We start from the raw sequence: 57022 nt of genomic DNA on the forward strand, positions 1-57022 counted from the left end.
CCGCGGTGGTATGCACCTGGCCAAGAATGCCGGATTGGGCAACGGCCTGCTGCTCTTCGTCAGCGCTAAGCGGGCGGCTATGCAGATGCTGGCCCCCCAGCAGAACCGTATCCAGTTCCAGCACGTGGTCACGGGTTTTACCGTATTCGCAGCTACCCTGGCCGCTGGCATCGGTGGAGATCATACCGCCGATGGTGGCGCGGTTAGAGGTGGATAGCTCCGGGGCGAAAAACAGCCCATGGGGCTTCAGCGCCGCGTTGAGTTGATCTTTCACCACGCCCGCCTGAACACGTACCCGCCGCGCCTCAACATCGATCTCGAGGATCTGGTTCATATGGCGGGAAACATCCACCACGATACCGTCGGTCAACGACTGGCCATTGGTACCGGTGCCGCCGCCCCGAGGCGTTAGCACGATATCGCGGTGGGGCAGCTCAGCAGCTAGCTTAGCAAGGCGTTCCAGGTCTTCCGCATGCTTAGGAAACACCGCCGCCTGGGGCAGGCGCTGGTAAATCGAGTTATCCGTTGCCAGCACCGTGCGGTTGGCATAGTCAGGGGCAATCTCGCCTTCGAAGCCACGGGCGCGCAAGGCGTCGAGGAAACGCACGTAATGAGTGCTTAGGCGTTTAAACGGGGCCGTACGAGAATCCAAAGATGCAATCATAGTTGATCAAGCCGTCACTGCTGGGAGCGGATAGGGGATACGCTACTTTACCGCAGCTACCGCGGCTCTGCATCTTGATGGCGCGTCTTATGCGCTGCCAAGCGCCTCTTTCACCAGCGCTGCGCTAGTCGCGTTCATGGGCAGTGCCAGAGCAAGTGCATGTGCTTGGGGGGACATCTTGCCCCAGGTTTTTTGCACAATACGCACCATATGGTCGTGCTCGACCTTGCGGGAGAAATCCGCGAAGTAATTTTCCAAGAACACCAGGCAGGCGCAATCTTCCAGCGCTTGCACATCGGCATCGCGGCCAAGACCTTTCTTACGGATAATCGTTGCGGTTCGTTCGGCGTCTGCTGCGCTATAACCAGCATCGCGCATCAGTTGGGCAGTGGTATCGCCCGCGCGCTCACCCTGATCGCGACGCCAGGTTAAATAGCCTATGCGTCCTTCAGGGTAATCGCTGCGCGGCACAAGCCAGCGCTGGAGATGTTGGGCGCGCACCGCCAAACGCAGCAGTTCGGCAGGGGCAGATTGCAACTGCGCTAACCAATGACTCATACGCTGGGCGTAGGCAAGCTCCTGGGGCAGGGGTGTGCCATCGGCAAGGGTGGTTTGGCGCGGATCTTGGGCGTGAAGCGCATCAATGGCCGTTAGAGTTTGTTCAAACGCAGAGGGCATAAGAGCTCGCATGATTAGGGAAGATTAACGACATGCTAGCAGGTTAGCGCCAGGCCATAAAAAAAGCGCCCGCTGCACAAAGGCAGCAAGCGCTAAAGTAACATTCATAAAGAAGTCTATGCGCGGTTGTTGTTATAAACCTCTTCGTTTAGTTCGCCTTCGCTTTTACCCACCAGGGTCGTGACCATCAAATCACCCGCCACGTTTACGCTGGTGCGGGCCATATCCAGAATACGATCGATACCGGCAACCACCGCAATGGCTTCCAGCGGCAGGCCAATTTGTGCCATTACAATCGACAGCATTATGAGGCCCGCGCCGGGAACGCCTGCGGTGCCAATTGAGGCCAGCGTGCCGGTGGCCACAATCATGCCGTAATCCATCATGGTTAGATCGGTGCCGGTCATTTGGGCAATAAACAGCACGACTACACCTTGGTAAAGCGCCGTGCCATCCATGTTAATCGTCGCACCCACGGGGAGCACAAAGCCAGAAACGCCCTCTGAAACCCCTAGGTTTTTTTGCGCGCAGCGAATCGACACCGGTAGCGTGCCAGCAGACGAGGCGGAGGAGAACGCCACCACAATGGCATCCAAGCTGCCTTGGAGGTAGCGCACAGGGTTCAAGCGGCCAAGTAGTGAAATAAACCCAGAGTAGATTACCAACACATGCAGAATGCAGGCGAGATATACCACGCCAATCAGCTTGGCCAGCGGCAGCAGTATTTCTAAGCCGTACTGGCCCGAAACGTGAGCGATTAAGCCAAATACACCAAAGGGCGCAAAGGCCATGACAATGCCGGTGAGCTTGTACATAGCTTCAGCAAAGCTATCGAAAACCTTCATAACCGGCTCGCCTTTTTCGCCAATCAGCGTTAGCGAAATACCTAAGCCAATGGCAAATACAATGATCTGCATAATGTTGCCATTAGCCAGGGCATCGAGAGGGTTGCGCGGCACCAAGTTAACCAGAATAGAAATCAGAGAGGGGGCTTCGTTTGCAGCCACTTCTGTATCGAAGCTTAAATCGACGCCTACCCCTGGCTGTAATAGGGTGGAAAGCAGTAGACCAATGCTGATCGCAAAGGCCGTCGTCACCAAATACAAGGTAATAGTACGCGCACCAATGCGACCCATTTTTTGCGGGTCACGCATTGAGGTAATACCGACCACTAGCGTCGAGAACACTAGCGGTACAATCAGCATCATTATGGCATTAATGAAAATATCGCCGAGCGGCTTAAAGACACTGGCGGTTTCACCTAGTAACGCACCGGCTAATATCCCCAGTGCCAACCCCGCCAAAATTTTTTTCCACAGCGCGATTCTACTCCACCAAGAAAACTTTCCCTTTTTTGCTGTTTCCTGCACTACGTTTCTCCTGTTTAACATCCATTATTAGTGATTCGCGCTGCAAATCGGCGGGCACTCTATCACTTTGGGCTAGTGAGCCAAGGTTTTTATGCCGATTGGTAATAGCGTATGCAGGGGAGCGGGAGTTTTGTGCAGTAAACGTTCGGAAGGAATCTTTCTTGGAGGTGTGAACCCCTAATTTTCGTTTTCCAACCTGCTTTTCATAACTTGCTGTATTAGGTAATAACTCGCTGGCGCTCCCCCCCCCCATAGCTCCCCGCCGTGCTTTTGCCTACAATAGACCTCTTTCATCACGGGCGATGTACGCCGTGTTCCACTGATTTCAGGCCAAGGGATAACTCATGCTCGATCCGAAACTGCTGCGCGGTGATCTTGATGCGGCTGCGCAACAACTGGCCCGGCGGGGCTTCGAACTTGATAAAGCGGCACTGCAAGCGCTGGAATCGCGCCGTCGTGAGTTGCAAACCCAGACCGAGCAGCTACAAAACGAGCGCAATATGCGTTCAAAAGCGATTGGTAAGGCGAAGGCTAGCGGTGAAGATATTCAGCCGTTGCTGGATGAAGTGAGCGATTTAGGCGAGCGCCTGGATAAAGCCAAGAAAGAACTGGCCGAGGTGCAGGAAGAGTGGGATGACGCTATTAGTGGTATTCCCAACCTTCCTCATGAAAGCGTGCCGGAAGGCAAAAGCGAAGACGATAATGTTGAGCTTCACCGCTGGGGTACGCCGCGTGAGTTTGATTTTGAGGTGCTGGATCACGTGGATCTTGGTAAGAAATCGGGTTATCTCGATTTTGAACTGGCGGCTAAGCTGACTGGCGCTCGCTTTGCGGTAATGCGTGGGCCGATTGCGCGTCTGCATCGGGCACTGGCGCAATTTATGCTGGATACGCAAACTCAGCAGCATGGTTACGAAGAGTGCTATGTGCCGTATATGGTCAATCGCGATTCGCTAATGGGCACCGGCCAGCTGCCAAAATTTGGTGAAGATCTGTTTAAACTTAACGACGAACGGGAATACCACCTAATTCCGACGTCGGAAGTGCCACTAACTAACTTTGTGCGTGATGAGATTGTCGATCAGGCGGCGTTGCCAATGAAGTTAACTGCCCACACGCCTTGTTTCCGCAGCGAAGCGGGTTCTCATGGGCGCGATACCCGCGGCATGATCCGTCAGCATCAGTTCGATAAAGTCGAAATGGTGCAGATTGTCGAGCCAGATAAGAGTTATGAAGCACTGGAAGAGATGCGTGGCCATGCTGAAGCAATTCTGCAGGCGCTGGAGTTGCCTTACCGCGTAGTAACGCTGTGTACCGGCGATATGGGCTTTGGAGCGGCGAAGACCTACGATTTGGAAGTTTGGTTGCCTAGCCAAGAAACGTATCGGGAAATTTCTTCAGTCTCTAACTGCGAAGATTTCCAGGCGCGGCGCATGCAGGCCCGCTTCCGCCACCCAGACGCGAAAAAGCCACAGTTGCTGCATACGCTGAATGGTTCAGGTCTAGCGGTGGGGCGTTGCCTGCTGGCGGTGCTTGAAAACCACCAGCAGGCGGATGGCTCTATTGCTATTCCTGCGCCTCTGCAACCCTACCTGGGCGGCCTTGAGCGTCTTGCCCTCTAATTGCCCACTCGACGTTGACCTCGGCATCGATACGAATGGTGCCGGGGCGATAGTCGCTAGCGGAACCACTGCCCATGGCATCGCTCTCAGCGCGCATGGCCATCATGCGGGGCTGGAAGATGGGGGCTTGGGCTTCTTCAATGCGCTGTACTTGGCCAAGCCTTACGCCTAGTGTGCTGGCCATTAGGTCCGCTTTATGGCGGGCTTTTTCTAGCGCTTTAGTAAGTGCTTCATCGGTAGCAGCGTCGCGGTCTTGAAGATCAAACTGAACGCCGTCCAGCGTATTCACGCCAGCACTTATCATTGCGTCAAACACCTCGCCCAATTGGCCTATATCGGTAAGCTCAATACTGAAGGGGCGCTCTAGGCGGGTGCGCATTAACGTTTCTTGTTCACCATCATCGTTGCGCGGCCCTGCGACGTGCTCAGGATAGACATTGAGTGACCCTGCATTGATGGCGCGTTGCTCAATGCCGATCTCTTCCATGGCTTTAATTAGCTCACTGGCACGATTTTCAAGCCGTTCGCGTGCATCGCTCAGCTCGCCACTGTCAGTATCTTCCAGCGTGGAAACCGCTGGGGTATTTTCCCACAGCCGTGCAGATAGTGTGGCTTTGTCGGGCTCTACTTCCACCCATGATTGGGCTTGGACATGTAGGCTAGGCGGGGTGGGGCGCGCGGCGTGAGCCGTAGACGTTACCAGAAGGGCGAGAAGTGCGCTGCCAAGCACGCCGTAGCGCAAGCGTCTTAGATGTGGTGTTGCTGGATTCATAGGTCACTTCCTTACTGATCGAGCCAATGATTAATGTTAACTAATTTATACTGTGACGCTGCTTGGAAGGGCAAAGCGCAATAAAGTTCATTGGCTAAGAGTCGATGCAAAGCAATTGCTTAATGTTGTCATGGTTTGTGCAATATCGCGCGAGCAGCCATGATATGTGGATAACATGCTAAGGAAAGGGCAATGTCGAAATTATCGGATGAGGATTATCGTAGTATCCCTTTAAATGCGACCCTGGCGCTTGCCGCACTCGTTGTTATTGTTGCGGGTATGAAGGCAGGGGCGGATCTTCTGGTTCCTCTGTTACTGTCAGTATTTATTGCTGTTGTATGTACGTCGCCTGTGCAGTGGCTGCACCGCTGTGGGCTCAGCAGGGGAGCCTCTGCTTTTTTAACATTGATGGTGCTGCTGGGTTTTATTTCCTTAATTGGCTTGCTGGTGGTGAACAGCTTTAGCACCTTTGTTCAAGTGCTGCCGGATATCGAGTCGCGTTTGTATGAGCACTATTGGGATTTGCTGAATGCGCTCTCTAGCCGTGGGCTAGCCATTAATCCTGATCAGCTCAGCAATATGCTTGCTATGGAAGACGATGGGTCGTGGGTGACAGCGTTGCTAGGCGAACTCGGCAATCTCTTTATGCAAGGCAGTATTATCGGGCTGTTAGTTATTTTCATGCTGTTTGAAACGCTTAACTTCCGAGATAAAGTGTCCCGCGCACTTGAGAACCCAGCGCCAAGCCTAAAGCGGTTTAGCGAGTTTAGTTTAACGCTGAAGCGCTACCTGGCAGTGAAGACCGTTATTAGCTTGGCTACCGGGGTATTAGTCTGGCTCTCCTGCTTGATAGTGGGAGTGGAGTTTCCGTTGCTGTGGGGGGTGTTGGCTTTTGCCCTTAACTTTATTCCTAATATCGGCTCGGCCTTGGCGGCGATTCCTCCTGTGCTGCTATTGCTGGTATCCCAAGATGGCGGAGTACTGCAGGCATTTTTACTCGCATCTGCCTATTTGGTGATTAATTTCGTTTTGGGTAACTTGATTGAGCCACGAGTGATGGGGCAAGCCTTGGGGCTATCGACGTTTGTGGCGTTTCTGTCGTTGGTTGTGTGGGGGTGGATCTTTGGTGCTGCGGGGATGTTGTTGTCGGTAGTATTGACGATGACATTAAAAATCGCCTTGGATAGTCATCCTCAGACTCGCTGGATTGCTCATTTACTGGGGCCGGGAGGGCAGCGTCGAACGCGTCTTGGTGATGCACGCCGTCCACCTTGGAAGCGTCGAGAATAGAAGGAAGCGTTTGAGATGGGAAGTGCAGGAAGTTACCGCTGGCAGTGCCAGCGGTAACGTTAGCGCGAGTTAGGCATTTTGATCGATAAATTGGGTCAGCTGGGATTTAGACTGTGCACCTACCAGCGACGCTACTTTCGTGCCGGACTTAAATAGCATCACTGTTGGAACGCCGCGTACACCTTGTTCTGCAGCAATTTCAGGCGCATCGTCAACGTTCACGCTAACCACTTTCAGATTATCACCACGTTCGGCAGCAACGTCATCAACCACAGGTGCCATTACTTTACAGGGACCGCACCAGGGGGCCCAAAACTTCAGTAGGACTGGCTGTTCGGCGTTGAGGACTTCTTGCTCAAAATTGGCGTTGGTGACATCAACATTGTTAGCCATCTGTTTCTCCCGTTTGCGTTGCTCTTGCTGTTTCGTTGCCTCAAATGGAGCAACGGTCATTACGCGTTCTACTAGCGCACTTTCACCGCGCCAAGTTGGCAGATGTTAGCGGGCGGAGAAGGTGCTGGCAAATTTCCTATGACGTTTTGACAGCCATTATGAAAAATTAAGGGGTGTTCGTAACGGCTATTTTTTATACTATAAGTGAATTATAAGATATTTTTTTATTCAAAATTGTATGTATGAGGCGTGCCGCCCACCAAGTACTTCACCTCTAAGTGCTTCGCGGGAAGGCAAGACAGCAGCGGCGCGAGGATGCGCTTCAACGTGCTTCCTGCATAGATAATAAGGTGAGGATATGAAGCTACAGCAACTTCGCTATATCTGGGAAGTCAATCGACACAACCTGAATGTGTCAGCCACCGCGCAGAGTTTATTTACCTCGCAGCCGGGTATTTCCAAGCAGATACGCTTGCTTGAAGATGAGCTAGGTGTGGAGATTTTTGCACGCAGCGGAAAGCACCTTACTCGCGTAACACCTGCTGGGCTGTCAATCATTGAGCTGGCAGGTCAGGTGTTGAAGCTGACCGAAAACATCAAACAAGTTGCCCAAGAGCACAGCGACGAGCGTCGGGGTAGTTTGTCGATTGCTACCACTCACACTCAGGCGCGCTATGCACTGCCTCCTATCATCAGCGAGTTTACTCTTAAGTATCCTGATGTTGCCCTACATATGCAGCAGGGCACACCCAAGCAGATCGCTCAGATGGTTAGCGAAGGTCAGGCCGACTTTGCAATTGCCACCGAATCGTTAGAGCTATTCACCGACTTAGTGTTGTTACCTTGCTATCGCTGGAATCGCTGCGTTTTAGTGCCTAAAGACCACCCACTGGCATCGATAGACAAGCCGCTGTCCCTTCAAGCGTTGGCCGAACATCCATTAGTGACTTACGTGTTTGGGTTTACCGGCCGCTCGCAGTTAGATGATGCGTTTAAAGCGCAGGGACTTACACCTAATGTGGTGTTAACGGCCGCCGATGCTGATGTGATTAAAACCTATGTGCGACTGGGAATGGGCGTTGGTATCGTTGCCCATATGGCGGTTGATCCGGTATTAGATGAAGACTTGGTCGCGTTGGATGCAAGCCATTTATTTGCCAGTTCTACGACTAAGATTGGGATTCGTCGTGGTACCTTTATGCGCGGCTACATGTACGATTTCCTAGTACGCTTTGCACCTCATCTCACCCGAGACTTGGTAGATGAAGCCTTGTTGGCTGGCCCACGTTTTGAGCATGACTTGTTTGAGGGAGTAGAGCTTCCTGAGCATTAGGAGCATCGAGTAGTGGGTGAATAGCGCTTGACGTGGGTGTCTGGGCGCTATTCACCATTTCTATCCCAGTTCTGTATTAATCAGCGCTGGGCGTTCTATCTCAGTGCTGTAAATGCAGGCCACACTCACGCTTGTCTTCTACCTTGGTGGGGTCGAAGTAGTCGAAGTTGTTGGGCAAGTCGTGTGCCTCAAGATAGTAGTACATATCTTTTGCAGTCCACTGCAGCAGCGGGGCAATTTTCAATAAGCCATCGCTGTTACGGCTGGCAGGCTGCATTTTAGCCCGCTCTGGGGTGTCCTCTGCCCGCAGGGCGGTGAACCAGACATCCGGCTGCATTTCCCGCAGGGCACGCTCAAACGGCTCAATCTTTACTTCTTGAGTGAAGGCTGCGTGACGTGGGTCGTCAATGCTGGGCATTGCCCCCTCTAGCGCTTCACGGTGAGCACGGGTTCGCTGCGGAATAAAGCTGACCATGTTTAGGTTCAGCCGCTGGATTAAGGCATCGGCGAATTGGTAAGTGGCCTCAGTGTTATAGCCACTATCCATCCATACGATGGGTATGTCTGGACGTGCCTGAGTGACCATATGCAGAATCACCGCCTCAAACGGCCGAAAATTGGTCGTGCAAATAGGCCGCTCGCCTTGGCTAAGCGCCCACTTGATAAGATCTTGGGGATTATTGGCAAAATCACGGTTAATGCTGTCAAGCGCTGAAGACATGCTGCCTCCTGTCATAAGTTCGAGTATGACACTAGGCTATCAAAGAGGAGGGGCTTAGCCCCAATACCGTTTGGTTTGGCTTTTATATTCCTTTTTGATTTAAGAATTTTGTTATTTATTCCAAAGCGCCGATTAGATGACGGATTTTATCCAGCGTTTCTGTATGCTCCTCGTCTGCTCTAGAGTCGGCTACTAATCCGCCGCCGCCCCAAACATGTAGCTTGCCTGCATCTGCCACCATGGTGCGTATCGCAATTGATGTGTCCATGCTGCCCCGTTTATCGATGTACCCCAGGCTTCCGCAATAGACACTGCGTTGGCAAGGCTCCAGCTCGTCGATAATTTGCATGGCGCGTATTTTAGGCGCGCCAGTAATAGAGCCGCCAGGAAACGCTGCTGTCAGCAGAGATAGCGGTGAGCGATGTTTGGCGAGCTGACCTTGAACCACGCTTACTAGGTGATGCACGTTGGGGTAGCTCTCTAACTGACATAGCTGCGGTACACGAATAGACCCAGGAGTGCATACTCTTCCCAAGTCATTGCGCAGCAAATCAACAATCATGACATTTTCCGCGCGGTCTTTCGTGCTGCTTAATAACTGTTCGGCTAGGGCGATATCCTCCTCCGGCGACTTCCCGCGTGGTCGTGTGCCTTTAATTGGGCGCGTTTCCACTCGCCCGTCTTTACACTGGATAAAGCGTTCAGGGGAAAGTGAGAGTACCGCCTGGTTTTCCCAGGCCATAAAGCCTGAGAAGGGCGTCGGCGTTGCCTTACGAAGGCGTAGATAAGCTTGCCATTCATCGCCTTCATAGCTCGCTGTAAACCGCTGAGCAAGGTTAATTTGATAGCAGTCACCTGCACGAATGTAGTGTTGAACAGAGTTAAAACGTTCGGTGTAATCCGCTTGGCTTAGCTCGCCCTGAAAGGGGCTGGTTAAGTGAAAGTCTTTATCAACACTGGCAGGTGGCTGAGCTAGCCATTTCATGACCTGCTGTTGACGAGTTGCTGTTGCAATGAGCCAAGTTGCCTGCTTTTCGTGATCAAAGGTAATGCACCAGTCGTAAAGCCCCAAACGTGCCAATGGCAGATTGGTAACATTGGGGTGGCGGCTGGGAATCGCGAGGTTATTACGTCCTAGGTCATAACTCCAATAACCCATCAGGCCGCCTAAAAAAGGCAGCTCGCTGGGGAAATCTGTGCTGGGTAGCTGTTCAAGCATCCATTGCTGCTGGGCGGTCATATCCCCAGCGAGTGCCGAAGGAAGGTCCAGCTGCGTTGAAGTGAAGTGAGTTTGTCCATCAGGCATGACTTCTAGCGTAGCTAACGGATCACTGCTGATAATGTCGTAGCGCCCGTTTGCTGATGGGCGGCCGCTATCAAGTAATACCGCACCATGACGCTTTCGCAGGTGAGCAAAGATCTCCAGTGGAGTAGGAGAGTAGGGCAGGGCTTTAATGGTCAACGCCGATGTCATGAAGCAAACGCCAGGCCGATGGAAGGCAACGCATTCTAGAGGTCGTTAATTGATGACACCAGTGTTAACCACTGACGTCTTTCTCACGGTAGGTTAAACACAGTTAACGGAAAGAGCATGATTGTTGACATTAACCCAAGAATAAATGGCTGGGTTACACGAAAGGTGAATAAAATCGACCATTTTGACTAGTTGACGGCACAAATGTGGCGGGCTAAAGTTCTCCTACCCCATAATTGTCGACAATTAGCCATGACCTCACTTGCTACTCTTTCTCGTTCTACAGCTGATTCGCCCAGTGATCAGACCTCGCCAGAAGTCCGAACGCTGGCTGAGCGGGTCTTTCACCAGCTTCAAGACGCTATTGTACGTGGAGAGCTGGCGCCGGGCAGCAAAATTACCGAGCCGGGGCTTTCTAAAACGTACGGTATCTCTCGCGGTCCGTTGCGTGAAGCCATGCGGCGTTTAGAAGCGCACCGTCTAATTGAGCGTGTTCCTCACGTTGGCGCTCGCGTTGTCAAACTCTCAATGAAAGAGCTGCTTGAGTTGTTTGATGTGCGCGAAGCGCTTGAGAGCATGGCAGCCCGCTTGGCCGCTGAGCATATGTCTGCCGAGGAGATTAAAGGGCTGCGCGAGGTGTTGGCCCTTCACGAAGGCCAGGCAGATCTCAAGCGTGGCGAAGCTTACTATCAGCGCGAAGGCGATCTCGACTTCCACTATCGCATTGTTCAAGGCAGCCATAACAAAATGCTGATGAACCTGCTTTGCGATGATCTCTACTACTTAGTGCGTCTTTACCGTACCCAGTTCAGCGCCAGCGGTAAGCGGCCCCAGCTCGCCTTTGTCGAGCACCATCGTATTGTAGATGCCATTGAAGCCGGAGATGCCGAGTTGGCGGAGTTGCTGATGCGCCGCCACGTTAGCGCTTCCCGAGCCAACGTCGCCGACCGTTACGCTGCTGTTCTTGAACAACAATCAACGTCATCAGCGGATTAGTTCGTTACGCCTATCCGCCAAGCCTTTTAAAGGAGCAATGCCAATGTCCACTTTATCTACTCTCACGCCAGGTGCTCGCTTTCGTGCTGCGCTAGACGCGAACCGCCCTTTACCGATTCTAGGCACGATTAACGCGTATACCGCGATGATGGCCGAGCGAGTAGGCCACCAAGCGATTTATCTGTCGGGCGGCGGCGTGGCTAACGCGTCTTTTGGCTTGCCGGACTTGGGTATGACCAGCATGAACGACGTGGTGGAAGATGCACATCGTATCTGCGGCGCGACCGACCTTCCGCTGCTGGTAGATATCGATACGGGCTGGGGCGGTGCTTTTAATATTTCGCGTACCGTTAAAGAGATGCAGCGCGCAGGCGTTGCTGCCGTTCACCTGGAAGACCAAGTGGCTCAAAAGCGCTGCGGCCACCGCCCGAACAAAGCCATTGTGTCCCAGCAGGAAATGGTTGACCGCATCAAAGCCGCGGCAGATGCCAAACTGGATCCCGATTTCTATCTGATTGCGCGTACCGATGCATTCCAGAAAGAGGGCTTAGACGCCGCCATCGAGCGTGCTAATGCCTGTGTGGAGGCGGGTGCGGATGCAATCTTCGCCGAAGCCGTGCACACCCTGGATGATTATCGTGCGTTCTGTTCGCGCGTGAATGCGCCAATACTGGCCAACATCACTGAGTTTGGCGCAACGCCGCTGTTCTCTCAGCAGGAGCTGGGTGAGGTGGGGTGTCGCATGGTGCTATATCCGCTGTCTGCCTTCCGCGCTATGAATGCTGCCGCATTGAAGGTGTATCAGAGCATTTTAGATAACGGTCATCAAAAAGAGGTGGTCGATACCATGCAGACTCGCGATGAGCTGTACGACTTTTTAAATTATCACGATTTCGAGCAAAAGCTCGACGCGCTATTTGCTGAGCAAAAAGACGCTTAATAGCCGTTAATACTATCAATACTAAAACATATAAAAAGAGCTAACAGGAGACACGACATGGCTGACAAACCGCAAAACAGCGCAGGACTCCGTGGGCAAAGCGCCGGTACTACAGCGCTGTGTACGGTGGGTAAAACGGGTTCCGGATTAACCTACCGTGGTTTTGATATCAAAGAGCTGGCCGAAAAGGCGAAGTTTGAAGAAGTCGCGTATTTATTACTGAAAGGCAAGCTGCCCAATCAAGCCGAGCTTGATAGCTACATTACCAAGCTGAAGGGGCTGCGTGGCTTACCCGATGCTTTGAAAACCGTACTGGAGCAAATTCCCAAAGATGCGCACCCGATGGATGTTATGCGCACCGGTACCTCCATGCTGGGTAACCTGGAGACAGAAGAGAGTTTTGACCAGCAGCAGGATGTTTCTGATCGACTGCTAGCGGTACTGCCCTCGATTATTTGTTACTGGTACCGCTTTAGCCATGACGGCGTTCGTATTGATACTGAAACTGACGATGCCTCGGTAGGCGGTCACTTCTTGCATATGCTGCGTGGTGAGCCTGCTTCTGAGCTGCATGCGCGGGTTATGAACGTATCGCTGATTCTATACGCCGAGCATGAGTTCAATGCTTCAACGTTTACGGCGCGGGTGTGTGCCTCGACGCTTTCCGATATGCACTCCTGTGTTACCGGCGCGATTGGTTCGTTGCGTGGCCCGCTGCATGGCGGTGCTAACGAAGCGGCCATGGCGATGATCGAGAACTGGGCTTCGCCGGAAGAAGCCGAGCGTGAAATGCTCGGTATGCTTGAGCGCAAAGAGAAAATCATGGGCTTTGGTCATGCAATTTATCGCGAGTCTGACCCGCGTAATGAAATTATCAAAGAGTGGTCGAAGAAGCTTTCTGAAGACGTTGGCGATAGTGTGCTTTATCCCGTTTCTGTGCGCTGTGAAGAAGTTATGTGGCGCGAGAAGAAGCTTTTCTGCAATGCGGACTTCTTCCATGCCAGTGCTTACCACTTCATGGATATTCCGACCAAACTGTTCACGCCAATCTTCGTCATGTCCCGTTTAACGGGATGGGCAGCGCATGTGTTTGAGCAGCGCGCCAATAACCGCATTATTCGCCCCAGCGCCGACTACACTGGTCCTGAGAAGAGCGAGTGGGTGCCCATCGAAGCGCGTGACTAACCCTTAACGGGCCGTGATTAATGAGAGGCATTATGAACACGAATTATCGTAAGCCGCTGCCAGGCGTGACGGCAGAGGGTGCTCCGGTAGATTACTTCGACGCGCATCAAGCCGTTGAAGATATCAAGCCCGGCGCCTACGCGACGCTGCCCTACACGTCCAGAGTGTTGGCTGAGCAGTTGGTACGCCGCTGCGATCCAACGCTGTTAACCGACGCACTGAAGCAGCTCATCGAGCGCAAGCAAGATTTAGATTTTCCTTGGTACCCGGCACGCGTTGTGTGCCATGACATCCTGGGACAGACCGCGTTAGTCGACCTTGCTGGCCTAAGGGATGCCATCGCTGAGAAGGGCGGTGATCCGGCTAAAGTGAATCCTGTGGTACCTACACAGCTGATTGTTGATCACTCATTGGCCGTTGAGCACGCTGGGTTTGAGAAAGACGCGTTCGAAAAAAACCGCCAGGTAGAAGATCGCCGTAACGATGACCGCTTCCATTTCATTAACTGGACCAAAGTGGCATTTGAGAACGTTGATGTTATTCCTCCGGGCAACGGCATTATGCACCAGATCAATCTGGAGAAAATGTCGCCGGTGGTGCAGTGCCGCCCTGATGAGCAAGGCGTGCGTATTGCTTATCCAGACACCTGTGTGGGCACCGATAGTCACACGCCGATGGTTGATGCGCTGGGTGTTATTTCCGTTGGTGTGGGTGGTCTTGAAGCCGAAAGCGTGATGCTGGGCCGTGCCTCGATGATGCGCCTGCCGGATATCGTTGGCGTAGAGCTCTCTGGCAAACTGCAGCCAGGCATTACCAGCACCGATATGGTGTTGGCGATTACCGAGTTTCTACGTAAAGAGCGCGTCGTCGGTGCCTACCTGGAGTTTTACGGAGAAGGTGCCGACGCGTTAACCGTAGGCGACCGGGCGACCATTTCCAACATGACGCCAGAGTACGGCGCCACGGCGGCGATGTTCTACATCGACAACCAAACCATTGATTACCTCAAGCTCACGGGGCGTGAGGATGAGCAGGTTGCTCTGGTTGAAGCCTATGCCAAGCACACAGGGCTATGGGCCGATAGTCTAAAAACTGCTGAGTATGAGCGGATACTGCGCTTTGATCTTTCAAGCGTTAATCGCACCTTGGCAGGGCCTTCCAACCCTCATGCTCATTTGCCCACCTCGGAGCTGGCCCAGCGCGGTATCGCGATCGACCTGGATAAAGCAAGGGCTGATGAGAAAGCAGGTAGAATGCCAGATGGTGCGGTGATTATCGCCGCGATTACCAGCTGCACGAATACCTCTAACCCGCGCAATATGGTGGCAGCTGGCTTAATTGCTCGCAATGCTAACCGCTTAGGGTTAACCCGCAAACCGTGGGTTAAGTCGTCGCTGGCGCCGGGGTCGAAAACCGTCAAGATGTATCTGGAAGAAGCCAAGCTGATGGATGAGCTGGAAACACTTGGCTTTGGTGTCGTGGCGTACGCCTGTACGACCTGTAACGGCATGTCCGGTGCGTTAGATCCGGTCATCCAGAAAGAAATTATCGACCGTGATCTATACGCCACAGCGGTACTTTCCGGTAACCGTAACTTTGACGGGCGCATTCACCCCTATGCGAAGCAGGCATTTCTGGCATCGCCGCCCTTAGTGGTTGCCTACGCAATTGCTGGCACGATTCGCTTTGATATTGAGAAAGACGTATTGGGCACCGACCATGATGGAAACCCAGTCACGCTAAAAGATATCTGGCCCGACGATAGCGAAATCGATGCGATTGTGAAGGCTTCCGTGAAGCCGGAGCAGTTCCGTCAGACCTATATCCCGATGTTCGACCTCGACAAGAGCGCGCGCGTTCAGGTCAGCCCGCTTTACGAATGGCGGCCCCAGAGCACCTATATTCGTCGACCTCCCTACTGGGAGGGCAATATGGCTGCCGAACGTGGTTTGAAAGGTATGCGTCCGTTGGCGATTTTGCCGGACAATATCACCACCGACCATTTGTCGCCTTCTAACGCGATTATGCTGGACAGTGCAGCAGGTGAGTATCTGCACAAGATGGGCCTGCCTGAGGAGGACTTTAACTCCTACGCGACCCACCGCGGCGATCATTTAACTGCCCAACGGGCGACATTGGCGAACCCGAAGCTGTTTAATGAAATGGTGCACGACGAGCAGGGCAAAGTGCTGCAGGGGTCGTTGGCACGTGTTGAGCCAGAAGGCACCGTGACGCGGATGTGGGAAGCCATTGAAACGTATATGGCACGTAAACAGCCGCTGATTATTATTGCCGGTGCGGATTATGGTCAGGGTTCCTCGCGTGACTGGGCGGCGAAAGGTGTTGCGCTAGCAGGTGTTGAAGCCATTGTGGCTGAAGGCTTTGAGCGTATTCACCGTACCAATTTAATTGGTATGGGCGTGATGCCGCTGCAGTTTGAAGAGGGCACCACACGTAAAACCTTGGCGCTGGACGGTACGGAAGTCTTCGACGTAGAAGGCACTCCTCAGCCCCGCGCCAAGTTGACGCTGGTTATTCATCGTCAAAGTGGTACCACTGAACGTGTGCCGGTGATCTGCCGTATTGATACCGCCGAAGAGGTCACGATTTACTCTGCCGGTGGGGTCTTGCAGCGTTTCGCCCAGGACTTTCTTGAGTCCACCACGGCGTAGCCAAATTGGCGTGTAACGCAGCGCCAAAGCGATTAATGAAAGAGCCCGTCGCTAAGCGCCGGGCTCTTTTTTCGGCATTCGATTAGTGAACATAGTCATTGATAATCGTCATTGAGAATGTTCAGGCATCGTCATTGAGAATGGTTAGGGAGCGTTATTTATGTCTCATGTTGGACAGATTAGTATTCCTGCGACGTATATGCGCGGTGGCACCAGTAAGGGGGTGTTTTTCACCTTGGGCAACTTGCCCGAGGCGGCGAGAGTGCCGGGAGAGGCACGAGATAAGCTGCTGATGAGGGTGATTGGTAGCCCAGACCCCTATGAAAAGCAGATCGATGGGATGGGCGGAGCAACCTCAAGCACCAGTAAAACGGTGATTCTTTCCAAGAGTGAGTCGTCAGATCACGATGTGGACTACCTGTTTGGCCAGGTTTCAATTGATAAGCCGTTTGTGGATTGGAGCGGCAACTGCGGCAACTTATCGGCAGCAGTAGGTCCTTATGCGATTGCTAATGGGTTAGTTGACCCCGCCAAAATACCGCAAAATGGTGTCGCTGAAGTACGTATTTGGCAGGTCAATATCAGTAAAACCATTGTCTCTAAAGTGCCTATTGTTAATGGACAGGTGCAGGAGACCGGCGATTTTGAGCTAGATGGTGTGACCTTTCCTGCTGCTGAGATTCCTGTGGCCTTTATGGATCCTGCGGATGGTGAGGGGGCAATTTTCCCAACCGGGAGCTTGGTCGATGACTTGGAAGTGCCCGGGGTTGGTGTTTTAAAAGCGACGCTGATTAATGCGGGTATTCCCACCGTGTTTGTTAACGCCCAGGACATAGGCTATACCGGTTGTGAACTGCAGGAAGCAATTAACAGCGATGCCAAAGCACTCGCCATGTTCGAGACCATTCGTGCCCATGCTGCGGTGCGTATGGGATTGATTAAGCATGTTGATGAAGCGGCCAGCCGACAGCACACGCCGAAGGTGGCTTTCGTTGCCCCGCCGGCTAGCTATACGGCGTCCAGTGGTAAAGCGGTGGATGCGGAAAACATCGATCTTGTGGTAAGAGCGCTTTCCATGGGTAAACTGCACCACGCAATGATGGGCACCGCAGCGGTTGCCATCGGCGCAGCAGCAGCCATTCAAGGCACGTTAGTAAATTTAGCCGCAGGTGGTGAGGAGCGTGAAGCGGTGACCTTTGGGCATCCTTCTGGCTCGCTACGTGTAGGTGCAAAAGCAAGCCTGGCCGATGGGCGCTGGCAGATTGATCAAGCTGTTATGAGCCGTAGCGCACGGGTATTAATGGAAGGTTCTGTACGCATACCCGGAGATAGCTTTTAAAGAGTTATTCGCGCGTGAATACTAGGTGACGCCTTGCCGCCGTTTTGGGAATGCCCTAAACGGCGGCTTCAACCTAGAGTGATGTAAGTTTTATACTATCTTTGCTTTAGCGGTTTACTCTTCAATCGCTACTTGCTCGCGCATACGATCAACAGTGGCGGGGCCAATGCCGCTAACGCGGGTGAGATCATCTACATTAGCAAATGCGCCATTATTTTCGCGCTCTTCTATAATCGCGGCTGCACGGCTGGGGCCGATGCCAGGCAACTCAGCAAGCAGCTCAGCATCCGCTGTATTCACATTAATAGGCGCGATGTCTTGTGCCAATGCAAGGCCCGAAACCCCTAAGCTTAGGCTCAATAGCAGTGCAGCCAATAGTCCTTTTAGCGTTGTTTGCATTGTTAATATCCTCATAGATTTCCTTAAAGCCGCCTTTCCCATCGGTTGTTGTACTTGGGAGTGATAGGTTGTGGCGGTTTGCGCATGCAAAAAGGTTTACTGTTTCTTCAATACCCTTTTGCCTTAACTAAACTAATACGTTTATAGGAGGTGAGCTGTAAGACATTAACGACGGTGTTTGTAAGATTTTTGCTCTCTGATAATGGTTAATCACTTACACAGCAGGGTCGGGATGGCTGTTATAATGCTGTCAAATGAAAAATGGAGTTAAGCACAGTGTCTACTGATACCCCGTTGATTATCGCGTTGGATTATTCCTCTCTTGATGCGGCTTTATGTATGGCAGATCAGCTTGACCCTAAGCGCTGCCGGGTAAAGGTGGGTAAAGAGTTGTTTACGCGCAGTGGCCCTGCGGTACTGGAAGCCTTACATGGTCGTGGTTTTGAAATTTTTCTAGACTTAAAATTTCATGACATTCCCAATACGGTGGCAGGCGCGGTGCAGGCGGCAGCGGAGCAAGGTGTATGGATGGTTAACGTGCATGCTTCTGGCGGGCGCAAGATGATGGAAGCGGCCGCTAAGCGTTTAGATGATCATGGGCTAAGTACACATCTTATTGCCGTTACGGTGCTAACCAGCATGCAAAGTGAAGATCTGCATGAGGTAGGCATAGCTGCGACGCCGGAAGAACATGTATTGCGTTTAGCCGCATTAACTCAGCAGAGCGGATTAGGCGGTGTTGTCTGTTCAGCCCAAGAGGCGGCGCAAATCAAGGCGCTCTGTGGCGACGACTTTTTGAAGGTAACTCCTGGAATACGCCCTAGCTTTGCTGCGGCTAATGACCAACAGCGTATTATGACACCAAGTGATGCGATGCGTGTTGGTAGTACGCACTTAGTAGTTGGGCGACCGGTAACACAGGCGGAAGAGCCAATGATGGCGCTAGCAGCCATAGAAGCTGAGCTGGCTGACTGACGGTAATCATCGCTTATTCGCCATCAACCCCGGTAATAGGTTTAATGGTGCCCCAGCGGCGGCAGCTAGGGCACTGCCATGCCAGGCTGTCGCTGGCAAAGCCGCAGCGGCGGCAGCGATGGCGGGCTTTGCCCTCTAAAAGGGCATTGGTATGGTGCTTAAGTAACAGCAAACGCGTGTCTGGCGGAGTTTTTCCACTCAAACGTTGGCTTTCATGATAAAGGTCGATTAGGTAATCAAGCCCACCCAGGCTGGGTGCCTCCCTTAGCCACTCGCCCGTTTGCTCAATAGCACTATCTACGCCATCTCTTTGATGAACGAGCTCTCCGAGGGCGATAATAATGCTGGTGTACGGTGCTTGTCCCAGCAGTCGATAAAGATGCGTTTCAAACCCTTGAATGTCGTTATTACGCTCATAGGCATGCTGGAGGGTGGGCAGCATGGTGGGGATGTGAGCAATATCCTGCTGGGGAATATGGTTTAGGCGCTCAATGGCACGTGTGTAATGCCCATTATCCATCTCCAGTTCAGCAAGTAGTAACGTCGCACGGACGCATCGCTCATCCAACTGAAGCGCTTTTTTTAAGTGCTTGCGGGCGATCGCGCGACTTGCTTGATGTATCTCCTGCTGGGCGAGTTCACATAGCCAGTGAGCAGCAGGTCGTTGCATGCCGGGCTGTTGCTTAAACAGTGATTGAGCCACGTCGAGTGCTTCTTGCCAGTCCTTTTCGCGCTCAAGTAAATCGATCAGTAGCCGCTTGGCTTCCTGGCGATAGGTGTCATTGTCTGATTTATCCAGCAGCGCTCTCAGCATTCGCTGAGCTCGGTCGTGAACGCCTAACGCCATAAAGTCACGTGCTAGCTCAAGCTGCACATGTTCGTTAGTGCTGGTGGAAAGGGCAGGGCGAGCAAGTAGGTTTTGATGAATGCTAACGGCTTTGTCTGCTTCACCGCGTGCGCGAAACAGCTTGCCTAGCGCTATGTGGGTTTCCACAGTATCGCTATTAACATCCAGTGCATTGACAAACGTATTGATAGCTTCGTCGGGCTGCTCATTGAGCAGGTAATTCAGCCCGACAAAGTACTCTCTCGATAAGCCAGATGGGCGAGAGTCGTGAGTGCGCTGGCGGCGGCGGGAAGCGTGACGAACACCCAGGCCAAAGCCGATGGCAATGGCTGCCAGTAGAACGCCTAGCAGCACGGCATCATACATTTAAGCCAGTTCCTTAAGCTCCTGAGTGCGTAGGCGGTCTAGCTCTTTGCGCTGTTGCTTATTGTGTCGTTCACTTCGTGCTAGCTGCGCTTTAAGGCGTACGTAAACACCTAGCATGGCAAGCATGCCTAAGATAACGCCGAAAGTTAACGTAGCAAGCAGCCAGACAGAGAGTGACACAGGCGGCAGTTCTGCCCAAATTAGGTTTAAGGCAATGGTTTGTTGGTTGTTGACGGCAAATAAAATGCCCACCAGTAGAACAACCAGCAATATGACGGCCAGAATCAGCCCTTTGATCCAACGCATGAGAGTTTCCTAGTCAGTGACATTCATAATGGCTCTATTGTGTATGAGTCGTGGCGCGGCGTCATCCCACATAAAGTCGGATAACAAGATCAAAAGAGCCTTGCTATTGGCAACGCCGAGGTTGTGTAGCCTCGGTTAGCTCATTAATAGCCAAGTGCGCGGCTTGCATCTACCTGTTCGCGCAACTCTTTGCCCGGTTTGAAGTGCGGCACGTACTTGCCGTCCAAGTCGACCGGGTCTCCTGTTTTAGGGTTGCGCCCGACACGAGGCTCTCGGTAGTGAAGCGAAAAGCTGCCGAACCCCCGGATCTCAACCCGTCCCCCGCTAGCAAGAGCGTCGGTCATATCGTCTAAAATAATACGCACCGCCGTTTCTACTTCTTTGGCGGATAGCTCCGGTTGACGCATCGCAATTTGTTCGATTAGTTCAGATTTGGTCATCGGTTGGCTCCCTGCGAACTTTAATGGCCGTGACGCGCTTGCGACCTCGATAACAACAGAGTCAGCATACTGCGCATAACAGGATAAAACAATTCAGATAAAACAAGGTACTAGAATGAATATCAGCATAGGCGAAGTGAGGCGCTGGCGCGACCCTGTGGCTTAGGTATACTGGCGACTCATTTTGTAACCGGAGAGGCTGACGTTGAACGACGATACTTCCCCTGCAGCCATATTGCGTAAACGGCTTTATTGGCACTCTCGCCGTGGCATGTGGGAGCTTGACCTGCTGCTGATACCGTTTCTTGAACACCGCTTTGATGAACTGAGTGAAGATGAGCAGTTGGCCTATCAGCGCTTAATTGAGGAAGAGGATCAAGATCTCTTTGGATGGTTGATGCGTCGTGAATGGCCCGAGGAGCCATCATTAAAGCGCATCGTGCAGATGATCGTAGAGCATGCAGAAAATACCGATAACTCTGCTTATCGCACGCTCTAAAATTCAGTGCGCTTTCCACGCATTCTTGGCATTCGGGTTGTGTGCGGTGACGGCGTGGCTTATTGGCCCATGGATAGCGTTACTTGCGGCAGTAATCGCGATACTGTTGCTGGGCCGTGAGTATCGCTATCAACCCATAGGGGAGTTAAGAGTTTCGAAAAGCGGCAATCGATTAAGTGCGCAGTGGTTATCGGAAGAGGGTGAACTTGAAAGCGAACAGCCTGTTAACGCTGATTACGTGGGCCCTTGGTTAATCGGGCTCCATGTCGGGCCGCAACGGCTTTGGTTGTGGCCAGATAGCTTGCCAGCACACAGTCAGCGTTCGCTGCGGCGTTTATGCCATCGTCCCGGACGATAGCTGGTCAAGTGACATCTCCGAAGCCGCTGTATTTTCCTGGTGCTTAGGCCAGTCGATAGAGTAATGCAGTCCTCGTGATTCATGTCTTTGAAGTGCCGCTAATACCGTCAACTTTGCAAGCCACAGTGCTTGCTGTAAACGCACGCTTTCAGGGTGGCTGCGCTTGCCAGCGGTGCCTTCAAAAGCGTTGTTAGAGCCTTTCTTTGAGCTGTCAGCAACACCGTCAAGACTGCCGTTTAGAATGTCGTTAAGCTGCGTCTCAAGTTCGTTCAGCTTATGGTGAGCGATATTTAGCCCCTGATTGCTGCGAACAATCGAAACATGCTGGCTCATTGTTGCCCGCAGTTCGCTACGTATAGTCGCCAGGGCTTCCAGGGGCGTGGATGACCACTGCTGACCCTGCAGCGGCATTGTATCGCGGGTATCGCTAAGAATCTCTTTAGGTGCAACTGGGCGTGTTTGTGCGCGTTTTTCCTGCGTGCGTAAGTGCTTTGCGCAGCTTCTGGCGTATACCAGACACTCCAATAGTGAGTTGCTAGCCATGCGATTTGCGCCATGTAGGCCTGTGTAAGCAAGCTCTCCAACCGCATAGAGATTAGTGACGTGAGTTGCACCGCGGTGGTCTGTGGCAACACCGCCACAGCTGTAATGAGCGGCAGGCACTACTGGAATGGGTTGGCGGGTTATATCAATTCCCCGGGAGGCGCAGTGTGCCAAAATAGTAGGGAAATGGTGGCGAATAGCGGCTGCTCCAAGGTGGCTGATATCTAGCCACACATGCCCTTGGCTGCTTTGTTGGATTTGCGAATCGATTGCTCGAGCAACGACGTCTCTGGGAGCCAGCTCAGCGCGAGAATCAATATCGGGCATAAATCGATGACCGGCCTCATTTAGCAGGTGTCCGCCTTCTCCTCGTACGGCTTCGCTAATTAAAAAAGCAGGTCCTTCTGGGTCAAACAGACAGGTAGGATGAAACTGCTGAAACTCAAGATTCATCAGTTTTGCGCCCAGTTCAGCGGCCATCACCATGCCTTCCCCGCTGCTTGGCGATGGGGTGGTGGTGTGCCGATAAAGGCCGCTTGCACCGCCTGTTGCTAGTACGATGTGCTTGGCAAGCAGTGTTTGTTGATGCTGTTGTTGATCTACGCCTTCCGCGCCAATACAGCGGCCTGTGGCATCGCTGATTAAGTGCAGGATGGTTAAGTTACTGCGCTGAGTAATATTGGGGTGAGAAGTGACTTTTTCGTACAGCGTATCGACTACCGCGCGTCCAGTTGCATCGTCAGCATGAATAATGCGGCGTGCGTTGTGGCCGCCTTCCCGTGTTAAGTGATAAGGGTAGCGGGCGCTCGGGTCTGGATCCGGTGTAAAGGGGACGCCGTTGTCGATTAGCCACTGAATGGCATCTGGGCCGTGTGTCACGGTAAATCGAACAGCCTCTTCATCACATAGGCCATCGCCAGCAATGAGCGTATCTCGCACATGGGCATCTAGGTCGTCGTCTGGTGAGAGTACGGCTGCTATTCCGCCCTGCGCCCAGCGGCTGGCTCCCTGGTCATCCAGAGCAGGCCTAACCAGGGTTACCGAAAGATGGTCAGCAACTTCAAGGGCTAAAGTTAGGCCGGCGACGCCGCCGCCGATGACAAGTACGTCGGATGTTGGCGAGCTCATGGGGCCGGATCCTCTTTTTACATTCAAACGCAGTGGGTGCTAAATGCTTCGCGTGCTGTAGACAGCAGAGGAAGGCATCATAGCGTGACTGTTGTCACTTGGCGATGAGGGGCTGTGAAAAATTGCTTTCAGCGCATATAGATAGCGCTAAACGCTCTGATGCGATATTTAAGAGGGGGTAAGCTATTTGGCGATTGGATAAAACAGGAGGGGCAAAAAAGAGGGGTAATCAAAAAATTGCAGAGCCTTGTAAGAAGCACAAAAAACGCTTCTCTAGCGCTCTTAAAACAATATGGGAAACGTTTACCGCTGAAAGAAGGGGAGGTGCTAATTAAATATGGTGCCCGGAGCCGGACTTGAACCGGCACGGAGTTGCCTCCGAGAGATTTTAAGTCTCTTGCGTCTACCAATTTCGCCATCCGGGCAGTGCATCGCAGGAATATTGCTATTCATCGCCACACTAAAATGGAGGCTGGAGTCGGAATCGAACCGGCGTACACGGAGTTGCAGTCCGCTGCATAACCACTCTGCCATCCAGCCTAACAAGTCGTTGGAGCGAGAAAGTAGATTCGATCGGACTGGCGTTCCAGCTCATGACCCTTTCTTGCTTTACCACGCTATCCAAGTTGGAGCGGGAAAGGAGATTCGAACTCCCGACCCTCGCCTTGGCAAGGCGATGCTCTACCACTGAGCTATTCCCGCTCGACTCGAGGGCGAATTATACGCATCGCTACGCGCTTGTCAATTAATGAATTTGTCTGGAGGTTCAGTCGCCTAGAGAGTCGATCACATGGAACGACTCAAGTGAGGCCAGGCTGCTTTAAGGTACTGCGCCATGGACCACAGCGTAAGAATGGCTGCAGCGTAAAGAACAACCACACCCATTAGCGCAAACTCATGTCCTGGAGGGAAGGCCAGAAGTATGAGCAAGGCAACCATCTGCAGTGTTGTTTTAAGCTTACCGATCCAGGACACCGCAACCATACCTCGCTTGCCCATTTCGGCCATCCACTCACGTAGTGCCGAAATGACGATTTCGCGGCCGATAATGACCAATGCGGGCAGTGTTAATACCAGTGTGTCAAAGCGCTCAATGAGTAGCGCCAGTGCAACCGCGACCATCAATTTATCAGCCACAGGGTCGAGAAACGCGCCAAACGGCGTTGATTGATTCCAGCGGCGGGCTAAGTAGCCATCTAGCCAATCGGTGATTGATGCTAGCGCAAATAAGCCTGCAGCAACTGGCATACTCCAACTGAAAGGTAGATAAAAAAGCACTACTAACAGTGGAATAAAAACGATTCTTGCCAGAGTAAGTATGTTGGGTATATTCATCGCGGGGCGCGATCCTTGCCGGAGAGTCATGGAAGACGGAGTGTAGTGGGGGATATTCTATCCCCCTTGGTGCTTAGCATCCATGTTAACAGTAGGTTTATCCATTTAGGGATTGGTAAATTGTCTCAGCGAGCGAGGCATTAATGCCAGGTACGCGCGCCAACTCATCGCGGCTAGCTTTCTGAACGCCCTGCAAACCGCCGAAGAAGCGTAATAATTCGCGCCGTCTTTTAGGGCCTATGCCGGGAATGTCTTGAAGCGTAGAGGTGCGGCGTGCTTTGTCACGTTGGGCGCGGTGGCCGGCAATGGCAAAGCGGTGAGATTCATCGCGGATATGCTGAATTAAGTGTAATGCTGGCGACGCGGGGTCAAGGGGTAAGGGATTATCGGTGGTTTCTAGGAAGAGCGTTTCCAGGCCTGCTTTACGTGTGGTGCCTTTAGCAACACCGAGCAAAATGATATCGGTAACCGCTAGCTCGGTTAACACACCGCGAGCCATGTTCAACTGACCTTTGCCGCCATCGACGATCAAAATATCAGGCGCCACTGCCTCGCCACTTTTCACCCGTTTAAGGCGGCGTGTTAGTGCTTGTTGCATGGCTGCATAATCATCGCCTGCGGCGACGCCTTCGATGCGGAAGTGGCGGTAATCGCTCTTGCGTGGGCCCTGATGGTCAAATACGACACAGGAAGCAACGGTCGCTTCCCCCTGGCTGTGGCTAATGTCAAAGCACTCAAGGCGCTGGGGTGTTTTGTCCAATGCGAGCGCTTTCTGGAGGGCTTCAAATCGCTGAGTAAGCTGGGTTTTGTTAGCCAACTGCGACGCAAGCTGTTGCTCGGCATTGGTCATAGCCAGATGCTGCCACTGGGCGCGATGCCCCCGAACTTGGCTGGTGACGCGAACGCGTTTACCCGCTTGCTGTGAAAGTGCGTCGGCAATCAGTGGGCTATCTTCCAGTGGGTGGCTGGTAATTACTTCACTGGGTACGTTGTGGGGTTGGCCAAAGTAGTACTGGCTAACGACTTCCGTCAGTAGCATGTCCGGTGGCAGGTCGAGGTCGTTTTTAGGCGTGTGATGGCGAGCGCCCAGTAAGCGGCCATCGCGAACGCTAAGTATTGATATGCCTAGCGCCCCAGGGCGTTGGGCCAGCGCAAAAATATCGGCATCACCACTTTCGTTATCGACAAACTGGCGTTGCTGTAACTGGCGTAGCTGCTGTATTTGGTCACGCAACCTTGCTGCTTCTTCAAAATTTAAAGCGCGGCTGGCCGTTTCCATCTCCTCGCTAAGAAGCTGGGTAACGTGCTCGCTTTTACCTTCAAGGCACATCACTGCATGCTCAACGTCGCGTCGATAATCTGCTTCCGAAATGAAGTCAACGCAAGGCGCGCTACAGCGCTGAATTTGGTATTGCAGGCATGGTCGAGAGCGGTGGGCAAACACGCTGTCTTCACAATTACGTATGCGAAAAATTTTCTGCATCAGCGCTAGGCTTTCTTTCACCGCTCCGCTACTTGGATAAGGACCTAAATAGCGGCCATCTCCTCGACGCTGTCGCGCACGTTTATATTCAAGCGCAGGGTAAGCGTGCCGATCGGTCACAAATACGAAAGGGTAGGACTTGTCGTCTCTTAGCAGAATGTTATAGGGCGGACGCAGTTCTTTTATGAGCGTCTGCTCTAGCAGCAGGGCCTCTGTTTCGCTACGGGTGACGGTAATTTGGATATCTGCAATTCGTGCCACCATCGCCTGGGTTTTGGTATTAAGCTGGCCACGGAAATAGCTAGCAAGCCGAGCTTTTAGGCGCTTGGCTTTGCCGACATAGAGAGTGTTGCTGTGCTCGTCCAGCATCCTATAAACACCGGGCGAGGCACTGACAGAGCTTAAAAATTGCTTGGCATCAAAAGTCATGGCTGGAAATCGGCGCTTCTAGGCAACGGAAGCTGCGATGGTAGGTCTATCCCAGCATGGCGTCAAAGCCCTCAACTAAACCGTGGCGTAGTGCCAGGTGGGTAAGCTCTACATCAGTAGCGACCTCTAGTTTGTCAAATAGCCGATAGCGATAGGTGTTCACTGTTTTGGGACTAAGGTGCAAGCGGTCTGAAATATCCTGGACGCGCTGGCAATTTACAATCATAAGGGCGATTTGTAGCTCACGATGCGACAGGTGTCTAAACGGATTGTCTTCGTCAGTAAAATGGGAAAGCGCCAACCGCTGGGCGATTTCTTGGCTGACATAGCGCTTTCCGTGAAAGACTTGGCGGATAGCGTCGGTCATTTCTGACGTGTCAGCCCCTTTGCTGAGGAAGCCAATCGCACCCGCTTCCAGCATGAGCCGTAACGCACTATCTTCAATGTGAGCGGTTAATATGAGTACTTTGACGTCTTCCATTGTTCTATGGATGCGGCGAGTAGCTTCGAGTCCGCCAATGCCCGGCATGCGAATATCCATCACGACAATGTCAGGCTTTAAGCGACGGCATTGAGCCACTGCGCTTTCGCCATCGTCGACCTCACCTACGACTTTAATATCGCACTCTTCGTTTAGCAGATGAGCAATGCTGGTTCTCACTAGGTGATGATCATCGGCGATTAAAACTTTGATCAAGGTGCAGGCTCCTGCATGAAATCATCGTAGTGGTGGGCGTAAGCCGCGTTGCATGATATAGAGTGCCACAGCTCTAACCAAAGGAGAATTTAGTTGATAGTTGTTCATGATTAGCTTGACGCTGAGCAAATTACTGGCGTAGTATCTCGCCGCTGCTCAATGAGTGGTTTGAAAAAGCGGCATGTAAAACTATGTGGGGCCTTAGCTCAGCTGGGAGAGCGCAACACTGGCAGTGTTGAGGTCAGCGGTTCGATCCCGCTAGGCTCCACCATTTTACAGGCCCACAGAATCCAAGAAAACGCCTCGTTACCAGTAACGAGGCGTTTTTTTATGCTTATCATTTTCAATTGATAGTTCGTGCGAGGGTGCATGCGAGAGTACGTGTGAGAGTGCGTGCTGTTGGGCATTCGCGTAACTGAAAGCCTGTGTTAAAAAGCACGTACCCTCAGGTGTTACTCGTTGGCAATTCTGCCAAGCAGCAAAAATTCGATTAACGCCTTTTGTGCATGCAGGCGATTCCCCGCTTCTTGCCACACGACAGCGCGTGGATCGTCCAATAAGGTAGTGCTGATCTCTTCGCCGCGGTGGGCAGGCAGGCAGTGTAGGAAAAGCACATCAGGTTGTGCGCTATCGAGCATTGCCTCAGTGACCTGGAAGCCTGCAAAGTCTGCTTCGCGCTTAGCTTGTTCTTCTTCCTGCCCCATGGATGCCCACACATCTGTCGTGATCAAGTCGGCGTCTTTGGCAGCCTCGTGGGGGTCGTGAAGCAGCGTTACGCAGTCCCCGGCGGCTTCCATAATGTCAGCGCGGGGTTCATAGCCTTTAGGGCAACAAACGCGCAGTTTGAAACCAAACTGACGGGCGGCATTAATCCAGGAGTGGCACATGTTATTGCCATCACCTACCCAAACAGCCGTGCGTCCTTCTACACTGCCACGCAGCTCGGTCCAGGTCATCACATCTGCTAGCAATTGGCAAGGATGGTAATCGTCACTTAACGCGTTAATCACAGGCACGCTGCTGGCGTTGGCATAGGCTTCTAAGCCTGCGTGTGAAAAGGTCCGAATCATTACCGCATCAACCATTTCGGACAGTACGCGGGCGGTGTCTTCAATCGGCTCTCCACGCCCTAGTTGGGTGTCGCGGGGAGAGAGGAAGAGGGCGTGACCGCCGAACTGCGCCATGCCGGTTTCAAACGACACACGGGTGCGAGTCGATGATTTTTCAAAAATCATCGCCAGCGTGCGGTTAGGTAGCGGCGTATAGATGGGGCCGTTAGCCTTGAGCTCGGTTTTGATCTTAATCGCACGCTGAATCAGGTACGCCAGCTCATCTGGGGTTAAATCCAGCAAGGTTAAGAAATGGCGTGTCGCCATGATGATATCTCTCCGCGCAAAAACACTATCCTAGCGATGCGGCGGGGGATGCGCAACGCGCTCGGCATGCGTAGAATGACGACCCACACGGTAAGGCCGAGTAGTTTGCTCAAGTATTAGGTTGCACAGCAACAAAAGGTAATCTTCGGCTTGAAGGGTTAAAGCTAGTTAACGAATTGCGTAAACTGGCGAGATAACATCACTTGTTTTAGGAGCACATCATGAGTACGACTGCCGAAAATATTCAGCGCCAAATTAGTGAAAACCCCATTCTTATCTACATGAAAGGTACCCCGCAGTTGCCGCAGTGTGGTTTTTCTGCACAAACAGTGCAGGCGCTGATGGGCTGCGGTGAGCGTTTTGCCTTTGTTAACGTGCTGGATAATCCAGATATTCGCGCTGAGCTACCAAAAATTGCTAACTGGCCGACCTTCCCCCAGCTTTGGGTGGAAGGCGAATTGGTTGGCGGCTGCGATATCGTGATCGAGATGCATCAAAGTGGTGAGCTCGAAAAGCTGATCAAAGAAGCTGCCCAGCGTGCTGGCGCTGCTGAAAGTGACAACAACGCTTAACGTTTATTGCCCAATGCCGCTTGGTCTAGTGGACTGCTAGTCTATTGGGCTGAGCGGTTGGCGGGCTGCAGCGCAGCCGCTAGAATGGTGTCCTTTTCGCATCGACAGTTAGCCCGCCAAAGGAAGTAATGCTCAATGAGCTATCAGGTTCTGGCCCGCAAATGGCGGCCGCGTACATTCCACGAGCTCGTGGGCCAGGCCCATGTTCAGCGCGCCTTGGTCAATGCGCTCGACCAAGGCCGTCTTCACCATGCCTACCTATTTACGGGTACTCGCGGGGTGGGCAAGACCACCCTTGCGCGTATCCTGGCTAAATGCCTTAACTGCACCGCCAATGGCCGCGGTAATGAAGGCATTACCTCGACGCCTTGCGGTCAGTGCGACAGCTGTCGCGCGATTGATGAAGGTCGGTTCGTTGACTTGATCGAGGTCGATGCTGCTTCGCGGACAAAGGTTGAAGATACCCGAGAGTTGCTTGATAACGTGCAGTATGCGCCAACGCAAGGGCGCTATAAGGTGTACCTGATTGACGAGGTACACATGCTGTCGACCAGCAGTTTCAATGCGCTGCTTAAAACGCTGGAAGAGCCGCCACCCCACGTGAAGTTTCTGCTGGCCACCACAGATCCGCAAAAGCTGCCCGCTACCGTCCTATCCCGCTGTTTACAGTTCACGCTTAAGCATATGCCCCCTGAACGAGTGGTAGAACACCTAACCTATGTGCTGGGGGAGGAAGGGGTCGAGTATGATGAGAGCGCTCTGTGGCTGCTAGGTAAGGCCGCGGAAGGTTCTATGCGCGATGCAATGAGCCTGACCGATCAAGCCATTGCCTTTGGCCAGGGTGCGATTCGCCATGCGGATGTCGCTGCCATGCTGGGTACCTTGGATCATCGCCATGTGTTGGCGCTGGTAGAAGCATTGGCTGATGTGGACGTTCAGCGACTGCTAGCCGAGGTTGCTCAGTTATCGGAGCAGGGGCCTGATTTTGCAGCAGTATTGGATGAATTAAGTGCGGTTTTGCATCGCTTGGCCGTGGCGCAGATGGTGCCTGATGCCGTTGATAATAGTCACGGTGATCGAGCGCTTATTCAACAGCTGGCGAGCCGCTTTACTGCCGAGGATATTCAACTCTATTACCAGATCGGCATTCAAGGGCGCGGCGACATGGTGCATGCACCTGATCTGCGCAGTGCGCTAGAAATGACGCTATTGCGAATGCTGGCGTTTCGCCCCCAGGGGGTGCCAAAGCCTGCTGCCACGCCGCTTCCGCTGCGCCGAGAACCTTCCAGTGACACTGTTTCCCAAACAGCGGTGTCGCATGAGCCTGTCTCTCCTGAACCTGCTGCTCAGGTAGCTGCATCTGAGGATAGCTACGCACCTGAACCAGTCTCTGCCCATGAGCCAGCGGTAAAAAAGCCTGAGCCTGCGCTGCCGAGCAATCAGGCCAAAACGCCTGACTCAGCCGCGGTGCAGGCGAGTGCTGCCCCGGGTGCAACTGACGAGTTAAGCGCGCCTGACGCTGTTTCATCAGAGCAAGCGCCACCCTGGTCGCTTGACGAGGTGGAGAGTGCCGCCATGCTTTCTTCAGAGCCAGAGCCAGAGCCAGAGCCAGAGCCAGAGCCAGAGCCAGAGCCAGAGCCAGAGCCAGAGCCAGAGCCAGAGCCAGAGCCAGAGCCAGAGCCAGAGCCAGAGCCAGAGCCAGAGCCAGTTTCCAGTGAGGTGCCTGCCAATGCTGCTAGCAGCCAGGTCGCTGCTGACGATCGTCTAGACCATGCTGGGTGGCTGGCATGCTTCAGTGCCCTTGGGTTAGGCGGCCTTACCCGTAATTTGGCAGCGCACTGTCAGCTTGAAAGCGATGATGGCCACACTATGGTGCTGCGGCTTGACCCTGGGCAATCCGCTATGCAGGCCGATGTTCACAATGGTCGTATTGAGCGCGCGCTAAGTAGTTATGGGCTGCCTCGGCGAATCGAGTTTACGGTGGCTGACTTAGCGCCTGATCTTGAAACTCCCCGCCAGCAGGAAGAGCGTCAGCAGAAAGAGCGCCACTCGTTGGCTGTTGATCTATTACACCGCGACCCCAATATACAGAAGCTACAGCAGGCATTTGGGGCTACTCTCATTGAGTCAACCGTTAAACCCGCGTCTGACAAGCGTTCTTAGCCGCTGACGATTGACTCGCGATGCTTATTTTTATTCCTTCAGGAGATAACCGCATGTTTAAAGGTGGAATGGGCAACATAATGAAGCAAGCCCAAGAGATGCAGGAAAAGATGCAACAGATTCAAGAAGAAGCTGCTAAAGCGGAAGTCCATGGCGAAGCGGGCGCCGGTATGGTGAAAATCACCATGAACGGCCGCCACGATGTTACCAATGTCACTATTGATCCCAGCGTTCTTGAAGAAGACAAAGAGCTGCTGGAAGATTTGCTCGCCGCTGCCGTGAATGATGCTGTTCGAAAAGTGGAAGCAAACTCCAAAGCGAAAATGGAAGAAGCGACGGCAGGCTTGAACTTGCCGCCCGGCTTTAAGATGCCGTTCTAAACATGCGCTTCTCCCCGCTTGTTGAGCAACTGATGGACGCTTTTCGCGTGTTGCCGGGCGTTGGGCCAAAAACGGCCCAACGCATGGCCATGCACCTGTTAGAACGCGAGCGCCCAGGAGGGCAGCGGTTGGCAGCGGTAATTCAGCAGGCCATTGAAGAGGTCGGTTATTGTCAGCGCTGCCGTACGTTGACCGAAGCAGATATCTGCGCGCTGTGCGAAAGCCCCCGTCGTGATGATGCGCTGCTGTGTGTAGTCGAGTCGCCTGCTGATCAGCTTGCTATTGAAGAGGCGGGTGGCTTTCAAGGGCGTTACTTTGTATTGCATGGTCACCTTTCTCCGCTGGACGGCGTCGGCCCAGATGCCATTGGATTGGATCTATTGGAAAGCCGCGTCGCAGAAGGCAACATTCGCGAAGTAGTGCTTGCCACCAATCCCACCGTAGAAGGCGAAGCGACAGCGCACTTCATTGCCGCCCAACTTGCTCACTACGGTGTCTCTTTTTCGCGACTCGCCTATGGTGTTCCTATGGGAGGGGAGCTTGAGTATGTAGACGGTGGTACGCTAAGCCGCGCCTTTAATGGTCGCCAGCCTTTCGCCAGCGATTGACCTTATAAAAAAACGCAAGCGCTTTTGCGATTGTGCCAACCCGGAAGTTTGCTTTGTCCTCTTTAGCCCCCTCGTTGTATCAATGGATTGATAGTGCCGACGCCTTAGATGCTGCATGCGAGCAAGTCGCCGGTGCCAGTGTGATTGCCCTAGATACTGAGTTTTTCCGTGAAAACACGTTTTTTCCGGTGCCAGCGCTTATTCAGTTCACCACCGGTGACATGGCGTATTTAGTGGACCCGTTGAGCACGCCTTGCACCGCTGCTTTTCGTGATTTGTTGCAGAATAGTGCCATCAAATTACTGCATGCCTGTAGCGAAGACCTCGAGGTGTTCCAGCACTGGGCCGGCGTATTGCCAGCACCGCTTATCGATACGCAAGTCGCTCAGGCTTTTTTGGGAGAAACTCCCGGCATGGGCTATCAAAAATTGGTAGAGCACTGGATGGGGGAAACGCTGCCTAAAGAGGAGACGCGTTCCAACTGGTTAGAGCGCCCCTTAACGCCCTCCCAGTGCGAATATGCGGCGTTAGATGTTATCTATTTGCTGAAGGTTTGGGGGCTTCAAGCGGAGAAGCTTGAACAACTGGGGCGGCGCGAATGGCTTGACGATGAGTGTGCCAGTCTTATCGAGCAGGCAGGTCGCAGCGTAGAGAGCGATGGCCAATGGTATACGCGCCAGCGGCAGTTGTGGCGCCTTGATCCTCGCCAGCTTGAAGCCTACCGCTTAATGACCATCTGGCGGGAAGGCGAAACCCGCCGTCGGGATTTGCCGCGTAATTGGTTGGTTAGCGATAAGTTGTTGTTCGCGGTGGCTGAAAAAATGCCTAAAAATCGTTATGAGCTAGCAGAAATTGAAGGGGTTAAGCCGCCCCTGGTTAAAAAAGAAGGCGATACGCTGCTGTCGCTGGTGAAACAGGCTCAGCATTGCCCCGAAGGTGATTTACCGGCGCGCTGGCCAGACCCGATGCATCCTGTGTTTAAGCGGCGCTTTAAAGCACTTAAAAAAGTAGTGACGGAGAAGGCTGCTGAGCTACAAATAGCGCCCGAGATGTTGCTGCGGCGGCGAGATATTGAGGCGCTTGTGATGCAGCGGCTTGCTAACCAGCCATTAACCACTCCTGGCGGCTGGCGTGATGCCTATTTAACTCAAGAAATTCATCAGGCGCTTGAGGAGTTGTCGTAATGAGCGAGAAACTGCTTTGTGAGATTTTAAAAAGCTCACGCAAAGACGAGATGTATCTCTACATAGACAAACAGAAAGGGTTGTCATCCGTGCCCGACGCATTGATGGATACCTTCGGTAAGCCGGTGCCGGTGCTTACAATGATACTGACTGCCGATAAAAAGCTGGCTCGAGTGAACGCTGCTGATGTGATGGATGCAATCCAAGAGCAAGGCTTTTACCTGCAAATGCCGCCTGCGAAAGAAGCCTATTTGCTGGATGTTCACCGCGCTCAGGCGGCTAACCGCGAATGAGCGTTATGAGCTTCTTACCATGAACGTTCTGCCATGAGCGTTTTGCCATGAACTTTCTTGCCCATGCTTGGCTTGCTCATCCTGGTAGTGATGAGTTTCTGTACGGAAATCTGATTGCTGACGGCGTGAAGGGGCAAGACTTAACGGCTTGGTCGCCAGATGTTGCTAGCGGCATACGTCATCATCGCCGCGTGGATGCCTGGATTGATCGGCACCCAAACGTTTTAGAAGCAAAGCGGCGCGCGCCACACGCTCAGCGGCGTTATGTCGGTATCGCGTTAGATATCGTGTGGGATCATTTTCTTGCTCGTCAGCAGGCGGGAGAGCAGCAGCACCAGTTAATCGAGCGCTGCTATCAGTTGTTACAGGCTTGGCCTGCGCCGCAACGGTTGTCTACCATGATGCCGTTGATGATTAAGCATGACTGGCTGCACCGTTACGCTGATTTTGACTTTACCTGCCGTGCAGTAGCAGGCATTGGTCAGCGGCTATCGGGGCCGAACCGCTTAGCAGAGTTAGTGCCTTGGCTTTACGAAGACTATCCATGCTTAGCGGCCGACTTCGCAGTGTTATGGCAAGAGTGTCGTGCCACACTAACCAGCAGCGGTGGTGCTGCGGAGAGTGGGAGTTATTCAGACATGTTGAAAGTAAAGGGAATCAATGATGGTGGCGGCCATGCGTGAGCGCTTCTGGGAAAGATACTCGCTAGAAGAATTAACGCCCCAAGAGTGGGAGGCGTTATGCGATGGCTGCGGCCAGTGTTGCTTGTTGAAGCTCCACGACGATGAAACGCAAGAATTAGCGGTGCTTAACGTTGCCTGTCGGTTGCTGGATATTCACAGTTGCCAGTGCAGTGACTATGAAAATCGCTTCGATAGCGTACCCGACTGTACACAACTGACGCCTGAGCTCGTCAAAGAGTTTACCTGGCTGCCGCACACATGTGGCTATCGGCGTGTTGCTGAAGGGCGCAAGCTAGCAGGATGGCATCCGCTGCTGAGTAACGATGCTGAGCGCGTTCACCGGAAGGGCGTCAGCGTAAGAAGCTTTGCGGTTTCCCAAGATGACGTGCCCGAGCGCCTTTTGGAAGAGCATATTATCGCTGTATTGCCGATGTCTTAAACCTAACAGTCGCCCTCCCTGGCATGCTCACTAACCGCTGGCTAACGGTAATAACGTTAGCTGGCGGTTTTGCTTTTTGTACTATCCCAAATGGTTAAAAACGCTTCTTTAAACGGTGAGGGCTGTGGCTTCGCTGTGGCTTCTCGCGTCGCCGCTTGATCGGTTGGCGCTGTTGTCTTTGGCGGGGTATCCCAAATTGTTGGAAACTGTTCCTGATAGCTCATGGTCTGCTCCTGATTTTGTGAACTAGGCGTTTGTCTATAAAACTTATAGGTAGTATGACGTAAAAAACACTTTATGGAAAACATTTCCATAAAGTGTTTTTTCACAAAAAAAGCAGCGCCTGGGCGCTGCTTGAATGTTATTTTCGAGCTGTCGGCTATTTCTTGATAAGCAACTATTGCGCTTGCTTTGCCGCGTCCATAGGGGCTAGCCCGAGTGCCCACAGGATAAATGCGTCTTGGCGAGCCGTATCTCGCCAAGCTTTGAACCTGCCGGATGCGCCGCCGTGGCCGCTGGTCATGTCGGTGTGAAGCAGTACAGGAGCATTGCCTTGCTGTGCCTCGGTAACGCGGGCATAAAATTTGGCAGGCTCCCAGTAACTAACACGAGTATCAAACCAGTTGCCCTCTATCCATAGCGCTGGGTAGTGCTGGGCGCGTATGTTGTCGATAGGTGAGTAGCCAGCGATACGCTCGGCGACTTCTGGGTCTTCAGGATTGCCCCACTCACTATATTCGGCGGTGGTAAGCGGTAACTCTGGGTTCTGCATGGTACGGAGCACATCCAGAAACGGCACCTCCAATACCGCTGCGCAAAATGCCTCAGGTTTACGATTGACGCAGGTGCCGACTAGCAAACCGCCTGCGCTTGCCCCGCAAGCCACGATCCGTTCTGGCTGGCTAAGCCCCTCGTTTACTAGCGCCTCTCGGGCAGCTAAGAAGTCGTTAAAGCTATTCTCTTTATGAGCCATTTTGCCATTTAGATACCATGGTTCGCCTCGCTCACCGCCGCCGCGTACGTGGGCGACTGCAAATGCTGCGCCACGCTCCAGTAGTTCGAGCCGAGCAATTGAGAACCAGGGGTCAAGCGCTTCACCATAGGCGCCGTAACCATACAGCAGCGTGGGCAGTGGTTGGCCGGCTAAGTCAGCGCGCATGACAATGGATACTGGCACGCGTTCGCCGTCAGCGCTGGTTGCCCATATGCGCTGGCTGACTAGTTGATCAGGCAGCAGTTGGCCGTAAACGGGGACTTGCTTTAGCAACGTACGTTCACCGCTATCCAGGTTTAGCGCGTACCAGCTGGGAGGGCGAGTGAACGACTCTTCGCGTAGATGTACGGTATTTGCATCAAAGTGTGGCGAATCTTCTAGCAGCTGCGAGCAGGGCGTTTCAGGTAGTTCGATATGCTTATCTAGTGTGAGGTTGTGATCTTTATCTAGCACTAAGCGGCGTAACATAACCTGGGCATCGCGATGGCTTCGCTCGGCGATGATTAGCCCCCATTCAAACGCATCGATCCCTTCTAGGGTAGTGTCTTCACGGTGAGCTATCAGCGACTTCCACTCGGGAGCAGGGTTGCTTTGTTGATCAGCGCGTGTGAAGTCGAGCTGAAAATGCGGGCCTGCGAGATTTTGTAAGCGATAAAACGTACCAGGGCGATGATCAATGCTCACTTCAACCCCTGCCTGGCGGGCATGTAGGCACATCGGGGAAGCATGGGGCTGATCTGCCGGCACGGCATGGATTTCTGTTGTATCTTTCGAACCGCTTTCAATCAAAAGCCATGCTTTCGAGCGCGTTTTGCCAATCCCAATCCAGAACTCCGGATCGTTCTCACGCATTACTAAGGTTGGTTCAGTAAGGCGCTCTGGCGTTGAAAACGGTATCCATACACGCCAGATGGAGTCCGGGCGCTGAGTGTCATCAAAGCGTGTAAATAGCAGCGTTGCGCCGTTGGTTGTCTCATCCTCTGCCCAGCATACGCTAGCGCCAATATCGCTTAGTAGTTGCTGAGGTTTGCCGTTGGGGAGTGCTTTTAACCACAGTGTGAAGCGCTCGTCGCCCTGGGTATCTTCCGTCCAGGCGAGCCACTGTTCATTCGGGGACAGTGCCATGTCGCCCATGTCATAAAAAGGCTGATCGGCGGCACGTTCACGTACGTCAAGAAAGCACTCGTCAGCACCGGGTTGGCCGTTAGGGTGGCGCCACCAGCAAGGGTAATCATCCTCGGCGGCGGTATTGCTCCAGAACGTAAAGTGGTCAAGCGCTGTCTTAAGGCTGGTTATTGCCAATTCACGACGCGCTAAGTGGTTTTGATAAAGTGTTTCAGCAAGCGGCCGTAAAGGAGCAAACCATTCATCATGCTGATGGTTGGCGGCTTCTAAAAAAAGCGATACGTCAGGCGCATCACGCTCTTCTAACCAGTGCCATTCTGGAGAATTAGCGCGATAATAATGTGTGACAGGCGAGCCTTCGTGCTTATCAGGCTGTGCTTTCATAAATTGATAGGTACCATAACGGGAAATCAACGTCGGGTGTCTCCACCCACATGAGGGGTATTATGCTGTTTGAAGACTCAATGTCACTGCTGTGGTTAAGTTATTACGTTCTTTCACTGATCGTGCTGGTCGCTGTCTACTTTGCGCTAGCATTTTTGCCTCGCCTACCGCGTTTGGTGATTACTTGGTGTGTGGCGGGAGCGATGTGGATGCCTGCAGGATATCAGTTACCGTTGATAGAAGAGGGTGAGTTCTATACCGGCTGGGCACCGGCTGCCATGGTGTCTGCGGTTGCTTTTCTTGAGCATAGCACCAGTGCACTACGTGGTGGTTTACTGTGGTTGATTTTAGGCATTGCCTTAGGCGCATGTGTTGGCATTGCCCTGTGGTGGTGGCGTAGGCCAGAACCTTATGATGATGTGTCTCAGCATCAGTCCCAGGAAGAAGATCCTCAGCCAACCCGACGCCAGGAACCAGTGATTAACTAATGCGAGTACAAGGCGCGATGATGGAGCTAGCCGATGTGTGAGTTACTAGGCATGAGCGCCAATGTTCCTACCGATATTTGTTTCAGCTTTTCCGGCTTTTTACACCGCGGCGGGGGCACCGGCCCTCACCGCGATGGGTGGGGCATCGCATTTTACGAGGAGGGCGGTTACCGTGAATTTCGTGACCCCCACCCCTCGGTTAATTCCCCGATAGCCCGCTTAATCTGTGAATATCCTATCAAGTCCAATGTAGTGATTAGCCATATTCGCCAAGCAAATGTAGGCGGCGTACGGCTGGCAAATACACACCCATTTACCCGTGAAATGTGGGGGCGGCCCTGGTGCTACGCCCATAATGGCCAATTGAGCGATTGGCAAAAGTTGCCATTAGGTACGTACACCCCGGTAGGTAACACAGATAGCGAACACGCTTTCTGCTGGCTAATGGGCGAACTGCGTCGTTGTTTTCCCACGCCGCCTGCGTCTCCTGAATCATTGTGGGAGCGTTTGCACGGGCTATGTGAAGAGTTGCGCGGACTAGGCGTTTTTAACCTACTGTTATCTGATGGCGTTTACTTATACAGCTACTGCTCGACCAAATTGGCTCATATCACACGACGCGCGCCCTTTGGCGAGGCGGAGCTGTCCGATGCAGAGTTGACGGTTAATTTTATCGAGCATACGACGCCTAACGATATTGTCTCTGTGATTGCCACCGAACCACTTACCCAAAATGAAGCGTGGCAGCGAATGGTTCCAGGCGAATTATTGGTATGGCGCGAGGGAGAAATCAAAGCGAGCTACGGTCATAGTAAACAGGATGACGACATAGCGTGAGCGACAGCAACAGGGCAGTGCTTTAAGCTAAAGTTGAAACGCCAGTTTCAATCGATCGTTTTACAGCGTGCTGCCTGTCGTATATGGTTGGCTCTTTTAGGCTTGCTAGTTAGTCACGCACAATAACAAGGTCGGTCAAATATCGACACGGATAGCGGAGATTGCCCATGAGCGAACACGCCAATGCCCACGTACTACGTGGCCCAGCGCTTGAAGGCTTGGATCAGTACAACTCAGTCACGGATGTCTTTCATTCAGCGGTTAAACGTTTTGCCAACAAGCCGGCATTTAGCTGCATGGGTAAAACCCTAACGTTTGCCGATCTTGATCGCCTGTCTGCCAATTTTGCAGCTTGGTTGCAGCATGAAACCGACTTAGTTCCTGGAGACCGGATCGCCATTCAGTTGCCTAACGTGCTGCAGTTTCCTGTGGCGGTGTTTGGTGCACTAAGAGCGGGGCTCGTGGTCGTTAATACCAACCCGCTTTACACCGAGCGGGAGATGGCGCACCAGTTCAAAGACTCAAATGCCAAAGCCATTGTGATTTTGGCCAATATGGCGGATAAGCTTGAGAAAGTTCTGGATAAAACGGATATCCAACACGTCTTGGTTACCCAGCTTGCCGATCTGCACGATGTGCCGAAGCGTTGGCTAATTAACGCCGTTGTTAAGCACGTTAAAAAGATGGTGCCTGCCTACTCGCTACCCACCGCTGTTGGCTTCCGCGATGCACTGAAAAAAGGCGCGTCGTTACATCATACCGAGGTGCAACGCACCATGGATGATGTGGCTGCACTGCAATACACCGGTGGCACCACCGGTATGCCTAAAGGCGCGATGCTGACCCACCGGAACCTAGTGGCCAATATGCTCCAGGCGCGTGCCGCTATCGGTGAACACTTGACCGATGGCGAAGAGCTGGTAATTGCGCCACTGCCGGTCTATCACATCTATACGTTTACCGTTAACTGTTTATTCCTGATGGAAACAGGCAACCACTCGCTATTGATTACTAATCCTCGTGACTTACCTAGCTTTGTCAAAGAGCTTAAAGGCTTGCCGTTTACCGGGTTTATTGGTCTGAACACACTGTTTAATGCGCTGTGTAACCGAGATGACTTTAAGCAGCTCGATTTTTCCAAGCTGAAACTGACCATTTCCGGCGGTATGGCACTGACTAAAGCGGCGGCTCAGCGTTGGGAAGAGACAACGGGGTGCCCGATTGCAGAGGGCTATGGGCTAACGGAAACATCGCCCATTGTTAGCTTTAACCCCACAAACGCTATACAGCTGGGCACCATTGGTAAACCAGTGGCTGGTACCTCAGTGAAGGTAATTGATGCTGACGGCAATGATGTTGCAATGGGGGAGCCTGGTGAGCTTTGCGTGCAAGGGCCTCAGGTAATGAAAGGCTACTGGCAGCGCGATGATGAAACCCGCAATTCTATTGATGAAAACGGCTGGTTCCATACGGGCGATATTGCTGTTTTGCAAGATGATGGCTACATCAAGATCGTTGATCGTAAAAAAGATATGATTTTAGTATCTGGCTTTAATGTCTACCCAAATGAAATAGAAGATGTAGTGGCTGCGCATCCAGATGTGTTGGAGTCTGCAGCAGTGGGTGTGCCAGATGAAGGTGCTGGAGAAGCGATCAAGCTATTCGTTGTTTCCAAAAACAGTGAGTTAGACGCTGAGACGCTGCGCAAGTGGTGCAAAAAAGAGCTAACTGGCTACAAAGTTCCGAAGTACGTAGAGTTCCGTGATGAGCTTCCCAAAACCAACGTTGGTAAGGTGCTGCGTCGACAGCTCCGCGATCAGGAAACAAGCAACGCTTAAGCGCTTAATGAGTTCACTAATAGGTGGCTGTTAGGCGTCCTGTTATCGAAGGCGTTACAATAGTCGGCCCACTCATGCAGTGGGCCGATTTTATTCTGAGATGGAAACCGAGCCTAACGTGACCACCGACACGCAAACTTCCCATGCTGACGCCCAGAACGCTTATCCACTCACCGCATTAGATGAGGAGATAAGGCACGTTATGCTGCGTGATGCACAGCAGCTAGCGCGTCGTGTGGCAGGCCTTAAGCGGCGTCAACGAGACAGAAAGCCGATCGACCACGGTGTCCAGCAGGTTCAGCGCGACCTTGAAAAAGCTAAGCGGCTGCTTGCTAACCGTGAAGCACTGAAGGTGGCACTGGACTATCCTGCCGAGTTGCCTGTAGTAGAACGACGAGAGGATATCCTAAACGCTATCCGCGACCATCAGGTAGTAGTCGTGGCGGGGGAGACAGGGTCGGGTAAAACCACTCAGTTGCCTAAAATTTGTCTAGAGCTTGGCCGTGGGCGTAAAGGGGTGATTGGGCATACCCAGCCACGTCGACTGGCAGCGCGTAGCGTTGCCGGGCGGTTAGCGGAAGAAATGAGCGTGCCGCTGGGTGAGCAGGTGGGCTACCAAGTGCGCTTCAATGATCAAAGCTCCCCGAATACGCTCGTAAAGCTGATGACGGACGGTATCCTGCTGGCAGAAACGCAGCACGATCCTTTGCTGCTGCGTTACGACACGCTGATTATTGATGAGGCGCACGAGCGCAGTCTTAACATCGACTTTTTGCTGGGGTATTTAAAGCGCCTGCTGCCGAAACGTCCTGATCTAAAAGTCATTATTACCTCAGCCACCATTGATGTAGATCGTTTTGCTGCCCATTTCGGCAGTGCCAACGCGCCTGCGCCGGTGGTTGAAGTCTCTGGCCGCACTTTTCCCGTCGATGTACATTACCGCCCGCTGGCGCGTAGCGAAGAGGATGAGGATGACCGGACACTGCAAGAAGGCATTTTGCACGCAGTGCGCGAAATCGAAACCATCGAGCGTGAGAAAGGCTGGCTGCATGGTCCACGCGACGTGCTGGTGTTTTTACCCGGGGAGCGTGAGATTCGTGAGACAGCCGATTCGCTGCGACGGGCCGACTTAACCGGCACCGAAATATTGCCACTCTATGCTCGGCTTTCCAACGAAGAGCAAAATCGTGTCTTCGCTTCCCACAAAGGGCGGCGAATTGTGCTGGCTACTAACGTTGCTGAAACCTCGCTCACGGTACCGGGAATTCGCTACGTTATTGATCCTGGCTTGGTGCGTATCAGCCGCTACAGCTATCGGGCGAAAATACAGCGGCTACCGATTGAGCCGATTAGCCAGGCCAGCGCCAATCAGCGTAAAGGCCGCTGTGGCCGTGTTGCGGAAGGGGTATGTATTCGTCTTTATGATGAAGAGGATTTCCTATCGCGGCCAGCGTTTACCGACCCAGAAATCCAGCGCACCAATTTAGCGTCAGTCATCCTTTCCATGCTAGCGCTGAAACTTGGCAGCATTGAGGCATTTCCCTTTGTCGACCCGCCCGATAGCCGATTCGTAAAAGATGGCTTTCGTTTGCTGTTTGAGCTGGGAGCGGTAGACGACCAGCAGCGCCTGACCCCGCTGGGCCGCAAGCTCGCTAAGCTACCCATCGACCCACGCCTAGCGCGCATGGTGCTGGCAGGTGCCGAACGAGGCAGCCTGCGCGATGTGTTGATTGTGGTATCGGCTTTGGCGATACAAGACCCTAGAGATCGGCCTGCTGACAAACGCCAAGCGGCGGATCAAGCCCACCAGCGCTGGCATGATCCCGATTCTGATTTCGTTGCGTTGTTAAACTTATGGCATGGCATCGAAAATGCCCGCGCGGCTCTCTCAGGCAACCAACTACGTCGCTGGTGTCGCGAGCACTATATTAACTATCTGCGCATGCGCGAATGGCATGACACGTTCCGTCAATTGCGTCAGCTGCTGCGCGATATGGACATCGACGTGCCCGCACCGCTGCCCAGAGATGAAGACGAAAGCGAAGAGCAGGCCAAGCAGGCACGTCGTAAAACGTCAGGAAAACTGCACCAAGCACTGTTATCTGGGCTGCTTTCTAACCTGGGAACACTGCTGGAAAACCGTGAATACCTGGGCGCGCGTAATCGTAAGTTTATGATTCACCCCGGTTCAGGGCTGGCGAAAAAAACGCCGAAGTGGGTAATGGCGTTTGAGCTGATTGAAACCACTAAATTGTTCGCCCGTACAGTGGCGAAAATTGACCCCCAGTGGATTGAGCCTCAAGCGCAGCACTTGATAAAAAGCAGCTACAGCGAGCCGCACTGGGAAATGAAACGTGCCCAGGTAGTTGCGTTCGAGCAAGTAACGCTGTTTGGTCTGCCTATCGTTGCCCGTCGCCGCGTGCATTATGGCCCTATTGCTCCCCAAGAGTCCCGCGAGCTGTTTATTCGTCGTGCGTTAGTGGAAGGCGAATTTCAGACTAGGGGTGAGTTTTTTGCCCATAACCGAGCGCTGATTGAAGAAGTCGAGGCACTCGAAGATCGTGCACGTCGGCGCGATATTCTGGTCGATGAAGAGACGTTGTTTGCTTTTTATGATGAACGGCTCCCTTACGATATCGTTAATGGCAAAGGGTTTGAGCACTGGCGCAAACAGGTGGAGCGTGAGTCTCCTGACTTATTAAAATTCAATATTGAGGCACTTAAAGCACGGGATGCCAACGACGTGACTCAGGCGCAGTACCCTGACCACCTAACGTTGGCAGGGGTTGCCTATCCGGTTAGCTATCACTTTGATCCTGATGCAGAAGATGATGGCGTTACGCTGACCGTACCTGCCGCTATGTTGCCTCAGTTGCCCGTGCATGCCCTGGAGTGGTTAGTGCCGGGGTTGCTGCGCGAAAAGTGTATTGCGCTACTTAAATCCCTGCCGAAAAGCATTCGTCGTCAAGTTGTCCCCATTCCCGACTGGGTCGATGCGGCACTGGAAATGCTTGTGCCTGATCAGCGCCCACTGACCGAGGCGCTTGGCGAGTTTATTCGGCGGCGAACGGGTACGCGGGTACATCCTGATGACTGGCGGCTTGACCTGCTAGCACCACATTTAATTATGAACGTGCGCGTTGTTGATCACGCTGGTAAAACGCTGGGCCAGGGGCGTGACGTACGTGCCCTGGAAAGGCGCTTTGAAGAAGCCGCCAGTAGGGGAGCCCAGGCATTAGCAGAACAGGCTAATCAGGCCCCAGCGCTTGAAAGTCTGCCTAGTGAGCCGCTCCCTGAATCTCGGGTGACGACCCAGGCGGGGATCCGTGTCGAAGCTTACCCAGCACTGGTGGCAGAAGATTCACGCTTCAAAGTGGCACTTTTCGACCATCCCGCCAAGGCAGCGGCAGCGCATCAAATGGGTGTGGCCCGTTTGGCGATCTCACAACAGCCGGGTCAGGTGAAAGCTATTAAGCGTTTGCCTGGCGTGGAAAAATGCGCATTGTTGTTTGCGAAGGTAGGAAACAAAAATGAGTTGGTTGATGATCTTTTGCTGGCGGTGTTTACTCAAGTAGTGGCTACGCATCCTCTGCCACGCTCTGAGAAAGCCCTTAAGGAGCGCTTGCAAACTTCTGAAGAAAGCTTGTTAGCGCATGCCCAAACACTGTTAACGCATGTTGAGGCGGCGCTGAAGGGGCACTTGGCAGTAACCAAAATTTTAAAAGGGAAGCTCAATTTTGCATTGGCGCTTGTTTACAGCGATGTCAGCGCGCAGATGAAGCGATTGGTTTACCCCGGTTTTATTCGCGATGCAGGTGAGTGGTTAACGGAGTATCCTCGTTATACAGAGGCTGCATTAATCCGGCTGGAAAAAGCCGCGCGCGAGCGAGGGCGCGACCAAATGCTGATGCACGATGTCCAAGCATTAGAAACGCGTTTCGACGCGCGCCGAAAAAGCGAACGCAGGGGCGACGCAGAAGACCCAGAGTTGGTGGCATTTGGTTGGTGGATTCAGGAGCTCCGGGTGTCTCTGTTTGCCCAGCAGTTGGGTACTAAAATGCCCGTTTCTGTGAAGCGCCTAGAAAAGCGTTGGGAAGAGCTTATTAGCGTTTAACGCTTGTCGTAATACGATAATAGGCTTACGTAGTTAAGCCAATGCACCAAGATGACAACATCGATTGACAGCCAGCGACTCTCAGTAAGCCGCTAAAAGGAGAAAGGCATGACACATGTGGTGATTACCGGTACAGGACTTTACACGCCGGAACACGCCATTGATAACGCGTCGTTGGTGAAAGCATTTAACGCGTGGGTAGACAGCCAAAATGCTCGGCATGCTGATGCAATCTCACGTGGTGAACGAGAGCCGTTGTCACACTCCAGTAGCGAGTTTATTGAAAAGGCATCTGGCATTAAAAGTCGTTATGTGTTGGATGCCTCAGGAATTCTTGACCCAGCGCGAATGCGGCCTAAACTGCCACAGCGTAGCAATGATGAACCGTCTATTCAGTGTGATATGGCTACCCAGGCGGCACAACAGGCATTGGCAGCAGCTAACGTCGATGCCGCTGACATCGAGCTTGTCATCGTAGCGTGTTCGAACCTAGAACGTGCCTACCCAGCTGTGGCTGTCGAAGTTCAGCGGGCGTTAGGCACCAGCGGTTACGGTTTCGATATGAATGTAGCCTGTAGTTCAGCCACATTTGCGCTTGAAACAGCGGCCAATGCGATTGCATCTGGTAGCGTAAAGCGGGCTCTCATTGTAAACCCAGAGATCTGTTCGGCACATCTCAACTTTACAGATCGCGATAGCCACTTTATTTTTGGCGATGCTTGTACAGCAATGGTACTGGAAAGCAGTGATTGCGCTGTGTCTGATGAGCAGTATGAAATATTAGGTACGCGTCTAGTGACGAAGTTCTCTAATGCGATTCGTAATAACGCAGGTTTCCTTAATCGCGTTACCGACAGTGACCCGCTGGCGCTGGATAAGTTATTTGTACAAGAAGGGCGGCGGGTGTTCCGAGAAGTGTGCCCTATGGTTGCTCAACTGATTTCGAGCCATTTAGCTTCTCTAGAACTTTCTGGAAGCGATTTGAAGCGCATGTGGCTGCATCAGGCTAATCAGCACATGAATGACCTGATTGCGCGGAAAGTGCTAGGTGTGGAACCTAGTAAAGCGCAAGCGCCCATTATTCTTGATCGCTATGCTAATACCAGTTCGGCAGGATCGATAATTGCCTTTCACTTGCATCGTGAACAGTTAGAAGGTGGTGATATTGGTGTGATTTGTTCGTTTGGCGCAGGTTACAGTGCCGGTAGTGTTGTTATACGTCGTCAATAACAGGGCTTTGGATTAATTTTTTTAGGCGTGAAATGCGACGAACTGCACGCCACACATGTTGAAAGAGGAGCTACCATGCTTGGGTTGTTAGCAAAGCACAAAAGCGCGTTTAGCTGGCGCTACAAGGGATTGCCTGTCTTGCTGCTAGCCGTATTAAGCATGAGTGGGTGTGCTAGTTCAGGGGGGAATGTTGGCGAGCAAGTCCACCCTGAAGATCCTTGGGAAGGGTTTAACCGTCGCGTGTTTGCTTTTAATGACGTGTTAGATCGCTATACGTTAAAACCAATAGCTAAAGGTTACCAGACGGTTACCCCCGACCCCGTACAAACTGGGGTAGGTAATTTTTTCTCTAACCTGCGTGACGTGCGAACCGCATTAAACAGTTTGCTCCAAGGCAAGCCCGCTAATGCAGGGCTTGCGACGTCGCGCTTTTTAATTAACTCGACCGTTGGCATAGGTGGGCTATTGGATTACGCCACGTTGATGGAAATCAATGCTGATAGGGAAGATTTCGGTCAAACGTTGGCGGTATGGGGATGGGATGACTCGCGCTATTTGGTGTTACCATTGCTCGGTCCTGGAACGCTACGAGATACCGCTGGGTTGCCCTTTGATATTGCTGCTCACCCTATTACCTATCTGGATGACCATACACTTAGGGCTGGTTTGACGGCACTGGATATTGTCCAAATTCGCGCAAGGCTACTGGATCAGGAAGCGTTAATTAGTGGCGATCGTTATCGCTTTGTTCGTGATGCCTTCTTACAGCGCCGTCAGTTTGAGATTAGTGATGGTGAGCTTGGGGATGACCCGTTTGCTATGGACGATTTTGAATTCGACGATACCGATTTTGGTGACGACGATTTCGCCGATTGAGGCTTAATATGGATCATTCCAAGCAGTTGATCGCGGTGATCGATGAGCCAGGGCAAGAGCGTGACGCGCTAGCAGAAGCGATTACGTGCGATGGCTTGTGGGTATTTGCAGCAGATAATATTGACAATTTGCCTGCCGATACAGCGCTCATCGTTGCTCATGCAAGGGCAGTGCCGCGCCAGCAGTGGTCGCAGCTGACACATCGTTTGCCTACCTTAGTTGTCAGTGATTCTCGTCAGGACGCGGACCTAATTAAGGCAGTTGATGTTGGTTTAGTTGACTATATTGTTCATCCACTACGCCACGCAGAACTGTTGCGCCGGATGATTCGTAAAGCCATTGAGCTTCACACATTGGCTCAGGAGCGAGATCGAGACCGAGAGCGTCTGGCCGAATTAAACGAAAGCCTGGAAACGCATCTAGCCTTGCTGCGTATGGATCAACAGAGCGGTGGTCATATTCAGCGCCGCTTATTGCCTATTCATCCCAAAATCATCAACGGTGTGTACTACGATTACTGGTTTGCACCTTCGCTGTATTTGTCGGGAGACTTCCTTGACTATCAGCGCTATAACGATCGCTACAGCGCATTCTATTTTGCCGATGTGTCTGGGCATGGGGCATCCTCTGCGTTTGTTACCGTACTGCTCAAGTATCTATGCAATCGATGGCTTAATGAGTGGGATGGCCAATCGCCAGAACAGTTGGCACCTAACTGGTTGGCGGCATTAAACAGAGAGTTGCAGGACACTGATATTGGCAAACACGCGACCTTGTTTGTTGGTGTCATTGACCACCAGGAGCGAACGCTTCACTATTCGCTCGGTGCGCAGCTTCCTATGCCACTGCTAGTGTCTGGTGGTAAGCTAATGCGTCTGGCAGGAGAGGGAATGCCAGTAGGTCTTTTTCCAGATGTAGAGTATCCTTCGCTCAGCTGTGCTTTACCGGCCGATTTTCATTTATGGCTGTGTTCAGACGGTGTATTGGAATGCTTGCCGGGTAAGACACTCGACACGCGGCTCAAGGAACTTGAGCAATTAGTAAGTGAAAGTGTCACGCTTGAGCAGTTGCGCGATCGGCTAGCCAACACCAACTCCCTTCTTATAGAAGGCGATGCGGATAATGAGGCGAACCAGGACCGCGATGCTTTACCCGATGACCTAACAATCATGATGGTGAGCGGATTTGGTCATGCTGATTGAAGAAGGCCGCATTAAAGCGGCGTTCGACTCCGGTGTTTTTGTTTTAAAATTATGTGGTGACGTGCGCCTAACGCTGTGCGCCACGCTTGATACCCAAGCTCAGCGCCTTGCTGAAACGCCTGGGCTAACGGCGGTAATGATCGACCTGCGCGAAGCAACGAATGTTGATTCGACCGCGCTGGGCTTTCTTGCCAAAGTTGCTATGGCGGTAAAAGGACGTTTAGAGCATCCACCCACCATCATTGCTGATAATCCAGATGTACGACAAATGCTGGATGTGATGGGCTTTGCTCGTTTTTTTACGCTGATGGAAGCGCCATTGCAGCAAGCGTCGAAACTAACATCGGCCCTAGAAGACTTGCCTGCTGAGCCAGCTGACGAAGAGGGGCTGCGTGAACGTATTTTAGAGGCCCATCGAATTCTAATGCATATGAACGAGCACAACCGCGAACAGTTTCAACCGCTTGTGGAAATGCTCGAAGCGCAAAACACAACGGCCCACTAACGCACTTTATCTATATGTAGGTTTCAAGAACTAGGTTTCAAGAACTAGGTTTCAAGAACAACGCGTCTACTAGACAAGGCCCCCTAAGATAAACATCCTAGAGGGCCTTTTGGCTTTTTTTGTCGCCTATCTATGTTAGCGATCCAGCGGAGTCAGCAATCGAATTAGCTGCTGCGAAGCTTACTAAGCAGTTCTTCGAGCTTGCGCTGGTCAGCCATAAATTTGCGAATACCTTCTGCTAGTTTGTCCGTCGCCATTTCATCTTCGTTCATTGCCCAGCGGAAATCTGCCTGCGCTAACGCTTCACTCGGTGCGCTGCTAGCTGCTTTGGGAATAAGTTGTTGCGGCAACTCTCCTTGAAGTTCGTCTAGTTCGTTAAGTAGTGCAGGGGAAATCGTCAAACGATCACAGCCAGCTAGCGCCTGAATTTCACCCACGTTTCTGAAACTTGCGCCCATGACGATGGTGGAGTAGCCATGGCCTTTGTAGTAGTCGTAAATGCGCTTAACAGACTGCACGCCTGGGTCGTTGGCACCGCTAAAATCTGTGTCAGGGGCTTTAGCTTTATGCCAATCGAGAATACGGCCTACGAACGGTGAAATAAGCGTTGCACCAGCATCTGCACAGGCCTGTGCCTGGGCAAAGCCAAATAATAGGGTTAAGTTAGTGCGAATGCCGTCACGTTCAAGTTGGCGAGCGGCTTGGATGCCTTCCCATGTCGACGCCATTTTGATCAAAATACGCTCTGGGCCTACTCCATGCTGGGCGTATCGCTCAATCAATGAGTGCGCCTTGGCAATGGTGGCATCACGGTCAAACGATAGTCGGGCACTGACTTCAGTCGACACGTAGCCAGGTACCAGTTCACTGATTTCGCTACCAATATCGACAGCCACGCGATCTACCGCGTCTTCAAGGTCGGTGCTTTCTTTGGCAATGCTGGCAAGTCGTGCGCGTCGGTCTTCTTGCTGGGCAGCTTGCAAGATAAGCGAGGGGTTGGTTGTGGCATCTTGCGGCTGAAAGCGGCGGATAGCCTCAAGGTCGCCGGTGTCAGCGACAACCGTGGTCATCTCTTTTAATTGAGTTAGTAGGCTAGTGGCCATGCATCGTTCCTTGTCGTCGTTGAGATAGTTGTCGTTGGATACTTTAGCAAGGGCATTGCGTGGCGAACAGTGACCGACAAATGAATTGAAATCGATTATGATTAGCGGCCTATCAATTCAGAGGCATTCTCTGCTGAATAATGCCAACTTCAAGGATGTTTATGGAACTTAATCCTCGTCGAGTGGCGCTGTTGGTGGCGGCCAACACAGCGCTTGCGCCGTTTGCGATTGATGCTTACTTACCAGCCATTGGGGTACTGGCAGAAAACATCAATGCGAGTATTCATCATACTGAACTCTCAATCAGTATGTTTTTATTTGGCTTCGCAATCGGTCAGCTGTGCTTTGGACCGCTGTCGGATAGGGTGGGGCGTAAGCCTGTTTTGCTCAGTGGCTTGGTGGTGTTTATGCTCGCGAGCTTAATGATCACCACCGTCGATAGTTTGACCTCTTTGCTGGTGTGGCGATTTATTCAAGCACTGGGCGGCGGCGCTTGTGTGGTGAACTCAGCGGCGATTGTGCGCGACTGTTTCAGCGGACGTGAAGCCGCTAAAGTCATGTCAACGATGGCTATGATCATGATGCTTGCGCCGTTGGTGGCACCTGCCGTGGGTAGTATCTTGCTGCACATTGCGGGGTGGTGGCTGATATTTGTATTTTTGGCCGCTTACGCAGGTTTTTTGCTTTGGCTGCTAGGTACGCGTTTACCCGAAACACGAGATACTAACTTACCCGCAGCTTCGCCCCGCCAAGTTATACGCAATTACGCCAGTGTGCTCTGTCATAAAGAGGGGATGGGCTATATTTGCGCTGTCGCAGCTTCATTCGCTGGGCTGTTTGCTTTTGTAACCGCCTCTCCATTTTTATACTTAGACTACTTCTCACTATCGCCTAGCGTTTACCCAATGGTGTTTGGCGTCAATGTGCTTGTGATTGCGCTGTCTAATCGCGTCAATATTCATTTACTGCGTAAGCGCTCGCCACAACAGAATTTACGACTAGGGTTAACGATTCAGTTAATTGCGGCACTGGGGCTTGTTATCGCGACAGCGCTTAATTTGGCTTCGCTATATGTGGTGGTGCCTCTAGTCATGTTGTTTACTGGTATGATTGGTCTGATCACACCTAATGCCATTTCTGCGTTACTGGACCATTTTGGACATATAAGTGCCACGGCAACTGCACTGCTAGGTGGCATCCAGTTTAGTTGTGGCGCAATTGCTGGGGTGCTGGTGGGCTTGTTCCAGGTAGAGCACCTATGGCCGATGGTGCTCACTATGTTGGGGGCCGCGTTGCTGGGTAATATCGGCGTCCAAAAGCTGACAAGAAAGCCCGCTTACGGTGATTCGTACTGATGCTTTGTGCTGCTGATTGATGTTAGCGAAAAGGTGTGATGATTGATTTTAATGAATAACTCGTTGCCATGGATAGACATGCCACTTGGCGTGTGGCTAGCCTGTTCTGCCGTATTAATGCTGGGTGCTTTCGTACAGCGTGCGACAGGTTTCGGTTTGGCAGTGGTAGGGGCACCACTACTGTTGATGCTAGAACCACGTTTGGTGCCGGTAGTGCTCGTGTTGTTTGGGTTTACTGTTTCATTGCTGATGGTGCGCCACTACTGGCAAGAAATACGCCTGGACGCGATAGGCATTGCCTTGATTGGCCGCTTGCCAGGGAATGCGCTGGGCATTTGGTTATTGTTAACTGCTCCGTTGGTGGTGCTCGAAAAACTGATCGCCGCTATCGTGTTGTTTGCTGTGATAGTAACGCTGTTTCGTTTTCATCCCCCGGTAAACCGTGTGACGCTGTTCCTGGCAGGTATACTGTCAGGCGTTTTTGGCACGGTGGCTGCCATCGGTGGTCCTCCAGTCGTCCTGCTAATGCATGGCTTTCCACCTGATCGCCTGCGCGGCAATTTGGCCGCTTTCTTTATTCTGACATCTCTTCTAACGCTCATGACGCTAGCGCTTGCGGGCCAGGTATCCGCTTGGCATTTTAAATTAGCGCTCACGTTTCTACCTGCAGTGCTAATCGGTAATGCGCTCGCAGATGTGATTGCCCATCGTTTGGATAGGCGGTTACTACAAGGTGTCTCGCTTGGGCTATGTACGTTGGCTGCGTTGGGGCTGTTAATTTAGTACCAGTGTTATGCGGTACCTCGGATTAAAAATTTTTGTGATGTTACGTCCTGTCACAAAGTTGTCATTGAAACGGTGCAAAGTACGTCTTGCGAAGGCCAAAACCTTACATCGACAGGAGTATTTCGCATGAACCGTATTCTAAAAACGACCGTGATAGCGGCTGCCGTAATGAGCGTTGCCGGTGTTGCCCAGGCACGTGATCAGATCCGCATCGTAGGTTCCAGTACCGTTTATCCGTTTGCCAGCTACGTTACTGAAGAGTTCGGTGCGACTACCGGTAACCCTACGCCTGTGATTGAGTCAACAGGTTCGGGTGGCGGTTTGCGCTTGTTCTGTAATGGTGTAGGTGAAGGCACGCCCGATATCACCAATGCTTCACGTCGTATGAAGCCATCTGAATTTGAGCGCTGTGAAGAGAACGGCGTTACCGATATTACTGAAGCTAAAATCGGTTCTGACGGTATCGTTCTTGGCCAATCAACTAATAACGACGCAGCAGACTTTACCCTAGAACATATTTTCCTAGCCGTTGCCGCTCAGGTCCCCGTTGATGGTGAGCTGGTTGATAACCCTTACACTAACTGGAGTGAAATCGACGATTCTCTACCGGATCGTGAGATTTCTATCTATGGGCCGCCCACGACCTCTGGAACCCGCGATGCTTTTGAAGAGCTGGTGATGGAAGTAGCTTCAGAAGAGTTGGGAGCTTACGGTGACGAAGGTTACACCGAAATCCGCTCAGACGGCGTTTATATCGATGCAGGCGAAAACGATAACTTGATCGTTCAGCGTTTGTCTGAAGATACTAAAGCGTTCGGTATCTTTGGATACTCTTTCTTGACTGAAAACCCGGATACTATCCAGGGCGCGTCTATTAATGGTGTTGAGCCAGAAGTAGAAGCAATTAGTTCTGGTGAATATCCAGTTGCTCGCTCGCTGTGGTTCTACCTCAAGAACCAGCACGCTGATGAAGTACCGCCAATGTATGACTATGCCAACATGTTTATGGAAGAGCTGATGATTGGCAGTGATGGCTACTTGGTTGATATTGGCTTGATTCCGCTGCCCGAAGCTGAGCGTGAGCAAGCTCGTCAGCGTGTTGCTGACCGTGCTCAGTTAACTGTTGAAGACCTGAAGTAAGTTAGAACGCTAGATACAAAAGGCCGGTAGCATAAGCTACCGGCCTTTTAGTTTGAGTTGGCTATATCTTGGTGTTTGTCACATTGCTGTCATGTTTTTACTCCAAAGTGGTCGCCAACACGATTTCATTAGGTGATGCGAGAGAAATTCGATGCAAACTAACCAGCTACTTCTACTCTTTTGCACTGTGCTCTTGCTGCTTGGGCTAGCGGCCTACTTTATTGGCCGCGCAAAGGCTTCCCGTGTACGCGCGTCAGGGGCTGCGATGTATGCGCAGCCAGATCAGTATGCATGGTTTGCTGTTCTCTCAACCGCAGGGCCAGCAGTGCTAGTGGGTGCAGTCGGCTCTTTGCTTTTGTTGCTGCTAGGCGCTGAGATACCCCCGCTTTATTTGTTTGCCGCTAGTCTTGTGGTGGCCGCCGCTGGTCTCGCCGTAGGTGTTGCTCAGGTAAAACCTCAGTTCCACGCGCGCCAAGCCATTGAACGCGTTATCCGGTGGATTTTAGCGGGCGCGGCTTTGATCTCGATTTTCACAACCTTCGGAATACTATTCTCAATTATTTCAGAAGCTTTACGCTTTTTTCAGATGCATAGCTTCTGGGAGTTCATTACCGGCACAACATGGAATCCAGGTGCGAGCTTTTTAGCATCGGCAGGGCGTGGTGACGGCAGCGGTGCAGAATTTGGTTCAGTGCCGCTATTTGCGGGCACCTTTATGATCACTGCTATTGCGATGTTGGTGGCAGTGCCGGTAGGGCTGCTCTCAGCTATTTATATGTCGGAATATGCGCCTGCTAGGGTTCGTACTGTCGCTAAGCCTGTACTTGAAGTGTTAGCGGGCATTCCAACCGTGGTGTATGGCTTCTTTGCTGCCATTACCGTTGCCCCAATTATTGTAAACATTGCAGGGTTCTTTGGTTTAGATGCCTCTTATAACAATGCCGTCGCACCCGGTGTAGTGATGGGAATTATGATTATCCCGTTTATTTCATCGCTTTCCGACGACGTCATTAACTCTGTGCCAGACAGCATGCGCCAAGGTTCGCTCGCACTGGGGATGACGAAAGGCGAGACCATTCGTGATGTGGTCATACCTGCTGCTTTACCTGGGATTATTTCTGCGTCATTGCTTGGTATGTCGCGAGCGCTAGGCGAAACAATGATTGTGGTAATGGCTGCGGGGATGCGACCTAATCTAACAGCGAATCCATTAGAGGACATGACGACAGTGACGGTGCGCATTGTGGCGGCTCTTACTGGCGATCAGGAGTTTGAAAGCGCAGAAACGCTTTCAGCGTTTGCTTTGGGCTTGGTGCTATTCGCGGTGACGCTGACACTCAACCTAGTCTCAGTCTTAATGATTCGCCGCTTCCGTGAAAAATACCGCGTAAATAACCTGTAACGCCGAGGAACTGATTCGATGAGCCATACTTTTGACGAGATCAGCCAGCAGCTTAAGCGGCGTCACCGTAAGTCGGCACGCTTGAAGTGGGTATCCATGGGGGCGCTGGGTTTGGCTGGTCTGTTTTTGGTGCTGTTCTTTGCTGATATGTTGAGCAAAGGGTTGCCAGCTTTCCAGCAGGCGTACATCAATACGGAAATTCGTTATTCAGAAGAAGCTAGCCGCGATGGCCGACAAGCATTTGATGAAGACTTGATACCGCTGATTAGCCGCACTGAGGTGAGGGTAATTCCGCTCCAACTGCGTAACAACCCTGAGCTAATCGGTACGTCAGAGCAACGTTGGATGTTAGCGAACAGTGAAGTAGATCAATATCTAAAAGGGCATCGCAATCGCCTCAGCGATCAAGAAAAGGCAGAAATTGAGGAGCGTGTAGCAGCCGGCCAAGTGGATCTACGCTTCAATAAAACGTTTTTTGGTTCTGGTGATTCAAAAATTGCTGAGAATGCAGGCATTTTGTCGGCGGTTGTTGGCACAGTGATGACGATGATCGTTACCCTGCTGATTGCGTTTCCCATTGGTGTAATGACAGCGATTTATTTAGAAGAATTTGCGCCAGATAACCGCTTTACCCAAGCAATTGAAATTAATATCAACAATCTAGCTGCCATACCTTCGATTCTGTTCGGTTTGCTGGGCTTAGCGATTTTTATTAATTTCTTTGGGGTGCCGCGTTCTTCGCCACTGGCAGGTGGTATGACCTTAGCGCTGATGACGCTGCCGGTGATTATTATCTCTACGCGTACGGCGCTTCGTAGCGTGCCGGATTCCATTCGCCATGCGGCGTTTGGAGTAGGGTGCTCACGCTGGCAGGTAGTCCGTGATCATGTTCTCCCCTTGGCGATGCCGGGAATCATGACCGGTTCTATCATCGGTTTGGCACAGGCGATGGGGGAAACAGCACCGCTAATTATTGTTGGAATGGTGGCATTTATCCCTGATGTAGGGGCTTCATTTACTAATGCCGCAACGGTCATGCCAGCTCAAATATTTACCTGGTCAGGTGAGCCAGAGCAGGCGTTTGTAGAAAAAACTGCTGGCGGTATTTTAGTGCTGCTCACCATACTTATCTCACTCAACGCCTTTGCCGTTGTACTACGTAAGAAATTTGAGCGTCGCTGGTAGGCCAGCACGTCATAGAGGACATTACTATGAACAGCCATGTACCTGTCATGAACCAGCAGAACCTGCCCGACGTAGGGCAGCCTTATACGCGTAATGAAAAGGCTTGCCATGATTTAAGTATCCGCGTTCGTGATTTGAACCTGTGGTACGGCAAAACCCAAGCGTTAAAAGGGCTAAATATTGATCTGTTTCAGAAGAATGTGACCGCACTGATTGGCCCTTCGGGGTGCGGTAAATCGACCTTTTTGCGCTGTCTAAACCGCATGAATGACCTAATTCCTAGTGTGCACACCGAAGGGTTGGTCGAAATGGATGGGCAGGACGTCAATGCTTCTAAGATGGATGAAGTAGCTTTGCGCCGTCGTGTTGGCATGGTTTTTCAGAAGCCAAACCCTTTTCCTAAGTCGATCTACGAAAATATTGCCTACGCACCGCGTATGCATGACTTAGTAAGTCGTAAGGCAGATCAGGATGAGCTTGTTGAGAAAGCGTTACGTGATGCAGGCCTGTGGAATGAAGTGAAAGATAAACTGCAGGAGCCAGGCACCTCATTATCTGGCGGCCAGCAGCAGCGTTTGTGTATTGCCCGAGCGATTGCAGTACAACCAGATGTAATTTTAATGGATGAACCTACCTCTGCGTTGGACCCGATCTCTACAGCAACGATCGAAGATCTGATGGACAAGCTGAAAGAGCAGTTCACCATTGTTACCGTGACGCATAATATGCAGCAGGCCGCACGGGTAGCCGACTACACGGCATTTTTCCACCTGGGAGAAATCATCGAGTACAACGATACCAAAGTGATGTTCTCAACCCCGGCACAGAAAAAGACCGAAGACTATATCTCCGGTCGTTACGGTTAACTAAGACTGCCTGCAGGCCAGCGCCAAGCTAGCCTGCAGGCATTTTTTTAATTTCTCATATATGTTTTTTCGTATATTAGAATTACGATTTTCGCACTGTTCACCTATTCATTTATTTAGACGTTCATGTATACGTTTATCTAAATAGGAGGCCCCATGGTATTACGTATCGGTATTAACGGGTTTGGTCGTATTGGTCGATTAGCACTGCGAAGCTTATGGACTGAAGTCGAAGCTGGGGCAGTAGAGCTTGTGCGTATTAACGACCCAGGCGGTGATTCAGCAACGTTTGCCCACCTGCTTGAGTTTGATTCGGTGCATGGCCACTGGTCTCCTGGCGAAGGGATTGCAGCTTGCGACGATGCGATTGTTTTAGATAGTAAAACTGTTGCGTTTAGCGCCAATAAGGCGATTGCCGATAGTGACTGGTCTGCCTGTGACGTGGTCATCGAGTGCTCGGGTAAAATGAAAGAAACCGCCAAGCTCCAGGCATATCTTGATCAAGGCGTTGCGCGCGTAGTGGTGAGTGCACCGATTAAAGAAGAGGGCGTGCTGAACGTAGTGGTAGGTGTCAACGATCATCTTTATGACCCCGCTCAGCATCGAATCGTGACTGCCGCTAGCTGCACCACAAACTGCC

The 57022-nt window shown here is 52.2% G+C and carries 53 protein-coding genes and 4 tRNA genes (1 of these 57 cut by a window edge); 35 read left to right on the plus strand and 22 right to left on the minus strand.

The genetic code is table 11. The annotated features are described in order from the left end of the window. From K7H08_RS17345 to K7H08_RS17355, 3 genes are all read right to left on the minus strand, one after another. Positions 1 to 664 (minus strand): FAD-binding oxidoreductase (locus tag K7H08_RS17345; RefSeq protein WP_231658621.1); only part of this gene is annotated, 664 nt, incomplete at its 3' end. A gap of 87 nt (positions 665 to 751) precedes the next feature. Beyond that, positions 752 to 1342, minus strand: coding sequence for a DUF4202 domain-containing protein (locus K7H08_RS17350; RefSeq protein WP_193059273.1), 591 nt, complete (start codon positions 1340 to 1342; stop codon positions 752 to 754). Between the two features lie 116 nt (positions 1343 to 1458). Beyond that, a complete protein-coding gene (locus tag K7H08_RS17355; protein ID WP_038482831.1) occupies positions 1459 to 2712 on the minus strand; it encodes a dicarboxylate/amino acid:cation symporter in 1254 nt (417 codons plus the stop codon). 344 nt (positions 2713 to 3056) lie between these two features. Between K7H08_RS17355 and serS the strand changes: the two genes are divergently transcribed. Next, the gene (gene serS, locus K7H08_RS17360) at positions 3057 to 4334 is read left to right on the plus strand and encodes a serine--tRNA ligase (protein WP_038482834.1); all 1278 of its coding nucleotides are present in this window, start codon (positions 3057 to 3059) and stop codon (positions 4332 to 4334) included. On the opposite strand, the gene K7H08_RS17365 is transcribed toward serS, so the two are convergent. Beyond that, entirely contained in the window at positions 4279 to 5106 is an 828-nt protein-coding gene (locus K7H08_RS17365) for an SIMPL domain-containing protein (RefSeq protein ID WP_231658622.1), read from the minus strand. The genes serS and K7H08_RS17365 overlap by 56 nt on opposite strands. Positions 5107 to 5298: 192 nt before the next feature. Here K7H08_RS17365 and K7H08_RS17370 point away from each other — a divergent pair, with 192 nt between their 5' ends. Continuing rightward, positions 5299 to 6396 (plus strand): AI-2E family transporter, encoded by a 1098-nt coding sequence (locus tag K7H08_RS17370; protein ID WP_120387218.1) that lies wholly within the window; start codon positions 5299 to 5301, stop codon positions 6394 to 6396. A 69-nt stretch (positions 6397 to 6465) separates the two neighbouring features. On the opposite strand, the gene trxA is transcribed toward K7H08_RS17370, so the two are convergent. Then, entirely contained in the window at positions 6466 to 6849 is a 384-nt protein-coding gene (gene trxA / locus K7H08_RS17375; protein ID WP_269438955.1) for a thioredoxin, read from the minus strand. 298 nt (positions 6850 to 7147) lie between these two features. Here trxA and cysB point away from each other — a divergent pair, with 298 nt between their 5' ends. Then, entirely contained in the window at positions 7148 to 8122 is a 975-nt protein-coding gene (cysB, locus tag K7H08_RS17380) for an HTH-type transcriptional regulator CysB (protein WP_038482846.1), read from the plus strand. A gap of 100 nt (positions 8123 to 8222) precedes the next feature. Here the strand turns inward: cysB and K7H08_RS17385 are convergent, their stop codons facing one another. Together K7H08_RS17385 and pabB are read right to left on the minus strand one after the other, a co-directional pair. Further along, positions 8223 to 8843 (minus strand): phosphoadenosine phosphosulfate reductase domain-containing protein, encoded by a 621-nt coding sequence (locus tag K7H08_RS17385; protein ID WP_038482849.1) that lies wholly within the window; start codon positions 8841 to 8843, stop codon positions 8223 to 8225. A 115-nt stretch (positions 8844 to 8958) separates the two neighbouring features. Next, the gene (gene pabB, locus K7H08_RS17390; RefSeq protein WP_231658624.1) at positions 8959 to 10317 is read right to left on the minus strand and encodes an aminodeoxychorismate synthase component I; all 1359 of its coding nucleotides are present in this window, start codon (positions 10315 to 10317) and stop codon (positions 8959 to 8961) included. Between the two features lie 252 nt (positions 10318 to 10569). Here pabB and K7H08_RS17395 point away from each other — a divergent pair, with 252 nt between their 5' ends. From K7H08_RS17395 to prpF, 5 genes are all read left to right on the plus strand, one after another. Then, positions 10570 to 11313, plus strand: coding sequence for a GntR family transcriptional regulator (locus tag K7H08_RS17395; RefSeq protein ID WP_038482855.1), 744 nt, complete (start codon positions 10570 to 10572; stop codon positions 11311 to 11313). Between the two features lie 43 nt (positions 11314 to 11356). Next, positions 11357 to 12253 (plus strand): methylisocitrate lyase, encoded by an 897-nt coding sequence (gene prpB / locus K7H08_RS17400; RefSeq protein WP_038482858.1) that lies wholly within the window; start codon positions 11357 to 11359, stop codon positions 12251 to 12253. A 57-nt stretch (positions 12254 to 12310) separates the two neighbouring features. Continuing rightward, on the plus strand, positions 12311 to 13438 hold the full coding sequence (gene prpC, locus K7H08_RS17405; protein WP_038482861.1) for a bifunctional 2-methylcitrate synthase/citrate synthase: 1128 nt from the start codon (positions 12311 to 12313) through the stop codon (positions 13436 to 13438). A gap of 32 nt (positions 13439 to 13470) precedes the next feature. Beyond that, on the plus strand, positions 13471 to 16110 hold the full coding sequence (gene acnD, locus K7H08_RS17410) for a Fe/S-dependent 2-methylisocitrate dehydratase AcnD (protein ID WP_231658625.1): 2640 nt from the start codon (positions 13471 to 13473) through the stop codon (positions 16108 to 16110). 160 nt (positions 16111 to 16270) lie between these two features. Then, entirely contained in the window at positions 16271 to 17449 is a 1179-nt protein-coding gene (prpF, locus tag K7H08_RS17415) for a 2-methylaconitate cis-trans isomerase PrpF (RefSeq protein WP_038482866.1), read from the plus strand. Positions 17450 to 17563: 114 nt separating this feature from the next. Here prpF and K7H08_RS17420 read toward each other — a convergent pair whose 3' ends face one another. Beyond that, positions 17564 to 17848, minus strand: a complete 285-nt coding sequence (locus tag K7H08_RS17420) for a ComEA family DNA-binding protein (protein WP_038482869.1) — start codon at positions 17846 to 17848, stop codon at positions 17564 to 17566. A gap of 276 nt (positions 17849 to 18124) precedes the next feature. Here K7H08_RS17420 and pyrF point away from each other — a divergent pair, with 276 nt between their 5' ends. Beyond that, a complete protein-coding gene (gene pyrF / locus K7H08_RS17425; protein WP_038482872.1) occupies positions 18125 to 18823 on the plus strand; it encodes an orotidine-5'-phosphate decarboxylase in 699 nt (232 codons plus the stop codon). Between the two features lie 13 nt (positions 18824 to 18836). Here pyrF and lapB read toward each other — a convergent pair whose 3' ends face one another. From lapB to K7H08_RS17440, 3 genes are all read right to left on the minus strand, one after another. Then, a complete protein-coding gene (lapB, locus tag K7H08_RS17430) occupies positions 18837 to 20036 on the minus strand; it encodes a lipopolysaccharide assembly protein LapB (protein ID WP_038482875.1) in 1200 nt (399 codons plus the stop codon). Further along, entirely contained in the window at positions 20037 to 20342 is a 306-nt protein-coding gene (locus K7H08_RS17435) for a lipopolysaccharide assembly protein LapA domain-containing protein (protein WP_038482879.1), read from the minus strand. Positions 20343 to 20485: 143 nt separating this feature from the next. Beyond that, positions 20486 to 20782: an integration host factor subunit beta gene (locus tag K7H08_RS17440; protein WP_009722715.1), complete on the minus strand. Its 297-nt coding sequence runs from the start codon at positions 20780 to 20782 to the stop codon at positions 20486 to 20488. 205 nt (positions 20783 to 20987) lie between these two features. Between K7H08_RS17440 and K7H08_RS17445 the strand changes: the two genes are divergently transcribed. Further along, on the plus strand, positions 20988 to 21281 hold the full coding sequence (locus tag K7H08_RS17445) for an FAD assembly factor SdhE (RefSeq protein ID WP_009722716.1): 294 nt from the start codon (positions 20988 to 20990) through the stop codon (positions 21279 to 21281). After that, complete coding sequence (locus K7H08_RS17450) at positions 21241 to 21639, plus strand: protein YgfX (RefSeq protein WP_231658626.1); 399 nt, start codon at positions 21241 to 21243, stop codon at positions 21637 to 21639. Before K7H08_RS17445 ends, K7H08_RS17450 begins: the two co-directional genes overlap by 41 nt. Here K7H08_RS17450 and nadB read toward each other — a convergent pair. From nadB to uvrY, 7 genes are all read right to left on the minus strand, one after another. Continuing rightward, on the minus strand, positions 21616 to 23310 hold the full coding sequence (gene nadB / locus K7H08_RS17455; protein WP_231658627.1) for an L-aspartate oxidase: 1695 nt from the start codon (positions 23308 to 23310) through the stop codon (positions 21616 to 21618). The genes K7H08_RS17450 and nadB overlap by 24 nt on opposite strands. Before the next feature lie 338 nt (positions 23311 to 23648). Further along, positions 23649 to 23735, minus strand: a tRNA-Leu gene (locus K7H08_RS17460). Positions 23736 to 23776: 41 nt separating this feature from the next. Further along, a tRNA-Cys gene (locus K7H08_RS17465) sits at positions 23777 to 23850 on the minus strand. 87 nt (positions 23851 to 23937) lie between these two features. Continuing rightward, positions 23938 to 24012: transfer RNA gene (locus tag K7H08_RS17470), tRNA-Gly, on the minus strand. An 84-nt stretch (positions 24013 to 24096) separates the two neighbouring features. Next, positions 24097 to 24645 carry a CDP-diacylglycerol--glycerol-3-phosphate 3-phosphatidyltransferase gene (pgsA, locus tag K7H08_RS17475; RefSeq protein WP_038482886.1) on the minus strand — a complete coding sequence of 183 codons (549 nt, stop codon included), beginning with the start codon at positions 24643 to 24645 and terminating at the stop codon, positions 24097 to 24099. Between the two features lie 97 nt (positions 24646 to 24742). After that, positions 24743 to 26557 (minus strand): excinuclease ABC subunit UvrC, encoded by a 1815-nt coding sequence (uvrC, locus tag K7H08_RS17480; protein WP_198350144.1) that lies wholly within the window; start codon positions 26555 to 26557, stop codon positions 24743 to 24745. A 46-nt stretch (positions 26558 to 26603) separates the two neighbouring features. Then, complete coding sequence (uvrY, locus tag K7H08_RS17485) at positions 26604 to 27254, minus strand: UvrY/SirA/GacA family response regulator transcription factor (RefSeq protein ID WP_038482893.1); 651 nt, start codon at positions 27252 to 27254, stop codon at positions 26604 to 26606. Positions 27255 to 27449: 195 nt separating this feature from the next. On the opposite strand from uvrY, the gene K7H08_RS17490 reads away from it, so the two are divergent. After that, positions 27450 to 27525 (plus strand) — tRNA-Ala (locus tag K7H08_RS17490). A gap of 181 nt (positions 27526 to 27706) precedes the next feature. Here the strand turns inward: K7H08_RS17490 and argF are convergent. Next, positions 27707 to 28630: an ornithine carbamoyltransferase gene (gene argF, locus K7H08_RS17495; RefSeq protein WP_038482896.1), complete on the minus strand. Its 924-nt coding sequence runs from the start codon at positions 28628 to 28630 to the stop codon at positions 27707 to 27709. 221 nt (positions 28631 to 28851) lie between these two features. On the opposite strand from argF, the gene grxD reads away from it, so the two are divergent. The 8 genes from grxD (at position 28852) to K7H08_RS17535 (ending at position 34952) form a co-directional block, all read left to right on the plus strand. Further along, complete coding sequence (gene grxD / locus K7H08_RS17500; protein ID WP_038482899.1) at positions 28852 to 29202, plus strand: Grx4 family monothiol glutaredoxin; 351 nt, start codon at positions 28852 to 28854, stop codon at positions 29200 to 29202. A gap of 135 nt (positions 29203 to 29337) precedes the next feature. Next, entirely contained in the window at positions 29338 to 31365 is a 2028-nt protein-coding gene (dnaX, locus tag K7H08_RS17505) for a DNA polymerase III subunit gamma/tau (RefSeq protein WP_231658628.1), read from the plus strand. A gap of 53 nt (positions 31366 to 31418) precedes the next feature. Next, the gene (locus tag K7H08_RS17510; protein WP_038482905.1) at positions 31419 to 31745 is read left to right on the plus strand and encodes a YbaB/EbfC family nucleoid-associated protein; all 327 of its coding nucleotides are present in this window, start codon (positions 31419 to 31421) and stop codon (positions 31743 to 31745) included. A 2-nt stretch (positions 31746 to 31747) separates the two neighbouring features. Further along, positions 31748 to 32353 carry a recombination mediator RecR gene (recR, locus tag K7H08_RS17515; RefSeq protein ID WP_198350141.1) on the plus strand — a complete coding sequence of 202 codons (606 nt, stop codon included), beginning with the start codon at positions 31748 to 31750 and terminating at the stop codon, positions 32351 to 32353. A gap of 53 nt (positions 32354 to 32406) precedes the next feature. Continuing rightward, positions 32407 to 33537, plus strand: a complete 1131-nt coding sequence (gene rnd / locus K7H08_RS17520) for a ribonuclease D (protein ID WP_231658629.1) — start codon at positions 32407 to 32409, stop codon at positions 33535 to 33537. Further along, positions 33537 to 33830 carry a YcgL domain-containing protein gene (locus K7H08_RS17525; RefSeq protein WP_038482913.1) on the plus strand — a complete coding sequence of 98 codons (294 nt, stop codon included), beginning with the start codon at positions 33537 to 33539 and terminating at the stop codon, positions 33828 to 33830. Before rnd ends, K7H08_RS17525 begins: the two co-directional genes overlap by 1 nt. Positions 33831 to 33877: 47 nt before the next feature. Then, positions 33878 to 34513, plus strand: coding sequence for an acyl carrier protein phosphodiesterase (locus K7H08_RS17530; protein ID WP_231658630.1), 636 nt, complete (start codon positions 33878 to 33880; stop codon positions 34511 to 34513). Next, entirely contained in the window at positions 34494 to 34952 is a 459-nt protein-coding gene (locus tag K7H08_RS17535; protein ID WP_038482916.1) for a YcgN family cysteine cluster protein, read from the plus strand. The genes K7H08_RS17530 and K7H08_RS17535 overlap by 20 nt, the downstream gene beginning before the upstream one ends. Positions 34953 to 35008: 56 nt before the next feature. Here the strand turns inward: K7H08_RS17535 and K7H08_RS17540 are convergent, their stop codons facing one another. Together K7H08_RS17540 and K7H08_RS17545 are read right to left on the minus strand one after the other, a co-directional pair. Continuing rightward, complete coding sequence (locus tag K7H08_RS17540; protein ID WP_167457126.1) at positions 35009 to 35176, minus strand: hypothetical protein; 168 nt, start codon at positions 35174 to 35176, stop codon at positions 35009 to 35011. Positions 35177 to 35349: 173 nt separating this feature from the next. After that, complete coding sequence (locus K7H08_RS17545; protein WP_231658631.1) at positions 35350 to 37455, minus strand: S9 family peptidase; 2106 nt, start codon at positions 37453 to 37455, stop codon at positions 35350 to 35352. A 62-nt stretch (positions 37456 to 37517) separates the two neighbouring features. Here K7H08_RS17545 and K7H08_RS17550 point away from each other — a divergent pair, with 62 nt between their 5' ends. From K7H08_RS17550 to K7H08_RS17585, 8 genes are all read left to right on the plus strand, one after another. Next, positions 37518 to 37943: a hypothetical protein gene (locus K7H08_RS17550; protein ID WP_231658632.1), complete on the plus strand. Its 426-nt coding sequence runs from the start codon at positions 37518 to 37520 to the stop codon at positions 37941 to 37943. Between the two features lie 33 nt (positions 37944 to 37976). After that, positions 37977 to 38780 (plus strand): class II glutamine amidotransferase, encoded by an 804-nt coding sequence (locus K7H08_RS17555; protein WP_231658633.1) that lies wholly within the window; start codon positions 37977 to 37979, stop codon positions 38778 to 38780. A 167-nt stretch (positions 38781 to 38947) separates the two neighbouring features. After that, on the plus strand, positions 38948 to 40618 hold the full coding sequence (locus K7H08_RS17560) for an AMP-binding protein (RefSeq protein WP_120387210.1): 1671 nt from the start codon (positions 38948 to 38950) through the stop codon (positions 40616 to 40618). 100 nt (positions 40619 to 40718) lie between these two features. Beyond that, positions 40719 to 44732: an ATP-dependent RNA helicase HrpA gene (gene hrpA, locus K7H08_RS17565; RefSeq protein ID WP_231658634.1), complete on the plus strand. Its 4014-nt coding sequence runs from the start codon at positions 40719 to 40721 to the stop codon at positions 44730 to 44732. A 108-nt stretch (positions 44733 to 44840) separates the two neighbouring features. After that, positions 44841 to 45962 (plus strand): beta-ketoacyl-ACP synthase III, encoded by a 1122-nt coding sequence (locus K7H08_RS17570; RefSeq protein ID WP_095602253.1) that lies wholly within the window; start codon positions 44841 to 44843, stop codon positions 45960 to 45962. A 75-nt stretch (positions 45963 to 46037) separates the two neighbouring features. Continuing rightward, positions 46038 to 46838, plus strand: coding sequence for an MlaA family lipoprotein (locus tag K7H08_RS17575; protein ID WP_038482932.1), 801 nt, complete (start codon positions 46038 to 46040; stop codon positions 46836 to 46838). An 8-nt stretch (positions 46839 to 46846) separates the two neighbouring features. Further along, positions 46847 to 48040: a PP2C family protein-serine/threonine phosphatase gene (locus K7H08_RS17580; RefSeq protein WP_095602252.1), complete on the plus strand. Its 1194-nt coding sequence runs from the start codon at positions 46847 to 46849 to the stop codon at positions 48038 to 48040. Then, positions 48030 to 48545, plus strand: coding sequence for an STAS domain-containing protein (locus K7H08_RS17585; RefSeq protein ID WP_038482938.1), 516 nt, complete (start codon positions 48030 to 48032; stop codon positions 48543 to 48545). The genes K7H08_RS17580 and K7H08_RS17585 overlap by 11 nt, the downstream gene beginning before the upstream one ends. Before the next feature lie 164 nt (positions 48546 to 48709). Here the strand turns inward: K7H08_RS17585 and tal are convergent, their stop codons facing one another. Beyond that, positions 48710 to 49648: a transaldolase gene (tal, locus tag K7H08_RS17590; protein WP_038482941.1), complete on the minus strand. Its 939-nt coding sequence runs from the start codon at positions 49646 to 49648 to the stop codon at positions 48710 to 48712. A gap of 161 nt (positions 49649 to 49809) precedes the next feature. Here tal and K7H08_RS17595 point away from each other — a divergent pair, with 161 nt between their 5' ends. The 7 genes from K7H08_RS17595 to K7H08_RS17625 all read left to right on the plus strand — a co-directional run. After that, positions 49810 to 51003: a multidrug effflux MFS transporter gene (locus K7H08_RS17595; RefSeq protein WP_038482944.1), complete on the plus strand. Its 1194-nt coding sequence runs from the start codon at positions 49810 to 49812 to the stop codon at positions 51001 to 51003. Between the two features lie 51 nt (positions 51004 to 51054). Further along, a complete protein-coding gene (locus K7H08_RS17600; protein ID WP_038486613.1) occupies positions 51055 to 51786 on the plus strand; it encodes a sulfite exporter TauE/SafE family protein in 732 nt (243 codons plus the stop codon). 129 nt (positions 51787 to 51915) lie between these two features. Further along, positions 51916 to 52929 (plus strand): substrate-binding domain-containing protein, encoded by a 1014-nt coding sequence (locus K7H08_RS17605; protein WP_038482947.1) that lies wholly within the window; start codon positions 51916 to 51918, stop codon positions 52927 to 52929. 151 nt (positions 52930 to 53080) lie between these two features. Continuing rightward, positions 53081 to 54331, plus strand: a complete 1251-nt coding sequence (pstC, locus tag K7H08_RS17610; protein ID WP_038482950.1) for a phosphate ABC transporter permease subunit PstC — start codon at positions 53081 to 53083, stop codon at positions 54329 to 54331. An 18-nt stretch (positions 54332 to 54349) separates the two neighbouring features. Further along, entirely contained in the window at positions 54350 to 55516 is a 1167-nt protein-coding gene (gene pstA, locus K7H08_RS17615) for a phosphate ABC transporter permease PstA (protein ID WP_038482953.1), read from the plus strand. Positions 55517 to 55542: 26 nt separating this feature from the next. Further along, positions 55543 to 56382, plus strand: coding sequence for a phosphate ABC transporter ATP-binding protein PstB (pstB, locus tag K7H08_RS17620; RefSeq protein WP_038482956.1), 840 nt, complete (start codon positions 55543 to 55545; stop codon positions 56380 to 56382). Positions 56383 to 56538: 156 nt separating this feature from the next. After that, a protein-coding gene (locus K7H08_RS17625) for an ArsJ-associated glyceraldehyde-3-phosphate dehydrogenase (RefSeq protein WP_198350135.1) crosses the window boundary here: on the plus strand, positions 56539 to 57022 show its 5' portion. The gene runs 563 nt beyond the window's last position; 484 of the gene's 1047 nt are visible here — the first part of the coding sequence; the start codon lies at positions 56539 to 56541; its stop codon lies off the right edge, out of view.

It is taken from the genome of Halomonas sp. IOP_6 (assembly GCF_021151565.1).
GTDB lineage: Bacteria > Pseudomonadota > Gammaproteobacteria > Pseudomonadales > Halomonadaceae > Vreelandella > Vreelandella alkaliphila.

Excerpts from the sequence above, each read along its gene's own strand:
- K7H08_RS17350 (WP_193059273.1), bottom strand. The coding sequence starts at position 1,342 with ATGCCCTCTGCGTTTGAACAAACTCTAACGGCCATTGATGCGCTTCAC.
- serS (WP_038482834.1), top strand. The coding sequence starts at position 3,057 with ATGCTCGATCCGAAACTGCTGCGCGGTGATCTTGATGCGGCTGCGCAA.
- K7H08_RS17365 (WP_231658622.1), bottom strand. The coding sequence starts at position 5,106 with ATGAATCCAGCAACACCACATCTAAGACGCTTGCGCTACGGCGTGCTT.
- K7H08_RS17370 (WP_120387218.1), top strand. The coding sequence starts at position 5,299 with ATGTCGAAATTATCGGATGAGGATTATCGTAGTATCCCTTTAAATGCG.
- trxA (WP_269438955.1), bottom strand. The coding sequence starts at position 6,849 with ATGACCGTTGCTCCATTTGAGGCAACGAAACAGCAAGAGCAACGCAAA.
- cysB (WP_038482846.1), top strand. The coding sequence starts at position 7,148 with ATGAAGCTACAGCAACTTCGCTATATCTGGGAAGTCAATCGACACAAC.
- K7H08_RS17385 (WP_038482849.1), bottom strand. The coding sequence starts at position 8,843 with ATGTCTTCAGCGCTTGACAGCATTAACCGTGATTTTGCCAATAATCCC.
- pabB (WP_231658624.1), bottom strand. The coding sequence starts at position 10,317 with ATGACATCGGCGTTGACCATTAAAGCCCTGCCCTACTCTCCTACTCCA.
- K7H08_RS17395 (WP_038482855.1), top strand. The coding sequence starts at position 10,570 with ATGACCTCACTTGCTACTCTTTCTCGTTCTACAGCTGATTCGCCCAGT.
- prpB (WP_038482858.1), top strand. The coding sequence starts at position 11,357 with ATGTCCACTTTATCTACTCTCACGCCAGGTGCTCGCTTTCGTGCTGCG.
- prpC (WP_038482861.1), top strand. The coding sequence starts at position 12,311 with ATGGCTGACAAACCGCAAAACAGCGCAGGACTCCGTGGGCAAAGCGCC.
- acnD (WP_231658625.1), top strand. The coding sequence starts at position 13,471 with ATGAACACGAATTATCGTAAGCCGCTGCCAGGCGTGACGGCAGAGGGT.
- prpF (WP_038482866.1), top strand. The coding sequence starts at position 16,271 with ATGTCTCATGTTGGACAGATTAGTATTCCTGCGACGTATATGCGCGGT.
- K7H08_RS17420 (WP_038482869.1), bottom strand. The coding sequence starts at position 17,848 with ATGCAAACAACGCTAAAAGGACTATTGGCTGCACTGCTATTGAGCCTA.
- lapB (WP_038482875.1), bottom strand. The coding sequence starts at position 20,036 with ATGTATGATGCCGTGCTGCTAGGCGTTCTACTGGCAGCCATTGCCATC.
- K7H08_RS17435 (WP_038482879.1), bottom strand. The coding sequence starts at position 20,342 with ATGCGTTGGATCAAAGGGCTGATTCTGGCCGTCATATTGCTGGTTGTT.
- K7H08_RS17440 (WP_009722715.1), bottom strand. The coding sequence starts at position 20,782 with ATGACCAAATCTGAACTAATCGAACAAATTGCGATGCGTCAACCGGAG.
- K7H08_RS17450 (WP_231658626.1), top strand. The coding sequence starts at position 21,241 with ATGCAGAAAATACCGATAACTCTGCTTATCGCACGCTCTAAAATTCAG.
- nadB (WP_231658627.1), bottom strand. The coding sequence starts at position 23,310 with ATGAGCTCGCCAACATCCGACGTACTTGTCATCGGCGGCGGCGTCGCC.
- pgsA (WP_038482886.1), bottom strand. The coding sequence starts at position 24,645 with ATGAATATACCCAACATACTTACTCTGGCAAGAATCGTTTTTATTCCA.
- uvrC (WP_198350144.1), bottom strand. The coding sequence starts at position 26,557 with ATGACTTTTGATGCCAAGCAATTTTTAAGCTCTGTCAGTGCCTCGCCC.
- argF (WP_038482896.1), bottom strand. The coding sequence starts at position 28,630 with ATGGCGACACGCCATTTCTTAACCTTGCTGGATTTAACCCCAGATGAG.
- grxD (WP_038482899.1), top strand. The coding sequence starts at position 28,852 with ATGAGTACGACTGCCGAAAATATTCAGCGCCAAATTAGTGAAAACCCC.
- dnaX (WP_231658628.1), top strand. The coding sequence starts at position 29,338 with ATGAGCTATCAGGTTCTGGCCCGCAAATGGCGGCCGCGTACATTCCAC.
- K7H08_RS17510 (WP_038482905.1), top strand. The coding sequence starts at position 31,419 with ATGTTTAAAGGTGGAATGGGCAACATAATGAAGCAAGCCCAAGAGATG.
- recR (WP_198350141.1), top strand. The coding sequence starts at position 31,748 with ATGCGCTTCTCCCCGCTTGTTGAGCAACTGATGGACGCTTTTCGCGTG.
- K7H08_RS17525 (WP_038482913.1), top strand. The coding sequence starts at position 33,537 with ATGAGCGAGAAACTGCTTTGTGAGATTTTAAAAAGCTCACGCAAAGAC.
- K7H08_RS17530 (WP_231658630.1), top strand. The coding sequence starts at position 33,878 with ATGAACTTTCTTGCCCATGCTTGGCTTGCTCATCCTGGTAGTGATGAG.
- K7H08_RS17535 (WP_038482916.1), top strand. The coding sequence starts at position 34,494 with ATGGTGGCGGCCATGCGTGAGCGCTTCTGGGAAAGATACTCGCTAGAA.
- K7H08_RS17540 (WP_167457126.1), bottom strand. The coding sequence starts at position 35,176 with ATGAGCTATCAGGAACAGTTTCCAACAATTTGGGATACCCCGCCAAAG.
- K7H08_RS17545 (WP_231658631.1), bottom strand. The coding sequence starts at position 37,455 with ATGAAAGCACAGCCTGATAAGCACGAAGGCTCGCCTGTCACACATTAT.
- K7H08_RS17550 (WP_231658632.1), top strand. The coding sequence starts at position 37,518 with ATGCTGTTTGAAGACTCAATGTCACTGCTGTGGTTAAGTTATTACGTT.
- K7H08_RS17555 (WP_231658633.1), top strand. The coding sequence starts at position 37,977 with ATGTGTGAGTTACTAGGCATGAGCGCCAATGTTCCTACCGATATTTGT.
- K7H08_RS17560 (WP_120387210.1), top strand. The coding sequence starts at position 38,948 with ATGAGCGAACACGCCAATGCCCACGTACTACGTGGCCCAGCGCTTGAA.
- hrpA (WP_231658634.1), top strand. The coding sequence starts at position 40,719 with ATGGAAACCGAGCCTAACGTGACCACCGACACGCAAACTTCCCATGCT.
- K7H08_RS17570 (WP_095602253.1), top strand. The coding sequence starts at position 44,841 with ATGACACATGTGGTGATTACCGGTACAGGACTTTACACGCCGGAACAC.
- K7H08_RS17575 (WP_038482932.1), top strand. The coding sequence starts at position 46,038 with ATGCTTGGGTTGTTAGCAAAGCACAAAAGCGCGTTTAGCTGGCGCTAC.
- K7H08_RS17580 (WP_095602252.1), top strand. The coding sequence starts at position 46,847 with ATGGATCATTCCAAGCAGTTGATCGCGGTGATCGATGAGCCAGGGCAA.
- K7H08_RS17585 (WP_038482938.1), top strand. The coding sequence starts at position 48,030 with ATGCTGATTGAAGAAGGCCGCATTAAAGCGGCGTTCGACTCCGGTGTT.
- tal (WP_038482941.1), bottom strand. The coding sequence starts at position 49,648 with ATGGCCACTAGCCTACTAACTCAATTAAAAGAGATGACCACGGTTGTC.
- K7H08_RS17595 (WP_038482944.1), top strand. The coding sequence starts at position 49,810 with ATGGAACTTAATCCTCGTCGAGTGGCGCTGTTGGTGGCGGCCAACACA.
- K7H08_RS17600 (WP_038486613.1), top strand. The coding sequence starts at position 51,055 with ATGAATAACTCGTTGCCATGGATAGACATGCCACTTGGCGTGTGGCTA.
- K7H08_RS17605 (WP_038482947.1), top strand. The coding sequence starts at position 51,916 with ATGAACCGTATTCTAAAAACGACCGTGATAGCGGCTGCCGTAATGAGC.
- pstC (WP_038482950.1), top strand. The coding sequence starts at position 53,081 with ATGCAAACTAACCAGCTACTTCTACTCTTTTGCACTGTGCTCTTGCTG.
- pstA (WP_038482953.1), top strand. The coding sequence starts at position 54,350 with ATGAGCCATACTTTTGACGAGATCAGCCAGCAGCTTAAGCGGCGTCAC.
- pstB (WP_038482956.1), top strand. The coding sequence starts at position 55,543 with ATGAACAGCCATGTACCTGTCATGAACCAGCAGAACCTGCCCGACGTA.